The sequence below is a fragment of the Achromobacter sp. RTa genome (genome assembly GCF_000757485.1).
GTDB lineage: Bacteria > Pseudomonadota > Gammaproteobacteria > Burkholderiales > Burkholderiaceae_B > Achromobacter.
Genome location: NZ_JPYO01000043.1, coordinates 185,084 through 242,540 on the forward strand (window position 1 = coordinate 185,084; position 57,457 = coordinate 242,540).

General features: G+C 67.0%; 47 protein-coding genes. 34 read left to right on the plus strand and 13 right to left on the minus strand.

Annotated elements, in window-relative coordinates; genetic code table 11:
• Nucleotides 1–278: 278 nt before the first annotated feature.
• The 5 genes from JL37_RS23820 (at nucleotide 279) to JL37_RS23840 (ending at nucleotide 7,485) form a co-directional block, all read left to right on the plus strand.
• Nucleotides 279–980: a thermonuclease family protein gene (locus tag JL37_RS23820; RefSeq protein ID WP_081955185.1), complete on the plus strand. Its 702-nt coding sequence runs from the start codon at nucleotides 279–281 to the stop codon at nucleotides 978–980.
• Nucleotides 981–1,068: 88 nt separating this feature from the next.
• On the plus strand, nucleotides 1,069–3,306 hold the full coding sequence (locus JL37_RS23825; RefSeq protein WP_043547424.1) for an ABC transporter substrate-binding protein: 2,238 nt from the start codon (nucleotides 1,069–1,071) through the stop codon (nucleotides 3,304–3,306).
• The gene (locus JL37_RS23830) at nucleotides 3,303–4,280 is read left to right on the plus strand and encodes an ABC transporter permease (RefSeq protein ID WP_043547425.1); all 978 of its coding nucleotides are present in this window, start codon (nucleotides 3,303–3,305) and stop codon (nucleotides 4,278–4,280) included. Before JL37_RS23825 ends, JL37_RS23830 begins: the two co-directional genes overlap by 4 nt.
• Before the next feature lie 5 nt (nucleotides 4,281–4,285).
• Nucleotides 4,286–5,788 (plus strand): ABC transporter permease, encoded by a 1,503-nt coding sequence (locus JL37_RS23835; protein ID WP_043547426.1) that lies wholly within the window; start codon nucleotides 4,286–4,288, stop codon nucleotides 5,786–5,788.
• On the plus strand, nucleotides 5,785–7,485 hold the full coding sequence (locus JL37_RS23840) for an ABC transporter ATP-binding protein (protein ID WP_043547427.1): 1,701 nt from the start codon (nucleotides 5,785–5,787) through the stop codon (nucleotides 7,483–7,485). Before JL37_RS23835 ends, JL37_RS23840 begins: the two co-directional genes overlap by 4 nt.
• A gap of 14 nt (nucleotides 7,486–7,499) precedes the next feature.
• Here JL37_RS23840 and JL37_RS23845 read toward each other — a convergent pair whose 3' ends face one another.
• The 3 genes from JL37_RS23845 to JL37_RS23855 all read right to left on the minus strand — a co-directional run bounded on the left by JL37_RS23845 (nucleotide 7,500) and on the right by JL37_RS23855 (nucleotide 11,790).
• The gene (locus JL37_RS23845) at nucleotides 7,500–8,045 is read right to left on the minus strand and encodes a MarR family winged helix-turn-helix transcriptional regulator (RefSeq protein ID WP_043547429.1); all 546 of its coding nucleotides are present in this window, start codon (nucleotides 8,043–8,045) and stop codon (nucleotides 7,500–7,502) included.
• 27 nt (nucleotides 8,046–8,072) lie between these two features.
• Nucleotides 8,073–9,767, minus strand: coding sequence for a collagen-like triple helix repeat-containing protein (locus tag JL37_RS23850; protein ID WP_052097574.1), 1,695 nt, complete (start codon nucleotides 9,765–9,767; stop codon nucleotides 8,073–8,075).
• Between the two features lie 313 nt (nucleotides 9,768–10,080).
• Entirely contained in the window at nucleotides 10,081–11,790 is a 1,710-nt protein-coding gene (locus JL37_RS23855; protein WP_043547431.1) for a ShlB/FhaC/HecB family hemolysin secretion/activation protein, read from the minus strand.
• Nucleotides 11,791–12,288: 498 nt separating this feature from the next.
• On the opposite strand from JL37_RS23855, the gene JL37_RS23860 reads away from it, so the two are divergent.
• From JL37_RS23860 to JL37_RS23940, 17 genes are all read left to right on the plus strand, one after another.
• Nucleotides 12,289–13,119 carry an MHYT domain-containing protein gene (locus JL37_RS23860; RefSeq protein ID WP_043547432.1) on the plus strand — a complete coding sequence of 277 codons (831 nt, stop codon included), beginning with the start codon at nucleotides 12,289–12,291 and terminating at the stop codon, nucleotides 13,117–13,119.
• 121 nt (nucleotides 13,120–13,240) lie between these two features.
• Nucleotides 13,241–13,423, plus strand: a complete 183-nt coding sequence (locus tag JL37_RS23865; RefSeq protein WP_043547537.1) for a Flp family type IVb pilin — start codon at nucleotides 13,241–13,243, stop codon at nucleotides 13,421–13,423.
• A gap of 173 nt (nucleotides 13,424–13,596) precedes the next feature.
• Nucleotides 13,597–14,100, plus strand: coding sequence for a prepilin peptidase (locus JL37_RS23870; RefSeq protein ID WP_052097575.1), 504 nt, complete (start codon nucleotides 13,597–13,599; stop codon nucleotides 14,098–14,100).
• Nucleotides 14,067–14,507 (plus strand): TadE/TadG family type IV pilus assembly protein, encoded by a 441-nt coding sequence (locus JL37_RS23875; RefSeq protein WP_043547538.1) that lies wholly within the window; start codon nucleotides 14,067–14,069, stop codon nucleotides 14,505–14,507. The genes JL37_RS23870 and JL37_RS23875 overlap by 34 nt, the downstream gene beginning before the upstream one ends.
• A gap of 1 nt (nucleotide 14,508) precedes the next feature.
• Complete coding sequence (locus JL37_RS23880) at nucleotides 14,509–15,000, plus strand: TadE family protein (protein ID WP_043547435.1); 492 nt, start codon at nucleotides 14,509–14,511, stop codon at nucleotides 14,998–15,000.
• Nucleotides 14,997–15,959 carry a Flp pilus assembly protein CpaB gene (gene cpaB / locus JL37_RS23885; RefSeq protein WP_043547436.1) on the plus strand — a complete coding sequence of 321 codons (963 nt, stop codon included), beginning with the start codon at nucleotides 14,997–14,999 and terminating at the stop codon, nucleotides 15,957–15,959. Before JL37_RS23880 ends, cpaB begins: the two co-directional genes overlap by 4 nt.
• Before the next feature lie 67 nt (nucleotides 15,960–16,026).
• Nucleotides 16,027–17,388, plus strand: coding sequence for a type II and III secretion system protein family protein (locus tag JL37_RS23890; RefSeq protein ID WP_081955187.1), 1,362 nt, complete (start codon nucleotides 16,027–16,029; stop codon nucleotides 17,386–17,388).
• A complete protein-coding gene (locus tag JL37_RS23895) occupies nucleotides 17,385–18,728 on the plus strand; it encodes a MinD/ParA family protein (protein ID WP_043547437.1) in 1,344 nt (447 codons plus the stop codon). The genes JL37_RS23890 and JL37_RS23895 overlap by 4 nt, the downstream gene beginning before the upstream one ends.
• Before the next feature lie 33 nt (nucleotides 18,729–18,761).
• A complete protein-coding gene (locus tag JL37_RS23900) occupies nucleotides 18,762–20,120 on the plus strand; it encodes a CpaF family protein (protein WP_043547438.1) in 1,359 nt (452 codons plus the stop codon).
• Nucleotides 20,120–21,046, plus strand: a complete 927-nt coding sequence (locus tag JL37_RS23905) for a type II secretion system F family protein (protein WP_043547439.1) — start codon at nucleotides 20,120–20,122, stop codon at nucleotides 21,044–21,046. Before JL37_RS23900 ends, JL37_RS23905 begins: the two co-directional genes overlap by 1 nt.
• A 10-nt stretch (nucleotides 21,047–21,056) precedes the next feature.
• Nucleotides 21,057–22,058, plus strand: coding sequence for a type II secretion system F family protein (locus JL37_RS23910; RefSeq protein ID WP_043547440.1), 1,002 nt, complete (start codon nucleotides 21,057–21,059; stop codon nucleotides 22,056–22,058).
• Nucleotides 22,059–22,069: 11 nt separating this feature from the next.
• Nucleotides 22,070–22,930 carry a tetratricopeptide repeat protein gene (locus tag JL37_RS23915; protein ID WP_043547540.1) on the plus strand — a complete coding sequence of 287 codons (861 nt, stop codon included), beginning with the start codon at nucleotides 22,070–22,072 and terminating at the stop codon, nucleotides 22,928–22,930.
• 22 nt (nucleotides 22,931–22,952) lie between these two features.
• Nucleotides 22,953–23,381, plus strand: a complete 429-nt coding sequence (locus JL37_RS23920) for a DUF3613 domain-containing protein (RefSeq protein ID WP_043547441.1) — start codon at nucleotides 22,953–22,955, stop codon at nucleotides 23,379–23,381.
• Between the two features lie 25 nt (nucleotides 23,382–23,406).
• Entirely contained in the window at nucleotides 23,407–25,518 is a 2,112-nt protein-coding gene (locus JL37_RS23925; RefSeq protein ID WP_043547442.1) for a TadG family pilus assembly protein, read from the plus strand.
• Between the two features lie 49 nt (nucleotides 25,519–25,567).
• On the plus strand, nucleotides 25,568–26,965 hold the full coding sequence (locus JL37_RS23930; RefSeq protein WP_043547541.1) for a sigma 54-interacting transcriptional regulator: 1,398 nt from the start codon (nucleotides 25,568–25,570) through the stop codon (nucleotides 26,963–26,965).
• Nucleotides 26,966–27,081: 116 nt separating this feature from the next.
• Nucleotides 27,082–27,792: a DUF2968 domain-containing protein gene (locus JL37_RS23935; RefSeq protein ID WP_043547443.1), complete on the plus strand. Its 711-nt coding sequence runs from the start codon at nucleotides 27,082–27,084 to the stop codon at nucleotides 27,790–27,792.
• A gap of 65 nt (nucleotides 27,793–27,857) precedes the next feature.
• Entirely contained in the window at nucleotides 27,858–28,316 is a 459-nt protein-coding gene (locus JL37_RS23940; protein WP_043547444.1) for a DUF1178 family protein, read from the plus strand.
• A 357-nt stretch (nucleotides 28,317–28,673) separates the two neighbouring features.
• Here JL37_RS23940 and efp read toward each other — a convergent pair whose 3' ends face one another.
• The 3 genes from efp to JL37_RS23955 form a co-directional block, all read right to left on the minus strand.
• Nucleotides 28,674–29,234 (minus strand): elongation factor P, encoded by a 561-nt coding sequence (efp, locus tag JL37_RS23945; RefSeq protein ID WP_043547446.1) that lies wholly within the window; start codon nucleotides 29,232–29,234, stop codon nucleotides 28,674–28,676.
• Between the two features lie 157 nt (nucleotides 29,235–29,391).
• The gene (earP, locus tag JL37_RS23950; RefSeq protein ID WP_043547448.1) at nucleotides 29,392–30,504 is read right to left on the minus strand and encodes an elongation factor P maturation arginine rhamnosyltransferase EarP; all 1,113 of its coding nucleotides are present in this window, start codon (nucleotides 30,502–30,504) and stop codon (nucleotides 29,392–29,394) included.
• Between the two features lie 6 nt (nucleotides 30,505–30,510).
• Nucleotides 30,511–31,713, minus strand: a complete 1,203-nt coding sequence (locus tag JL37_RS23955; protein ID WP_043547449.1) for a DUF2863 family protein — start codon at nucleotides 31,711–31,713, stop codon at nucleotides 30,511–30,513.
• A 208-nt stretch (nucleotides 31,714–31,921) separates the two neighbouring features.
• Here JL37_RS23955 and JL37_RS23960 point away from each other — a divergent pair, with 208 nt between their 5' ends.
• The gene (locus tag JL37_RS23960; RefSeq protein ID WP_043547450.1) at nucleotides 31,922–32,698 is read left to right on the plus strand and encodes a class III extradiol ring-cleavage dioxygenase; all 777 of its coding nucleotides are present in this window, start codon (nucleotides 31,922–31,924) and stop codon (nucleotides 32,696–32,698) included.
• A 283-nt stretch (nucleotides 32,699–32,981) separates the two neighbouring features.
• Here JL37_RS23960 and acnA read toward each other — a convergent pair whose 3' ends face one another.
• Nucleotides 32,982–35,687 (minus strand): aconitate hydratase AcnA, encoded by a 2,706-nt coding sequence (gene acnA, locus JL37_RS23965; protein ID WP_043547451.1) that lies wholly within the window; start codon nucleotides 35,685–35,687, stop codon nucleotides 32,982–32,984.
• 344 nt (nucleotides 35,688–36,031) lie between these two features.
• On the minus strand, nucleotides 36,032–36,961 hold the full coding sequence (locus JL37_RS23970) for a LysR family transcriptional regulator (protein WP_081955188.1): 930 nt from the start codon (nucleotides 36,959–36,961) through the stop codon (nucleotides 36,032–36,034).
• Nucleotides 36,962–37,109: 148 nt separating this feature from the next.
• Here JL37_RS23970 and JL37_RS23975 point away from each other — a divergent pair, with 148 nt between their 5' ends.
• From JL37_RS23975 to JL37_RS23985, 3 genes are read left to right on the plus strand one after another with little or no spacing between them, the layout of a single operon-like run.
• The gene (locus tag JL37_RS23975; RefSeq protein ID WP_043547543.1) at nucleotides 37,110–37,997 is read left to right on the plus strand and encodes an SDR family oxidoreductase; all 888 of its coding nucleotides are present in this window, start codon (nucleotides 37,110–37,112) and stop codon (nucleotides 37,995–37,997) included.
• The gene (locus tag JL37_RS23980) at nucleotides 37,994–39,496 is read left to right on the plus strand and encodes an AMP-binding protein (protein ID WP_043547452.1); all 1,503 of its coding nucleotides are present in this window, start codon (nucleotides 37,994–37,996) and stop codon (nucleotides 39,494–39,496) included. The genes JL37_RS23975 and JL37_RS23980 overlap by 4 nt, the downstream gene beginning before the upstream one ends.
• Nucleotides 39,497–39,543: 47 nt before the next feature.
• The gene (locus JL37_RS23985; protein ID WP_043547453.1) at nucleotides 39,544–40,530 is read left to right on the plus strand and encodes a tripartite tricarboxylate transporter substrate binding protein; all 987 of its coding nucleotides are present in this window, start codon (nucleotides 39,544–39,546) and stop codon (nucleotides 40,528–40,530) included.
• Between the two features lie 43 nt (nucleotides 40,531–40,573).
• Here JL37_RS23985 and JL37_RS23990 read toward each other — a convergent pair whose 3' ends face one another.
• A complete protein-coding gene (locus JL37_RS23990) occupies nucleotides 40,574–41,410 on the minus strand; it encodes a FadR/GntR family transcriptional regulator (protein ID WP_043547454.1) in 837 nt (278 codons plus the stop codon).
• A 318-nt stretch (nucleotides 41,411–41,728) separates the two neighbouring features.
• Here JL37_RS23990 and JL37_RS23995 point away from each other — a divergent pair, with 318 nt between their 5' ends.
• From JL37_RS23995 to JL37_RS24030, 8 genes are all read left to right on the plus strand, one after another.
• A complete protein-coding gene (locus tag JL37_RS23995; RefSeq protein ID WP_043547455.1) occupies nucleotides 41,729–42,928 on the plus strand; it encodes an ABC transporter substrate-binding protein in 1,200 nt (399 codons plus the stop codon).
• Between the two features lie 88 nt (nucleotides 42,929–43,016).
• Entirely contained in the window at nucleotides 43,017–43,874 is an 858-nt protein-coding gene (locus JL37_RS24000) for a branched-chain amino acid ABC transporter permease (protein WP_043547456.1), read from the plus strand.
• Nucleotides 43,874–44,863 (plus strand): branched-chain amino acid ABC transporter permease, encoded by a 990-nt coding sequence (locus JL37_RS24005; RefSeq protein ID WP_043547457.1) that lies wholly within the window; start codon nucleotides 43,874–43,876, stop codon nucleotides 44,861–44,863. The genes JL37_RS24000 and JL37_RS24005 overlap by 1 nt, the downstream gene beginning before the upstream one ends.
• Nucleotides 44,860–45,639, plus strand: coding sequence for an ABC transporter ATP-binding protein (locus JL37_RS24010; protein ID WP_043547458.1), 780 nt, complete (start codon nucleotides 44,860–44,862; stop codon nucleotides 45,637–45,639). Before JL37_RS24005 ends, JL37_RS24010 begins: the two co-directional genes overlap by 4 nt.
• Nucleotides 45,636–46,334 (plus strand): ABC transporter ATP-binding protein, encoded by a 699-nt coding sequence (locus JL37_RS24015; protein ID WP_043547459.1) that lies wholly within the window; start codon nucleotides 45,636–45,638, stop codon nucleotides 46,332–46,334. The genes JL37_RS24010 and JL37_RS24015 overlap by 4 nt, the downstream gene beginning before the upstream one ends.
• Before the next feature lie 17 nt (nucleotides 46,335–46,351).
• Nucleotides 46,352–47,635, plus strand: coding sequence for a Zn-dependent hydrolase (locus tag JL37_RS24020; RefSeq protein ID WP_043547460.1), 1,284 nt, complete (start codon nucleotides 46,352–46,354; stop codon nucleotides 47,633–47,635).
• On the plus strand, nucleotides 47,632–49,140 hold the full coding sequence (locus JL37_RS24025; RefSeq protein ID WP_043547461.1) for a M81 family metallopeptidase: 1,509 nt from the start codon (nucleotides 47,632–47,634) through the stop codon (nucleotides 49,138–49,140). Before JL37_RS24020 ends, JL37_RS24025 begins: the two co-directional genes overlap by 4 nt.
• 500 nt (nucleotides 49,141–49,640) lie before the next feature.
• Nucleotides 49,641–51,860, plus strand: a complete 2,220-nt coding sequence (locus JL37_RS24030) for a TonB-dependent siderophore receptor (RefSeq protein WP_043547462.1) — start codon at nucleotides 49,641–49,643, stop codon at nucleotides 51,858–51,860.
• Between the two features lie 13 nt (nucleotides 51,861–51,873).
• Here the strand turns inward: JL37_RS24030 and JL37_RS24035 are convergent, their stop codons facing one another.
• The 4 genes from JL37_RS24035 to JL37_RS24050 all read right to left on the minus strand — a co-directional run bounded on the left by JL37_RS24035 (nucleotide 51,874) and on the right by JL37_RS24050 (nucleotide 57,219).
• Nucleotides 51,874–52,470, minus strand: a complete 597-nt coding sequence (locus JL37_RS24035) for a lipoprotein (protein WP_043547463.1) — start codon at nucleotides 52,468–52,470, stop codon at nucleotides 51,874–51,876.
• A 198-nt stretch (nucleotides 52,471–52,668) separates the two neighbouring features.
• Nucleotides 52,669–55,260, minus strand: a complete 2,592-nt coding sequence (gene acnB / locus JL37_RS24040; RefSeq protein WP_043547464.1) for a bifunctional aconitate hydratase 2/2-methylisocitrate dehydratase — start codon at nucleotides 55,258–55,260, stop codon at nucleotides 52,669–52,671.
• 185 nt (nucleotides 55,261–55,445) lie between these two features.
• A complete protein-coding gene (locus JL37_RS24045) occupies nucleotides 55,446–56,345 on the minus strand; it encodes an FxLYD domain-containing protein (protein ID WP_043547465.1) in 900 nt (299 codons plus the stop codon).
• Nucleotides 56,335–57,219 carry an FxLYD domain-containing protein gene (locus JL37_RS24050; RefSeq protein WP_043547466.1) on the minus strand — a complete coding sequence of 295 codons (885 nt, stop codon included), beginning with the start codon at nucleotides 57,217–57,219 and terminating at the stop codon, nucleotides 56,335–56,337. The genes JL37_RS24045 and JL37_RS24050 overlap by 11 nt, the downstream gene beginning before the upstream one ends.
• Nucleotides 57,220–57,457: the final 238 nt, after the last annotated feature.

The window sequence follows — 57,457 nt, forward strand, 5'->3', positions numbered from 1 at the left end:
TCGGGTGTCTGACACCGCGTTCGGTTCCCGGGCCGCCAGCCACGTCGGGGCCCGGGATACGCGGGTCAGCGATTGCACGGGCGTGCGCAGCGTGGGGGCTCGTCCCTCCGTCGGGCCGCCCCAAGGAGGGACCGCCCCCTTGGGGGGCAGCAAGCACGCAAAGCGTGCGCAGCGTGGGGGCTCGTCCCTCCGTCGGGCCGCCCCAAGGAGGGACCGCCCCCTTGGGGGGCAGCAAGCACGCAAAGCGTGCGCAGCGTGGGGGCTCCCCCCTTCTTCTTATGGCACACTGCGAGCGTTTTCCTACCTGGAGCCCGGCGGTGCGTGGCAAACCCCCTTTTGGCGGCAGCAAGCTGACCGCACTGATCGTCGCCCTTATTCTTGCGGCGGCGGGCGCCATCGTCAATTGGCTGCAGCCGCCGGGGCAGGATGGGCCGCGGACGGCCCCTTCGCCCCAAGCCCAGGCCCCGGCGCAGAACCGCCCGGGCGCGGCCCTGGCCGGCGGCGTCCCGCAGGGCAGCTATACGCTGACGGGCGCGATCGTCAATGTCGCCGACGGCGACACGGTGACCCTGCGCGCCCCGGACGGCCAGCGCAAGATCCGCATGGACAGCATCGACGCGCCGGAAGAGGGCCATGGCGCCGACCAGCCAGGGCAACCCTACGCCGAAGCCTCGCGCAAGCACCTGGCCGGCCTGGTCGCGGGCAAGACGCTTACCGCCCAGTGCTACGAAAAGGACCAGTACGGCCGCGACGTGTGCGCGCTGATCCTGGAAGACGGCCGCTCCGCCAACCGCGCGCAGGTCGAGGCCGGCTACGCCTGGGCCTATACGGCGCGCCAGGGCGACTACCTGCGCGACAAGGCCATGCCGGACCTGCAGCGACAGGCCAGGTCGGCCGGCCGCGGCCTGTGGGCGCAGCAAGGCGCCATGCAACCCTGGAAGTGGCGCTACGACTGCTGGCGGCAGCGCCAATGCGGCTGACCTTCCCCCGGGCGTAGGGGATGCCAGGGTACTGGCCCCGACCCGTGTTTGCTATCCTCTGTCGCAACGATTCGAAGGGAATGTTTTCATGCGTGCATTGAAGCGGCTCTGGGCGACGGCCGTGCTGCTGTCGCTGGCGTTGACGGGCTGCTCCCGGGAAAGCCCCATCAACAGTCCCTACCCGTCCGGCGCGGAGAGCCAGAACACGCTGTATTCCGCGTTCGTCAAGCGCTCCCCGAAGTACCTGGACCCGGCCAGCTCATATTCCGGCGATGAAACCCCCTATACGTACAACATCTACGAAACGCTCTACGGCTACCACTATCTGAAGCGGCCCTACGAGCTGGTGCCGCGCGCCGCGGCGTCGATCGATCCGCCGGTCTACCTCGATGCCCAGGGCAACACGCTGCCCGCCGACACGCCGGGCGAACAGATCGCGCAGAGCGTCTACGACATCAAGCTCAGGCCCGGTTCGCGGTTCGCCCCCCATCCGGCTTTCGCCCGCAAGGCCGACGGCAGCTACGATTACTACCCCCTGGCGCCGGGCGAGCTCGACGGCAAATACTACATTCCCGATTTCCCGCGCACCGGCACGCGCGAGCTGACGGCGGACGATTACGTCTACGCCATCAAGCGGCTGGCCAGTCCGCGCGTGGTGTCGCCGATCTCCTCCCTCATGGCCGAACACATCGTGGGCCTGAAGGACTACGGCGAACGCCTGCGCCAGCGCGACCAGGCGCTGCGCCGCGACGTGCCGGGCGGGGCGGGCGCGCCACCCTGGCTGGACCTGCGCGAGCCCGACGGATTCACGGGCGTGCAGGCGCTGGATCCGCACACGCTGCGCATCCGCGTCAATGGCAAGTATCCGCAGTTCAAGTACTGGCTGGCCATGACCTTCACGGCGCCCATTCCCTGGGAGGCCGACCGCTTCTACAGCCAGCCCGACATGTCGGCGCACGATCTGTCGTTCAACACCTGGCCCGTGGGCACGGGGCCCTACATGCTGGTGGAGTCCCTGCAGAACCGCCGCCACGTGCTCGGCCGCAACCCCAACTATCACGGCGAACCCTATCCCTGCGAAGGAGAGCCCGGCGACAAGGCCGCCGGCCTGCTGGCCGATTGCGGCAAGCCCACACCCTTCATCGACCGCGCGGAATTCAGCGTCGAAAAAGAAGCCATTCCCCTGACCGGCAAGTTCATGCAGGGCTACTACGACATGCCGCAGATCGAGCGCGGCGAGTACGGCGTCGCCATGCTGGTCGCGGCGGGCGACAGCCAGGACAAGGCCCGCCTGTACCGCGAGCACGGCATCAAGCTGCCCACCACGGTCGAGACCGCTAACTGGTACATGGGCTTCAACTGGCTGGATCCCGTCGTGGGCAAGGGCGACACGCCCGAGCAGGCGGAAAAGAACCGCAAGCTGCGCCAGGCCATCAGCATCGCGTTCGATTGGGAGGAATACGTCGCGGTGTTCGAGAACAGCCAGGCTTCGGTGGCCTACGGTCCGGTGCCGCCCGGCGTGCTGGGCTACCGCGATCCGCCGGAGGGCGTGAACCCGGTGGTCTACGACCTGGTGGACGGCAAGCCCGTGCGCAAGTCCGTGGACGTGGCCAAGCGCTTGCTGGCCGAGGCCGGCTATCCCGACGGCCGCAACGCCAAGACGGGCGCCCCGCTGGTGCTGTACTACGACTCCATGACCGGCGGCGGCTCCAATCCGCAATTCGACTGGATGCGGCGCCAGCTGGCCAAGATCGGCGTCCAGCTGGACGTGCGCGCCACGGACTACAACCGTTTCCAGGACAAGATGATGCGCGGTTCCGCCCAGATCTTCCTGTGGGGCTGGAACGCCGATTATCCCGACGCCGAGAATTTTCTATTCCTGCTGTACGGCCCGAACGCCAAGGCCAAGGGGGGCGGCGAAAACGCCGCCAACTACGCAAGCCCCGAATACGACCGCCTGTTCGAGCAGCTGAAATTCCTGGACGACGGCCCCGAGAAAGAGCAGCTCATCGCCAGGATGGTAGCCATCGTGCAGCGCGACGCGCCCTGGATGTTCGGCTTTTTCCCGATGTCGGGAGGCGCCTACCAGCAGTGGGTGGGCAATGCCAAGCCGACCCAGATGGTCCGCAACACGCTCCAGTACATGAAGATCGACCCGGTGTTGCGGCAGCGGAAGATCGATGAGTGGAACTATCCGAGATGGTGGCCCATCGGCGTCTTCATATTGCTGCTGGCGCTGGCGATCTGGCCCTCCTGGGTCGCGCTGAAGCGGCGTGAGCGCCAGACGGCATTTGCGCCGCGCGTCGGCAAGGAGCATCAATCATGATCGGCTACGTGATCCGCCGGCTGCTGTACGGCGTGCTGATCCTGATCGGCGTGAACCTCTTCACCTTCGTCCTGTTTTTCGCGGTGAACACGCCCGACGACATGGCGCGGCTGGCGATCGGAGGGCAGCGCGTCAGCCAGGAAGCCGTGGAAAAATGGAAAGCCGAGCGCGGCTACGACAAGCCGCTGTTCTTCAATGGCCAGGCCGAAGGCGCCGCGCGGCTCACCGACACGGTGTTCTACCAGCGTTCGGTGCCGCTGCTGGCCATGGATTTCGGCGCCTCCGACGGCGGCCGCGACATCGGCCGCGAGATCCAGACGCGCATGGGCCCCAGCCTGGCCCTGGCGGTTCCCACCTTCATCCTGGGGCTTTTCGTCAGCATCGTTTTCTCCCTGACGCTGGTGTATTTCCGGGCCACGCGGCTGGATTTCTGGGGCGTCGTGCTGTGCGTGCTGCTGCTATCGATATCCAGCCTGTTCTACATCATCGCCGGCCAATGGGTCTTCGCGAAGCTGCTGCGCCTGGTGCCGTTCTCCGGATTCTCCGGGGGGCTGGACGCGGTCAAGTTCCTGGCGCTGCCGGTGCTTGTGGCCATCGTGTCGCGGCTGGGGCCGGAGGCGCGCTTCTACCGCACGCTGTTCCTGGAAGAGATCGGCAAGGACTACGTGCGCACCGCCCGCTCCAAGGGCCTGGCCGAGCGCGTGGTGCTTTTCCGGCACGTGCTGCGCAACGCCATGCTGCCCATCCTGACCAGCACGGTGGCCGCCCTGCCGCTGCTGTTCATGGGGAGCCTGATCGCGGAGTCCTTCTTCGGCATACCCGGCCTGGGCAGCTACACCATCGACGCCATCAACGCGCAGGACTTTTCGATCGTGCGCGCCATGGTGTTCCTCGGCTCTGCCCTCTATATCGTCGGACTGATCCTGGCCGACATTTCTTACACGCTGGCCGATCCCCGCGTCAGATTCGAGTAGCCGACATGCCCAAGTTCGTCTTCCTCTGGACCGATATCGCGCTGTGGCTCATGGCCCTTGGCGCCGTTGCCTACGCCTGGCGCGTGCGCCGCAGCCCCAATCTGCGCTCGACCTGGGCGCGCGTCGCCCGCGATACGCCGGCCATGTGCTCGGCCGTGGTCCTTTCGGCGTTCGTCGCCGTCGGCCTGCTGGATTCCGTGCACTACCGGCCGCTGCTGCCGCCGGCGCCCGGCGCGGCCGCCGACGCCGCCCCGGTCTATGCGCCCGCGGTGCAATCCGCGCTGGACGGCCTGCTTGCGGGCACCGTGCTGACCCGCCCGGAGAAAACCTATTCCGAGCCCCTGGCCGTGCGCCAGTTCACCAAGGAAACCATGCTTGTCGACGGCAAGCCGGTGCGCGACTTCCCGCGGCTGCGCGGCGCGGGCGTCCACCTGGAAGACCCCGACAAGGACCGCTGGGGCGATACGCTCACGCGGCTCGGGCTGGGCCTCGCGGGCGGGCTGGCCGTGGCGGCGGCGGTGGTCGCGAGCCTGTTCGCCTGCCTCTCGCGGCGCCGCCGCCGGGCCGAAGATGGCCGCCCCGCCGGCCCGTCCGGCGTGCCCTGGACCGCCATGGCGCTCACCTTCACGCTGCTCTGCCTGGCCGTCGGCGCCCTGGCGGGCATGTCCAGCGGCTACCATGCGCTGGGCACCGATCGCATCGGCAACGACGTGTTGTGGCAGGCGCTCAAGAGCATCCGCACGGCGCTCGTCATCGGCAGCCTCACCACGATCGCCATGCTGCCCCCGGCGATCGTCTTCGGCATCGCCGCGGGCTATTTCAAGGGCAAGGTCGACGACGCCATCCAGTACCTCTACACCACCATCACCTCGATCCCGGGCGTGTTGCTGGTGGCCGCCTGCGCGCTGATGATGCAGGTCTACATCGATAACCACGCGGATCTGTTCGACACCTCCGCCGCGCGGGCGGACCTGCGCCTGTTCTTGCTCTGCATGATCCTGGGGTTTACGGGGTGGGCCGGGCTGTGCCGCCTGCTGCGCGCGGAAACTCTGAAACTGCGCGAGCTGGAGTACGTGCAGGCGGCGCGGGCGTTCGGGGTGTCGCACTGGCGCATCATGACCCGGCACCTGCTGCCCAACGTGGCGCACCTGGTCCTGATCACCATGGTGCTGGAGTTCTCGGGCCTGGTCCTGTATGAGGCCGTGCTGTCCTACCTGGGCATCGGCGTGGACCCCAGCATGAATTCCTTTGGCTCCATGATCGATGGCGCCCGGCTTGAAATGTCCCGCGATCCCATGATCTGGTGGAACCTGATGACCGCTTTCCTCTTCATGCTGGCGCTGGTGCTGGCGGCCAACCTGTTCGCGGATGCCGTGCGCGACGCGTTCGATCCGCGCACGCGCCGCTACAAGCCGGGCGGCATCGCCCGCCTTGGCTTCTTCGGCCGCGGCGCCAAACCCGCGCTGGCCGCGGACGGCCGCCAATCCAGGCCGGGAGACGCGCCATGAGCCAGACCACGCCTTTGCTGGAAGTGCGGGGCCTGGACGTGGACATCGCCGGCGAAAGCGGCATGACGCATGCCGTCAAGCGTCTGCAGCTGGCCATCGCGCGGCGGCAGACGTTTGCGCTGGTCGGGGAGTCCGGCTGCGGCAAGAGCATGACGGCGCTGGCGCTGCTGCGGCTGCTGCCGGACGCCGGCAGCATTGTGGGGGGGCAGATCGACCTGGACGGCGAGGACCTGAACCGCCTGCCGGAAAGCGCGATGCGCGGCGTGCGCGGCGGCCGGATCGGCATCATCTTCCAGGAGCCGTCCACCAGCCTGAATCCGGTGATGCGGGTAGGCGACCAGATCATCGAAACGCTGGTCGCGCATACCCCGCTGCGCGGCGCCGCGGCGCGCGAGCGCGCCATCGACTGGCTGCGCAGGGTAGGCATTCCCGAACCCGAGCGGCGCGTCGACGACTATCCCTTCCAGTTTTCGGGCGGCCAGAAGCAGCGCGTCATGATCGCCATCGCGCTCGCGGCCGAACCGCTGCTGCTGATCGCCGACGAGCCGACCACGGCGCTGGACGTCACCGTGCAGGCGCAGGTGCTGGACCTGCTGGCGGACATCCAGCGCGAAATGGGCATGGCGGTGCTGCTGATCACGCACGACCTCGCGGTGGTGAAGAACGTGGCCCACCACGTGGCCTTGATGCGCGGCGGCGAGATCGTGGAAAGCGCGGACGCCGAGGAGTTCTTCCGCGCGCCCAGGCATCCCTATGCCCGGCAACTGTTCGAGGCCATTCCCACGTTCGAAAAACGCGGCATTCCGCTGACCGAGCCGGGGCGCGAGGCCCTGGCCCGCGCCGGCGAGCGCCGCGCCGCCTCACAGACGGGGCGCGACGCGGGCGTGGTGCTCGATGTGCAGGACTTGAAGGTGCATTATCCCGTGCGCAGGGGCCCGCTGCGCCGCATCGTGTCGTGGGTCAAGGCCGCCGACGGGGTGACGTTCACCTTGAAGGCGGGCGAAACCCTGGCCCTGCTGGGGGAGTCCGGCTGCGGCAAGACCACCACCGGCAAGGCGCTGCTGCGGCTGATTGACGGCGCGCACGTGTCCGGGCGCGCCATGCTGCTGGGGCAGGACGTGCTCGCGGCGGATCGCCGCAAGCTGCAGCGCCTGAGACAGGACATCCAGATCGTCTTCCAGGATCCCTACGCCTCGCTCGATCCCCGCATGCGGGTGGGCGACATCCTGGACGAGGGCCTGGCGTCTTTGCGGCGTGGCATGAGCAAGGAAGCACGCGCCGAACGCGCGGCGCGCCTGGTCGAACGGGTCGGCCTGCCGGCCAACACCCTGGCCCGGTATCCACACGAATTCTCCGGCGGGCAACGCCAGCGCATCGCGATCGCGCGTGCGCTTGCCGTCGAGCCGAAAGTGCTGATCTGCGATGAGCCCACGTCCGCGCTGGACGTCTCGGTGCAGGCGCAGATCCTGGACCTGCTGCGCGAATTGCAGGCCGAGCTGGGCATCGCCTATCTGTTCATTACCCACAACTTCGGCGTGGTCGAATACCTGGCGGATCGCATCGCGGTCATGGAAGGCGGGCGCATCATCGAGCTGGGGCAGGCCGACGCGGTGCTGCACGCCCCGCGCCAGGACATGACGCGCAGGCTGCTGGCGGCCGTTCCGCGTCTGCAGTTCGGGCCGCCAGGCCCCGCCTGAACCGTACGGCGCCCTCAGGCGATGTGGTGCGCGCTGCGGGTTTCCAGCCACATGAGGGTGTCGTGCCGGAGGGCGCGCACGCACTGCGCCAGATAGGCATGCATCGACACCAGCTCTGACGGGTCATAGCGGCGCGCAGTCATCATGACGGCCTCGGAGATCCACTGCCGTTCCTGCGACAACTGCTGGCATTGCTCCTCCACGGGCCTGATGACGATCATCCGGCGGTCCAGCGGGTGGCGGCCGCGCTGCACGTATCCAGCCGCCTCCAGCCGGTTGATCAAGGCCGTCGCGCCGCCGGAGCTGATGCCCATCAACTGGGCGAGCTGCCCGGTCGGCAATGCATCGAACTCCATGACCAGTTCCAGTGCCTTCAGATCCACCAGGGGGATGCCCAGTTTTTCGGCAAGGGCGGACTGGCAAGCCGCGTTGTAGACGGCGAACTGCCTGCCCAGCATCAAGGCGATGTCCTCCAATATCCCCGGACGCACATCGCTTTCGCGCATGTCAGGCATCACGGTCACATGCTCGTGGTGAAGATAGGTCTCTTGTTGCAGCATGGTTTCGCTCCCTGGCAGACGTGGGGATCACTTCTTGGCCGACAGGCCGCCCAGCAGGCCGCCCAGCAGCCCGCCGCTGGCGTTGCCGCCCGTGGCGGTGCCGCCGGTCAGGCTGCCCGTGACGCCGCCCAGCAATCCACCCAGAAGCCCGCCGTTGCTCGCGCCAGCTGCCGCTCCGCCACCGGCGCTGGCGCCGGCTCCCGCCCCTGCGCCCGCGCCCGCGGCTCCTGCGCTTGCATTGACCGATACGCCGCCGGCCAGGCCGCCCACGAGGCCGCCCAGCAGCCCGCCATTCGTCGCGCCGCCTGCCGAGCCGCCGGCAGTTCCGCCCGCGGTTCCGCCCGCGGTTCCGCCCAGCAGCCCGCCGAGCAAGCCTCCGCCCGCAGCGCCTCCGGCCGCGCCGCCCGTGGCGCCGCCCAGGCTACCGGTGACTCCGGCCACCAAACCCGTTACCGGGGCCAGCAGGCCGCCCGCGCCGCCCGCCGGTGTGCCGCCGGCGCCGCCCACGCCGCCCAGAATGCCGGTAATGGGGCTGAGCAGCCCGCCGGAACCGCCGGTCGCGCTGCCCAGGCCTCCGGTCAGCGAGGCCACCGCGCCCGTGGCGTTCGCGAGCGTCGCGCCCAGCGGGTTCGTGTTGCCTGGCGTGGCGTGGAGCAGCCCGCCGGCGCTGGCCACCGCGCCGCCCAGGCCTTGCAGCACGCCATTGAGTCCTGCGGTGTCTCCCGGCAGCGAGCCGCCCAGACTGGTGACCGTCCCGCCCAGGCTGGTCAGCAGGCCCGCCACCGGCGCGCCCAGCCGGGTCGTGTCGCCCACCTGCTGGGTCAGTCCCGTCACAGTGCCGGCGAGCGGACTGGCGTTGGGATCCAGCGCGGCGCCCAGGCCGGCCAGCGTGGGTTGCAGGCCCAGCGGCAGCACGTTGTCCACCGCCTTGCCTGTATTGCCCAGCGCAGGCTCCAGCAGCGGGGTGGAAGGGCCGCCCAGCACGCCGCCCGTGACGCCCGCCACCGTCTGCGTCAGGGGGTTCAGCAGGCCACCCTGGCCGGACAGGCCCGCGGTCAATGCGCCCACGGCGCCGGTCGCGTTGCCCAGCACGGTCGTCAGGGGATTGGGATTGTTGGGATCCGCATGGAGCAGGCCGCCGGCGCTGGCTACCGTCTTGCCCAGGCCGTCCACCAGGCCGCCCACGCCAGGGCTCAGCCCGCCAGGCAGGCCGGCGCCTCCAACGGTGGAGCCCAGATCGCTGACCAGCCCGCCGACTTGCTTGACCGCGCCATCCACCGGCTGGCCCAGGCCCGTCGTGGCGCCGATTTCCTGCGTAAGCCCCACTACCGTGTCCGCTACGGGCTTGACCGTGGGGTCCAGCGCCTTGCCCACGCCGCCCAGCGTCGCGTCCAGGTTCAAGGGCAGCGTGTTGTCCACGGCGCCGCCCGTATTGCCCAGAGTCGTTTCGAGCAGCCCGGTCGTGACGGGATTGGTCGGCGTCGTCGGATCGGTCGGATCCGTGCCGCCAGGGTTGGTGCCGCCAGGGTTGGTACCGCCCCCATCCGGGTTGATGCCGCCGCCGCCGCCGGGGTTCGTCGGGATGACCGTGCCCGGCAGGCCGGCGGATTTGCTGCCGCCACCACCGCCGCCGCATGCGGCCAGGGCGCTCATCAGGGCCGCGGCCAGCGCGGTGGAAGTCAGGATGCGCGAGATGCGGCGAGCGTCGAAATTGGTATGCATGGCGAACTCCTTGTGTTGGAAGAGTCAGGCGGTGAAACGGCCCGATACATCTACACATGCACAAAGCGTGCCAACTTTTTTCAAACGACGTCGACGGTGACCGGCGGTCTTGTTTTTCTGTTTCCTAAATTCTTTTATTTCAACGGCTTGTGAAATAAAAAAGGGTTTTCCCGAGTTCGGGAAATATGCAGATCTGCGATCACGCAGAGGCTGCGAATGTTACGAATGGCCGTTTATCGGCCGTTACGTTACGGCCGGCGTTACGTAACGCGGAACGATCGCATGTGAGCGGGCCTTCCCGCGCGCGACGCGCTCAGAAGGCGTCGTAATAGAGGGAGTAGTTGGCGTTGAAACGCAGGTCGCGGTCATTGTCGACCGTGGCGGACCCGACCGGCTTGGCAACGTTGAAATCGAACAGATAGTATTTGTCGTCCGTGAACCGGATGCCCAACGCCACCGACGACAGGTGCCGCTGATTCAACGCCTGCAGGCTTTTGTTGTTGTACCAGGTGCGGGCGTAGTCGACCAAGGCATAGGGCTGCATGCTGGACAGGTATTCCCAGCCTATGCCGAAGCGCCGGTTGATTTCCGCGGACACGCCCACGCCTTTGTCTCCGCTCTGCTCGCCCTGGGGATAGCCCATCGCGTAGCGCCAGCTCCCATACGACACCTGTTCCGACGAGGGCAGGATATTGCTGGAGTATTGTCCCGCGCCGGAGAAGGTCAGGCCAAACTGGGCTGGCAGCGCGAAGGTCTGCTGAGCGTTCAGGTTGTAGCGGGTGAAGTCCAGGTCCAGTATGGGCGTGGCGGAATATCCGTAGTTGGTGGAAATGTCCTTTTTGGCGCCGGCCGCGTCGAAACCCTTGGCCACGCTCAGCGTGACGTCCGTGGTCCTGCTTTCGGATACCTGGATATAGCGCAGCTCGGCATTGGCCGCGCGCACGCGGGCATCCTGCTGCAGCCAGCGGTCGGAATCGCGGGCGTCGTAGCGGTCCTTGGAGTTGGCCGCATAGACGCCGAGCGTGCCGGTGAGGGAGCGGGTGTTGTTCAGCAGGAAGGGATAGCTTACGCCGACGCCGATGCGGTCGTTCTTCACGCGCCGCTCGAAGCCGAGGTATTCGATGGTGTCGTCCTTGGGCTTGGCGTCATAGTGGTAGCCATCGACCTTGACCGCCAGCCCATCGGCTCCCAGCGGCACGCGGATTTCGCCGGATACGTATTTCACGTCATCGGTATTGAATGGAACCGAAGCGGTCAGCTTCACCTGCTCGCCCAGCGGAGTCAGGCTGTTGGCCGCCATGTTCACCAGCGGCTGCATGCCGGTGCCGAGATCGGCGATGCCGCCAGTCAGGCTGACTGGTTGCCGGCTCGCGGCCAGCACCAGCTCGGTGGCGCCGTCGGCGCGGCGCGGCAGATCCAGGCTGGGCGTGAACTTGACGCCAGGGACCGTGCGCATCAGGTTCAACTGGCGTTCCAGCGTCGCCTGTTTCAGCGGCTTTTCCTCTTTCAACGGGCCGGCCAGGGTTTCAAGCCTGTCCAGCGCATTGCCGATATCGCCTTCGATCCTCACTGAGCCGATGAATCCCTCTACCACGGTAACCACGACCAGCCCATTGGCGAAGGTCTGGTTCTGCACCAGTGCGAAGGACAGCGGATAGCCCTTTTCGCGGTAGAGCAGCGTGATCTTGTCGACCTGCTGCACCAGTTCTCCCAGGCTGATCTCTTTGCCGGCCAGCGGCGTCAGCAGGGCGGAGACCTCTTCAAACGGAATGGCGCGCACGCCGCTCACGTCGAAATGACGAGGCACGATGCGCTGCGCCAGCCGGGCCTGCAGGGCCAGTTGTTCGGGCGTTGCCGTCTGGACGACGGGAGGGGGCTGCGTTGCTGAAGGCGGCCGCTCCAGTTTTGGCATGGCATCCACCGGATTGCCCCGCAGCGGGCCATCTGCCCGGGCATTGGCGCCGACTGCAAGGGCGCAGACAAGTGCGAGGGAAAGTTGACCTGCCGGAAGCGTGCGTCTCATGCCTTTTTCTGTCTCTCTTTTCCGCAGCAGCGCGTTTCAACAGAAGAGATATTCGCGGCGTATTCGGTATTGAAAAAGGGCTGCGAATATGGCCGGTAAACAAACTTGCTGCGTTCGTTGGATATGGTGCCAGCGCCTCATTAAAATGACAATTTATTTCAATCGAATCAAGTAAAAACGGCGCAATATCAACAATGTTGCGATTGTGACACTGCATGAATAAAAATATAATATCTATAAGCTGATGTTTTTAATGAGTTATTCGAAAATATTCGAGTATAAGTTACAAATTAATTCCAGCATTATTACGAATATCAGTAAAAACCCTGATGTGTATTAAATCGTAATAGATAAGACTATAAAAAACGTATTTGCACATAGCGCTGAAACATTCAGGCTATCGGGAGTCCCCAAGATGCTCGCGGATGACCGCAGAAACAATCGCGATTGCGCGCCGGCAGCGCGCCGCCACGACGGCCAGTTTTGCAGGGGCCGCCCATGAGGCCAGGCGAAATCGTCCCGCTGTCCTTCCATGGAGGGCTGGTCGCGCTCTCGTTCCTGGTCGCCGTGCTCGGGTCTTACGTAGCCATGCTGGCGGCGGCGGGCATCCGCGCAGAAACCCGGGATGGCGAAATCCGCATCGGCTATATCCTCATCGGGGCGGTTTCCATGGGCGGGGTCGGTATCTGGAGCATGCATTTCATCGGCATGCAGGCCCAGAACCTGCCTTTTGACGTTGGCTACCAACTGGGGCTGACCTTGCTCAGTTTCCTGGTTGCTGCAGGCTTTTCCGGCTGGGCGTTCTGGTTTATCGGGCGCGAGCGGTTCACTTTCTTTCGTTGCCTGGCCGGCGGCACCGCGACGGGGGTCGGTGTGGTCGCCATGCATTATGTGGGCATGAGCGCCATGCGCATGCCGGCCGTATTGGCGTGGAATCTGCCGATGGTGATTTTGTCGGTATTCATCGCGGTCGCCGCAGCATCCGCCGCATTGTGGCTCGCATTCAATACGCAAAATGAGCGCCAGCGCCTGGGCGCGGCTGTGTTGATGGCGCTGGCGATTTGCGGCATGCATTACACCGGCGCGGCCGCGGGCACCGTGGTCTGCGCAGCGCCCCTGGAATATTCAAGCCCGCAGATCGGCGGCGTTATGCTGCCCTACGTCGCATTCGGGCTGTCCGTGGCGACGACCCTGCTCATGCGGTGGCATTTGCAGCGGGCATCCCGAAGGTTTCGCGCGCGCACTGCGCAGCGTATCGACTCGATCATTGAATCGGCGCCGAAGGCGCGTCCGGGAAGGCTTCCCGGATCCGCCCCTGGGCCGGGTTAGAGGGTTCCGGATGTGCGCCGGCAAGCGAATTCGCCGGCGCGCGGGGCGGTTCCGGGGTAGGGGGGCTGAATCCGCCGAGCGCGGACGGCCTTGTGATGAATCGAGACCGATGGAGTTCGACATGAAAGCAAAACTTGTGCAGTTCTGGAATGACGAAGACGGCATTACGGCCCTGGAGTACGGGTTGATCGCCGGCATGATCGCGGTGGCCTTGCTTGCCGCCGTCAAAACCTTCACCACCGCGCTCGATGGCCTGTTCTCGGGGCTGGGAAGCGCGCTCGACGACAACAAGCCCGCGTCCTGACCAGGGGGCCGGCCCGAAACAAGTCCATGCCGCGACGTGTCGGGCCGTTCCCGCCGCCGCGGCGCCCACCAACACCAATATCCGCGGCTTGAAGAGGGAGCTGTCCGCCCTGACGGATGCGCCCGCAGTTGAATCCGATTTCTGAAGGTTCTGCCTTGTACCCAGGGGAAGCATTGTGGTGGTTGCTGTTCGCAAGCTGGAATTTGGCGCTGATTTACGGCGACCTGCGTTATCGCCGCGTCCCGAACGCTTTGATCGTTTCGGGATGCGCCGCGCAGTTGCTGTGGCTGGCGGCCGCCGTGCTGGCGCCCGGCTGGGGCTATCCCCCGCGCTGGCCGGGGTGGCTCATGACGCTGCTGGGATTCATGGGAGCGTTGCCATTCCTGCCGCTATGGGCCAGGCGCCTGATGGGGGCAGGCGACATCAAGGCGATCGCCGTGCTCGGCTTGCTGCTGGGCTGGGCGCCGCTGCTGATGATTCTTCTGATGGCCAGCCTGCTGGCGGGCCTGCATGCCTTGCTTTACCTGCGGGCCTCGCGCTATTTCGCTCTGAGCGCCCGGTTCCGGCAAATTCCGTATGCCGCATACCTGGGGGCCGCGGCGCTCAGCGTGGCGTCTATGCCCTTGAATTCGGCTTGGTATTCGTGGTGTTCTTCCTGGTGTTCTACGGCATCCTGACCTATTCCCTGGTCGCCGCCGCGCAGAATTCGGTCGCGCTCGCTGCGCAGGACGGCGCGCGCAAGGTCCTGCAATGGCAGCCCGGCTCCTCATCGCTGGCGGCGCGGGCCAGCGCGGGCCGCGACACCGCCCTGCGCCGGGCGGAATGGATCAGCGAGATATCGGCGTCGCCGGTGGCCGTTGCGGTCTGCGGAAGCTCGGGCGCGCTCAGCAGTTCGGCGGGCGGGACCTGCAGCGGATTGCCGCTGGCGGCCGGCCAGATCGAAGTGATGGTGTCCTACGCCTATGGCGCCCATCCGTTGATTCCGTCGGTGCCCTTGCTGCGGACCGCGCTGATGCCGGCTTCCAGCGTGTTGAGCGCGCGCGCCATGGTGCACCTGGGCGATTCCCTGGATGAGGGGAGTTGAGATGCATCCATCATCCAGGCCTCGCGCGCGCCTTGCCGGACGCGAACCCCAGCGCGGCATCGCGGCGCTGGAGTTTTCCCTGACGCTCGTCATGCTGTTGATGTTCATCTGCGGCGTGCTCGGTTTCGGCGCGTTGTTCTGGATGCAGCAGCAACTGGCCTCGGCCGCGACGGATGGCGCGCGCGCGGCCGTCTTCGCCCGGTTCAATGGCCAGGCGGATGTGCCGTCGGCGGCCTGCTCCGCCGCCATGAGCGCCTTTTCCTCCGGTTCCGCCGTCGGATGCGAGGTCTCCAGCGCGCCGTGCGAGTGGGCGGGATCCGGCGGCCGCCAAGCCGATTGCGCCACGGTGGCCATGACCTACGACACGCAGTCGTGGCCTTTGCTGGCCACCCTGCAAGGCCTGTTTACCTCGTTGCCGGGCATGGGAACGAACTGGATCCCCACCCGCTTGCATTCGCAAGCCGTAGTTCAGATATCGCAGGAAACGCCATGAGCAGCTTGAGCAAGATAGTCGCGGGCATGTTGTTGGTTGCGGGCATGGTGCTGGCCTTCATCGCGTGGAGGCTGGCGTCGGCGCCCGCTCGTCCGCCCGCCAGCGCCGTGTCCGCGCCTGAGCCGGCGCCCGCCGCGCCCGTCGCGTCGCCGGTCAGGCTCTATCCCGTCGTCGTGGCCAAAGAGCCCATGCCGGCCGGCACGCGCATCGACACGGCCAAGATGCTTGGGGTGGCCCAGTGGCAGGCGCCCTTGTCGGGAGGCTACCAAGACGTGGCGGCGCTGGAAGGCGCCGTGGCCAAGGTCGATATCGCCGCGGGCGATCCGCTCCTGCCCAGCTTGCTGGCGCAGGGGCTGGCCCGCCAGCTCAAACCGGGCGAGCGTGCCGTAGCCATCGCCGTGGATGAGGTGGTGGGCGGCGGGCACCGTATCGCTCCGGGCGATTGGGTGGACGTGTTCTTCATGATTGAAAAGGGGCAGGAAGTGCCGGGCGCGCAGGCGCGCCTGCTCCAGGCCCAGGTGCGCGTGCTGGCATATGGCAAGGCTTCGGTGGACGGGCCGGAGGAGAAGGCGGCGGGCCAGCCTGGCGTGCCGAACCAGCCCGCCAGGACCGCCGTGCTCGCCGTGCCGGTCGAACAGGTCAACGAACTGATGCTGGCCGGCCGGGCGGGCCGCTTGCAGCTGGCGTTGCGGCCTCTGGATGACCACGGCGTGCCCGATGCGGGCCTGTTCGCCCAGCGCGGCACGGTATTGCCGGTCCGCGCCGATTTGACGCCCGAGCAGCGGGAAGCGCTGAAGCTGGCATCCAATCGCGCGTTCGCGGGCGAAAGCCTGGTCCAGCTGGACGGAACCACAGCCGTCGCGAGAGTCCCTGCGGCATCCGCGCGGGGCGCGAGACCGGCGGGCGGAAGAACCGTTGAAATCCTGCGTGGGGACAAATCCGAACGCGTGCGCTATTGAACTCGCCGCGAGAGGCTCCAGCGGTCTCTCGCGGCTGGACTTTCGCTTAATGATCCGATCCAGCCAAATGAAGAAACTCCAGCGCAATTCCCTTATCCGCATCCTGTCGGCGGCCGTGGCGATCGGTTGCGGCGGCATCGCCGCGGCGCAATCCGCCGCGCCTGCCGCCGCCGCCCAGGCGACGGTCCGCGATCTCGTCCTGGCCGTAAAGGGCCGGCAGACGCTGCTGCTCGATGGCGGCGCGCCCTCGCGCATCGCCATCGGCGATCCCGATGTGGCCGACGTGAAGGTTCTGCCGCCGTCCGGCAAGCGCGCGGGTTCGCTGCTGATCTATGGCAAGAAGCCTGGTACCACGCAGTTGCAGATCTGGAGCGGCGCCAGCCCGGCGCCGCAAGTCTGGAACCTGCGCGTGGGCGGCAGCGTCCAGGGCGCGCTGGCCACTCGCAACATCACCGGCGGCGCCAACATCGATATCGCCGGCGACCGCGCCGTGGTTTCCGGCCATGCCGAGACGCCGATGGGCCAGGTGGCCTCGGTCGCCATGGCGGCCTCCGCCGTGGGAGGCGAGAAGAACGTGGTGGACGTGTCCTCCGCGGGCACCAGCGGCGTCGTGCAGGTCGAGGTCAAGGTCGTCGAGGTGTCGCGCTCGGTGATGAAGGAAGCGGGCATCAGCTGGACCGCGGGCGGCAGCGGGCCGTGGAGCGCGGCCAATAGCATGATTCCGGCCAACCTGGGCGCGGCTGCCTCCGGCTTTTCGCTGTTCTACGACACCAACAATTTTTCCGCCAACCTGCGCCTGCTGCAGACCAATGGCATGGCCAGAGTGCTTGCCGAGCCCACGCTGGTGGCGCTCACGGGGCAGAGCGCCAGCTTCCTGGCTGGCGGCGAGCTTCCGATTCCAGAGTCCGGAGGTCTGGGCACGGTGTCGGTCACGTTCAAGCCTTTCGGCATAGGGCTGACCGTTACGCCCACCGTGCTGTCGCGCGACCGAATTTCGCTGAAGGTGGCCCCAGAGGCCAGCGAGCTGGACTACAGCAATGGCATCGCTATCAGCAACGGCCCGGACTCCGCTTCGATCATCCCGGCCCTGCGTACGCGCCGCGCCGACACGACGGTCGAGCTGGGCGACGGCGAAAGCTTCGTGATCAGCGGCCTGGTTTCGCGCCAGACCAAGGCGATGGTGAGCAAGGTGCCTCTGCTGGGCGATCTGCCGATCATCGGCTCGTTCTTCCGCAGCCTCGATTACAAGCAAGAGGACACCGAACTGGTCATCGTGGTGACGCCACGCCTGGTGCGGCCCATCGCGCGCGGCGTAACCCTGCCGCTGCCGGGAGAGAGACAGGAGCGCGCGGACAGCGGTTTCAACGCCTGGGGTTACTACCTGACCGGCCCGATGGGCGGCCAGCAGATGCCGGGTTTTTCGCGGTGAACAATATGAAGACACATGCAAGCGAGTGGGTGGGCCTGCAAAACAGCAGGCGGTTCCTGTTTTGTTCCCAGGGCGCGGACATCGCCGCCCAGCTGGGGCAGGCGCTGGGCGACATGGGAATGCTTACGCAGGAAGCGCCCGGCGCGGAAGAGCTGGCGCGGCGCCTGGCGGACATTGCGCCGCAAGTGGTGTTCCTGGACTTCACCCTGAGCGCGGAGGAGCCAGGCAAGCTCTTCAAGTCAGCGGAGCTGGCGCGCCTGCTGGCGCGTATCGCGCCCAGCTTGCCGCGCGTGGCGGTCGGGCTGCTGAGCCAGCCCGAAGGCGCGATCGCGGCCTTGCGCGCGGGCGTCAGCGATTTCGTGGACCCCACGGTGGCGCCGCAGGAAATCAAGGAAATCGTCATGCGGTTGCTGGACGCGCAGCAGGACGATACGCGCGGCGACGGCTCGCGGCGCAGCGTTCTCTTGCTGGGCGCGCGCCCGGGAGTGGGCACCAGCACGCTGGCCGTGCATCTGGCCGGCATGCTGCAGGACCGCCTGAAGCACGCGCAAGCCGCGCGCGCCCGTGCCAACGCAGGCAAGGCCGGCAAGGCCTCCGCTGCCGAAGCCGGGGTCCCGTTGCCCCTGTCCGGCCGGGTCGCATTGATGGACCTGGGCTGGCCCGTCGGCGATTGCCAGCTCTATCTGAACATCGGCGGCGATTTCGACTTTGCCGAGGCGGCGCGCAATCTGCGCCGCCTGGACTCCACGCTGCTGGGCTCCGCCATGCCGCATACGGCCAACGGCCTGAGCGTCCTGTCCCTTCCTCGCGATCTTGGCCAGATGCGCGATGTTTCCCAGTCCGACTCGCTGCTCGTGTTCGAACGCATGCGCCAGCATTTCGGCGTGGTGGTCGCCGATTCCGGGGGCTTCACCAATCCGGAATTCGTGGCTGGCCTGGCGCGCTCCTCCCAGCAGAACTGGATCGTGACCGACCAGAGCGTCGGCGCGCTGGTTTCGCTGGCCGGCCTGCTGCAGGAGCTGGATCAGTTGCACGTCGAGCGCGGCAGCCTGGGCCTGGTCGTGAACCGCTACGACGAACGCTACGGCATGACCGCCCAGCAGATTGCCGAACGATTCCAGCTGGAGCTGGTGGGGACGCTGCCGGACCGCACCCTGGCCCTGATGGTTTGCACGAACCAGGGCCATCTTCTGCATGAGGAGGCGGAGCGGGACATCTATGTGCGGGCGGTGCAGGGCTTGGCTGAAAAGCTCTGCGCGGAAGAGAGCGCGTCAGGCGGGCGGGCAGGCTGGCTGGCCACGTGGCTGCCAGGCGTGCACCGCCGCATGCTGGTCGGTTAACGGAAAGACAGGCGGACAGCGGCGGAATCCGACATGATCATGACAACGACGGTAGAGTTCGGCGACGGCGACAAGGGCTTTTCGGCGTCGAACCGTTTCCAGGAAGTGAAGACGGCGGCGTACGAGCACCTGCTTTCCCGGATCGAGGAACTGGGCGCAGAGTTCGGCCGGTGGGCACGTTCCGCGATCCAGGAGTTCGTGGACATCGAGGTCGCGAGTTTCGTGCGGCTGCGAAGGGTGCCGATCAACGAAGGGGAGATGCGGCAGATCGCCGAGGCCCTGACCAAGGAGCTCGCGGGCTTGGGGCCGCTGGAGGATCTGTTGGAGGATCCGGCCGTGGAGGACATCCTCATCAACGGTTTTGACAATGTGTTCGTGTCGCGCCAGGGCGTGCTGGCCCGCGAAACCCTGCGGTTCACGGACAACCAGCACGTGCTGCGCATCGTGCGCCGCATCCTCGCGCCGATCGGCCGCCGCCTGGACGAATCCAGCCCCATGGTGGATGCGCGCCTGCCCGATGGCGGCCGCCTGAATGTCGTGATCGAGCCGCTGGCCGTCGACGGCCCCATGGTCTCGATCCGCAAGTTCCGCCAGGATCCGCTCAAGCCGGCCGACCTGCTGACCCTGGGCACCTTCGATGAAGAGATCTACCGTCTGCTGCACGAGGCGGTAAAGCACCGCTGCAACATCCTGGTGTCGGGCGGCACGAGTTCCGGCAAGACCTCGCTGCTGAACGCGCTGGCTTTTTTCATTCCCGAGGCGGAGCGCGTGGTGACGGTCGAAGACACCGCGGAGCTCTCGCTCAACCATCCGCACGTGGTGCGGCTGGAGTCCCGCCAGGGCGGCTTCGACGGCAGCGGCGCGGTCACCATCCGGGAGTTGATCCGCAACAGCCTGCGGATGCGGCCGGACCGGGTCGTGGTCGGGGAGGTGCGCGGAGCGGAAGTCATGGACATGTTGCAGGCGATGAACACGGGGCACGAAGGGTCGATGGCCACCATTCATGCGAACTCTCCGCGCGAGTGCCTGTACCGGATCGAGATGCTGGCGGGCTTTGCCGGCTTTCAGGGCAGCGAGGACAGCCTGCGCAGGCAGATCGCCAGCGCGCTGGATTTCATCGTGCAGATCGGGCGGCTGTCCAACGGCAAGCGTCGCGTGCTGTCTGTGACCGAGGTCACGGGCATGGGCGACAACGTGATTTCCACGCAGGAGCTCTATCGCCACGAGACGTTCATGGCGCCCGAAGGAGAGGAAAAAGACCATTGGAAGTGGCTGGGCATCCACCCTCACTCGCCCAAGCTCGCCAGGATGCGCAACGAGGCTCGCGCCAGCGAGGCCGCGCCGGGCGATGCCGATGGCGGCGGTGGTGGGTTCTGGAGCCGGAGGCGCTGATGAGCCAAGCTCTTGCGCTCGCGGGTCTGGCGGCGGTGCTGGCCATCGGAGCCGTCCTGCTATGGCGCCATGCCAGCAAGGGAGCGCGCCGAGCGGCGAGCTCGGCCTTTCTTGATAACCAGCTTGGCCGGGGGCGCGAGGCGCGCGCCGGGAGCGAGCCGTTTGCAACCGGCGCGCGGGCGATGCGCAGCGGCTTTCTGGGCTGGGACCGTCTATTGCTGTTGGCCGGCGTGCGCCAAAGCGCGGGGCTTTACGTGCGTCTCGCGTTGCCTCCCCTGGGCTGCGCGACATTGGCGTGGCTATTGCTGGGAAGCATGTCCGGCGCGGTGACTCTCGTGCTGACGGCCGTGCTGGAATATTTCCTGCTGTGGCTGCGGGCAGACAAGCGCCGGCGCAGGATGATCTCGCAGCTGCCCGCGTTCCTGGACAACATCGTTCGTCTCGTCACCATCGGCAACAGCATGGGCTCGGCGTTCCAGACGGCTGCGGGCAACACCGACGAGCCTTTGCGCGAGGCGATGGAAACGGCCGCCAGCCTGAGCCGTTCGGCAAAGGAACTGGACGCCGCGCTCGCGCACGTATCCCGCCTGTATGGGCTGAAGGAGCTGTACATGATCTCTGCCGTCGTGTCGCTGGCGATGCGCTTCGGCGGGCGCAGCGACCAGGTGCTGGAGCGCATGGCCGCGTTCATGCGCGACGTGGCCCAGGCGCGCAACGAGCTGTCGGCAAGTTCTGCGGAAGTCCGCCTGTCGGCGTGGATCCTCGCGTTGCTGCCGGTGGGAATCGCGGGTTTCATCATCGTCGGGAACAACGATCTCTTCATGGGCTTGTGGCACGATCCCGCGGGCTTCAGGATGCTGGCGGCGGCCGTGGCCCTGCAGATCGGCGGCAGCTATTGGCTGTACCGCATGGCCAAATCCATTTAGCGGGGGGCGCATGATGGACATACTGCGATCCTGGAACGCATCCACAGTACTGGCGATGGCGCTGCTGCTCATCGCTGCGGGGATGCTGGTGCTGGGCATGGGCATTCTGCGGCGCCTGCGCGGGCAGAGCAGAAGCCTACGGATCGTGGACCAGGCCCTGGCCGCGCGCCAGATGGGAGGCGCTGCTGCGGCACCGCTGTCAGCCGAGGATGGGCAGGGCAGGTTCGCGGCGGCCGCGCGCGCGGCCGATTCCTTCGGCAAGCGGCTGAGCGAGGGCCGGCTGGCCGACACCTTGCTGGCCGCCGAAGATCGCAAGCTGGTGGACATGGCGGGCTACGCCGACGCGGGCGTCGCAAGATCACGCTTCGCCGCCCTCCGTTTCGGCCTGGCCCTTTTGCTGCCGGTCGTTGCCGTCGCGGCGGGCCTGCGCTACCGCTATGTCGACTCCTGGGTGGGAACGTTCGTCGCGGTCTTCTTCGGATTCGCCGTCGGCTACCTGTTGCCGAAGTGGATCGTGCGCCGCCGGGTGGCGCGCCGCCGCCGCATGGCGGCCGATGAATTGCCATTGCTTATCGACCTGCTGCGCCTGCTGCAGGGCGTGGGGCTGTCCATCGACCAGAGCATCCAGGTGCTGGTGACGGAGTTCGGCCAGGTCCTGCCGGTGCTGTCGCAGGAACTGCGTCTGGCCTCCGAGCTCTATGTGCGCGGCCGCACGCGCGAACAATCGCTGGCCAGGCTCGCGACGGGCTTCGACAACGATGATCTCTCGGCGATCTGTCGTCTGATCGCGCAAGTCGACCAGCACGGCGGCGCGGTGCAGGAACCCCTGAACCGCTTCGGCGAGCGGCTGCGCGAATCGCGGCGGCTGGAACTGAAAGAGAAGGTGGGCAAGACCACGGTCAAGATGACGGGCGTCATGATCGTGACCTTGTTGCCCGCGCTGCTGATCATCACCGGCGGCGCAGGATTCATCGCGGTGATACGCGCGTTGTCGCGCATGGGGGGAACATGATGGCGGGCGCAATGGAAAGGCGGCAGGGCGCGTTGCGCTGGGCTCTCGCGGCAGCTTCGGCGTCTGCGCTCGCGGGCTTGGCCGGATGCAAGACGAATGGCGCGGAGTCTGCGTGGCAGCTCATCCAGCAACAGCAGCAGGAACAGGCGCTGGCGCGTCAGAAAGAGGACGAGGCCCAGGGCCGCAACCGCGCCCGCGAACCGGACATGATGCTGTCGATGATCGCCGAGGCGCAGCGGCAGGAGCGCTATTTCGCATCGCTGGCCTACATCGACGCCTACCAGCAGAAGTTCGGCAGCGATAGCCGCGTGGCCGTCATGCGCGCGGACGCCTTGCGCCAGACGGGGCAGACGGCGTCGAGCGAGCAGGCCTACCGCGCGCTCACTCACGGGGACCAGGCGGCGGAGGGATGGCACGGCCTGGGCCTGATCGCGGGCGGCCGGGGGCAGTTCGACCAGGCGGCCGACGACTTCGCGAAAGCGGCGAGGCTGGCGCCGATGAACGCGCGGATCCTCGGCGACCTGGGCTACGCGAGGCTGCGGGCCGGCGATTTGAACGGCGCGCGCGTGCCGCTCGGACAGGCCGCGGAACTGGCGCCCGAGAATGGCAGGGTCCTGGCCAACATGGCGGTTCTGCTGCTGGTGGAGGGCGATCCGGCCAAGGCGCGGCGCCTCATGGACCAGGCGTTGCTGGGCGAGGAGGCGCGTGCGCAGGTATTGCGGCTGGCCTCCGAAATCCGCGGCCAGATTGCGCCCGCGCCGCCTCCTGCCGGCATGCTGCCCGCCACCCGCGTATCGGATGGCGCCGGTTCCGTCATGCCGATGATGAGCCCCTTGATGGAGGGCCTGGGCAACGGGCCCATCGTACGCTGACTTCGTGTTCAGGAAATCTTCCATGTCCCTCACGCGCTTCTTCGCCTCGTTTTCCCTGGCCGCGGCATTCGCCGGGCTGGCGGCTCCCGCCAGCCACGCCCAATCCAACGCGCCGTTGACCGGCGGCATGTCGGGCGGCAATGCCGCGCCGACGGCGCCTGCGCCTGCTCCGACCGCGTTGCCGGAGCGGCCCGTGGTGCAGCAGGTATCCACGCCGATGCCCGCGGAGGCGCCGGCCGCGCCGCAGGCATCCCAGGCTGCGGCGCCGGAGGGCTTCGGCGACGTGACGCGGGGCCTGTTGGCCGCGCAGGCCGATGGCCGCAGGGCGGGCGGCGCGCTGCCCATCCTCGGTCCCGTGTCCACCGCAGCGTGGAACCGCTACCTGGACAGCTTCAAGCATCCCATTCCTGAATGGATGCAGAAGCGCGTCGAAACCAAGAACACCCGCTGACGCCGGATCGATTCGAGCCGCCACTATGCCCGCTTTTTTCCTGCCTCCCGCTTCGTTGCCGCGCCAGCGCGGCAGCGTTACCGTGGCCGTCGTGTTCGCAGTGCTGGTGGGGCTGGTGCTGCTGGGCGCGGCGCAGCTGGCGTACAGCTTCTATATGAAGCGCGAGATGCAGAAGGGCGCAGACCTCGCCGCGCTATCGGCGGTCCAGGTGCTGGGCATGGGAGGCGCCGCGGACTGTGCGCGGGCCGTTACCGCGGGCCGCGTGTCGGCGCTGCGCAATATCCCTGATCTCGTCGATACCTTCGAGGATGCAGACGTCGCCGTAGAGTGCAAGGTCTGGGATTCCAGCCGCAGCGACGCGTCGGGCATGCACGTATTCGACGCGGCCGGCGGCGAGGCGTTCAATGCCGTGCGCGTGACCGTGCGCAAGCAATTGAGCAGCATCATTCCAAGGTTCGGGGGCGAGAGCGGCGGCTCCATGGTCTCGACCACCGCCGTGGCCGCCAATACGAAGCCCGTCGCGGCCTTCTCGGTGGGAAGCCGCCTGCTGCGCCTGGAGCGCGGCGGCCTGCTGTCCCGGTTGCTGGCCACGGTGGGCGCTTCGCCGGGGCAGCTGGACGTGCTGGACGCGGCCGGGCTGGCCAGCGTCGACATTACTCCGGCAGGGCTGCTGCGGGCATTGGGCCTGCCGCTGTCGGTCGCCTCCGGCATCGGCACGCCCGAACAGCTGGCCGCCATCGAGAACCTGACCTTGGGCCAGTTGCTCAACGCCACGCTGAGCATCCTGGACGGCATGGGCACCGCCAGCGCCGACGTAGGGCTGCTGACGAACGCCATCAATACCGCGCTGGAGGTAATGCCGCTGAACCTGCCCGTCAAGCTATTCGGCGATGGCGGCGTGCTGGATCTGTCGGTCGAAGGCGCGGGCGCCAATTCCGCCCTGCAGGCCAACGTCAATGCCCGCAACATCCTGGAGACGGCACTGGTGGTCGCCAATGGTGAAAACCTGATCGACCTGGGACTGAATGCGCCGCTGCTGGGCATAGACGCGCGGGTGCGCGTCGTCGAACCGCCCTCCGTGGCCATCGGCGGCGTGGGCACGCAGGCGACCAGCGCCGGAATCCGCGTATACCTGCGCGTCACGACCGCGAATATCCCGTTGGTGGGCCCGTTGCTGGCCAATACCCTGAACACGGTGGTTGACCTGCCCATCATCATCGACGTGGGGCAGTCCACAGGCACTCTCGCCAAGCTCTGCGCAGCACCGCTGACGGAGGCGCAAGCCACCATCGACGTGACTTCGTCCGTGGCGAGTGTGTGCCTGGGCCGGTTCCAGGGCATGGAATCCGCCACGGACAAGATCCAGGACAATTTTCTTTCGGTGAGCAACCGCTGCGAGCCCGGGGCGTTCGATGCCGTGCAGCGCTTTCAGGTGCTGAATGTGCTGGGCATCCTGCCGCTGAACGCCAGGGCCACGTTGCCGGCCTTCGAGTCGCCGGAGCCGGTCCCCGTCACCTTGACGGAGCCGCCGTCGCCGCAGGCCACGGCCACGGTGAACGCCTCGTCGATCGACCTGGCCGGACTTGCGTCCAACCTGTCGGACGCGCTCGTCGCCGGCATCCTGGGCGACCTGACGAACAACGGCACGCCACTGACCGACGAGCAGCGCAAGTCCCTCGCCAAGGACCTGGTGGGCGGCGGAGGGTCGGATCCGGGCAAATCCGTGTCGGAGGTGTTCCAGAACCTGAAGTGGTCCAAGAACGCGATGGACCAGCTCGGGCAGCGCATGTCGACCGGCGGCCTGGCGGGCGTGCTGGGCGGGACCCTGCAAGTGGTGGGTAATGCGCTGACCACTTTGCTCGTCGCGCCGGTCAACGATCTGGTATGCGGCGTGGGCGGGATATTCGGCCCGGGCGCGATCCGGCAGTGCCGCATCGACTCCGTGGCCGCGCTGGCGTTGAACGACGGCGGGCAATTGGGCGGTGTCCTGTCGATAGTCATTTCGCTGCTGTCGCCCTTGCTGGACATGCTGTCCGGCGTGCTGCAGCAATTGCTCAACCTGTTGGGCCTGAGCCTGGGCCAGACCGACGTTTCCCTGATCTCAGTGGATTGCGGCCGGCCCCGCCTGGTGTACTGATGATGAATGCCAAGACCTTTGCCTTTTCCTTGTCCGCATGGTCCATGCCATGAGCCGGAAATTAACTCGCGACGAATTCGACCTGTACGTATGGGAAGGCACGTCCGATATCGCCAGCCGGGCGGAGCGCTGTCTGGCAGGCATGGACGTCTCGCTGTTGCGCGCGGACGCCGGCACGGCATTCCCGCCGCCACGCGATCCGGGGCGGCCCGCCGTGGCTCTGGTGTCCGTTACCGTCATGGGCGACACGCGCTTCAGCGGCTACGACTGGCTCGCAGCGCAGGGGCTGCCCATCATCTGGGTGGCGTCCGAGGCGCGCGGGCGCGATCCGCGCTATTACCCGCCCGAATATTCCTACACCCTGCCCCTATCGTTTACGGCCTCGGACCTGCGCAAGCTGCTGCTCGAGCTGATGGGCACTCTGGACCACCTCAAGCGCGAAGCGCCCAGGCGCGAGCAGCCGCTCGTCGCCGTGTCCGAGCCGATGCGCAACCTGCTGGCCGAGGCCGACCTGTTCGCGGATTGCCGCAGCAACGTGCTGATCCATGGTGAGACCGGCGTGGGCAAGGAGCGCGTCGCGCGCTTGCTGCACGAGCGCGCGGCCTGGGCGGACGGGCCGTTCGTAGCAGTCAATTGCGGCGCCATTCCCGAAGGCCTGTTCGAGGCGCATTTCTTCGGCCACGCCAAAGGCGCGTTCACCGGCGCCGTCGGCGCGCACAAGGGCTACTTCGAGCAGGCCAATGGCGGCACGCTGTTCCTGGACGAGATCGGCGACCTGCCGCTCTATCAGCAGGTGAAATTGCTGCGGGTACTTGAGCAGAGCGCCGTGACGCGGCTGGGCTCGACGGTGGAGGTGCCGGTGGATTTCCGGCTGGTCGCCGCCACCAACAAGGATCTGCGAGCGCTGGTGGGACAGGAGGAGTTCCGGCCTGACCTGTACTACCGGCTGGCGGTCATAGAGTTGCGCATTCCCAACCTGGAGGAGCGCGGCGGCGCCGAGAAGGCCGCGATCTTCCGAGCCTTGCTGGAGCGGCTGGGCGGCGAGGACGAGCCGCCGGCGTGGTTGCTGGACCGGGTGTCGCGCACGCGCTTCGCCGGCAACGTTCGCGAACTGTCCAATGTGGCGGAGCGGGTGGCGATCGTGAGGCGGCAAATGAAATCCTGGGACCCGCCGCGCATCGAGCGGATATTCGACCAGCTTGCCGCGCCGATCGCCGGACGGGCCTTCGGCGCGGGCGTCTCGCCGTGCGAACAACCCGTATTCACCGACGCGGAGCGCGCCGAGCGCGCCCGCATCCTGGCCGCGCTGGACGTCAATGGCTGGCGGCGGCAGGACACCGCCAATACGCTTGGCATCAGCCGCAAGGTGCTGTGGGAAAAGATGCGCAAGCTGAATCTCGGAGCGGGGCAGGGCGAAGCCGCGGAAGGCATCGTGGAGGCTTCGTGAGCGCGCAATAGGGAATGCCTCTTTGGGGCGACGATCGGGCTCGCGGCGGAGGCAGGCATATCCGCTCCGGGCGAAATAAATTGCTATAGTTTCGCAACAATTTTTTTGGGGTAGGCATGAACGTCCACTTTATTCGTGGCGCCGCACGCATGGCGCTGTTGGGCTCCGCCTTGTCCGGCCTTGCTGCTTGCGCGGTCGCGCAGCCCGAGGCGCCGCGGCCCACGGTCCAGCAAGTGGAAGACAAGCAAGCGGAGTCCACGCCCGTGACGCCGCCCGCGGCAGCGCCGGCGCCCATCGCGCGGCCGTCCTCCACAGTGTCCGAATTGCAGGGCCTGATCCAGAACCGGCAGGTCTCGGAGCTGCGCACGGCCTACAACGGCACCTATGGCGCCAGCCTGCTGTTCAAACCCGACGAGCTGACATACTACGTCGCCTTGTTCCAGCAAAAGGATTTCTGGCGCGTGTTGAAGACGAAGTCGGAAAAGCAGGCGGAGGCGACCTACCGCGCCTTCGCCAGCCAGTCGGCCGAGCTGGCCGAAGTGGACATCAAGCGGATCAAGCTGCAGGCGGAATACGCGCACGCAGAAAAACAGCTGGCCAGCCGCAGCGCCGAATTGAGCGCCTTGCAGGCGGATCGCGCCTTGCGGCTGCAGCAGGAAGAACAGGTGGCGGCGCGCCAGGAACAGTCGCGCCGGGAAGCCACGGCGCTGGCCGATCAGGGCAAGGACGTGCGCCAGCAGCTGCGTGATATGCAGCGCCAGATCGACGTCTTGCAGGCGCAACAGGCGCAGGTGGAGAACACGCCGGTCCAGAAGCGCGCAAAGTAAGGGGGCAAAACCGCCAGCCTGGGGCGCTTTCTTGTATTCTGGCTGTTGCACCCCATATAAATGCCATGGCACTGAAAGTTTTCGACCTCCAGTGCGAACACAGCCACATTTTCGAAGGCTGGTTCGGTTCGCACGAAGATTACGACGCGCAGCAGGCGCGTGGCCTCGTCACGTGCCCCGTGTGCGGCTCGGCCACCATCACCAAGCGCCTGTCGGCGCCGCGCCTGAACGTCGCTCACCTGCACGCGCCGGCCGCCCAGCCCGCCGTGCCGGCCCATGCCACCGAGGCGGAGAAGATGGCGGCGGTGCAGGCTGTCGTCATGCGCCAGGTCCGCGCCCTGCTGCGCAACACCGAAAACGTCGGGCCGCGCTTCGCCGAAGAGGCGCGCCGCATCCACGAAGGCGACGCCGACGACCGTCCGATCCGCGGCACGGCCACCCCCGAAGAACGCGCCTCGCTGGCCGAGGACGGCATCGACGTCATGGCAGTGCCGGATTTCCTGGACGACGAACGCCTGCAGTAGGGTGGGCCCCCACGCCGCACACGCTGCGCGTGTTTGCTGCCCCCCGAGGGGGCTGCGCCGCCTTGGGGCGGCAAGGGTGAGCCCCCACGCCGCACACGCTGCGCGTGTTTGCTGCCCCCGGGGGGGCTGCGCCGCCTTGGGGCGGCCCGGCGGCGGCGCGGCGATTCTAGCGAAGGGTGTTAAATAGGCGATCTATTTTGAGAGCCCGGCATCGAGCGTACATTTCCCACACCCCAGGTCCCCGCGGCGCACGGCGTCTAAAGAGCCGGCAACGCCCTCGCGCGAAAACCAAGAGCTGGGGCGCAAGGCGAAAAAAAACCAGACCCGAGAGTCTGGTTTTTTTGAAACCGATGCCGATCAGTTGTTGACGCGGCTGCGGTATTCGTTCGTGCGGGTGTCGATTTCGATCTTGTCGCCGATGGCGCAGAACAGCGGCACGTTCAGTTCGTAGCCGGTGTTGATCTTGGCCGGCTTCGTCACCTTGCCCGAGGTATCGCCACGCACGGCGGGTTCGGTGTAGGTGATTTCGCGGACGATGGTCGTGGGCAGTTCCACCGAGATGGCGCGGCCGTCGTAGAAGACCACTTCCACGGGCATCGCTTCTTCCAGGTAGTTCAGGGCGTCGCCCATGCTGTCGGCTTCGATTTCGTACTGGTTGTACTCTTCGTCCATGAAGACGTACATCGGGTCGCCGAAGTAGGAGTAGGTGCACTCCTTGCGGTCGAGCTGGACGACTTCGAACTTTTCGTCGGCCTTGTAGACCGATTCGCTGGCGGCGCCGGTCAGCAGGTTCTTGAACTTCAGCTTGACGACGGCGGCGTTGCGGCCGGACTTGTTGTATTCGGCCTTCTGGACCACGAGGGGATCCTTGCCGACCATGGCCACGTTGCCGACTCGCAATTCCTGAGCGGTTTTCATCGATAAAACTCCGGGGTGATAGGTGCACTCGCCGTGCTAGCAGAAAGCCGCGACGCATTGGCCGGAAATGGCCAGTGTTTTCGGCTTAGTGCACACCCCGGGAGGCGTCATGGTTTGAGGCCCGACAGAATACAGGGCGCTCGGAAAACTCTCTATTCTAACGTTTCTTGGCCAACTCTGCGCAGAAATCGGCCAGATTTTCGGCGAGATCGGGTCTGGCCGCCTGGCTAGCGTCCCATTCCAGGGCAGCGGCCGCCCAGGCATCCCAGGCCCCTGGAGCCAGGGCCGCGGCCAGCGCGCCGGCCGCCAGGCCGGTGCCGGGCTGGTTCCATGCCCGGATGAGGGCCTGGGCGGATTCCGGGGCCGGGTAGCGGGCCAGCCAGGCGTCCAGTTTTTCCAGGTGGACGTTTTCGTCCTGCGGATAGATCTGCCAGACCAGCGGGCGCGCAGCCCAGGCGGCGCGGACGAAAGAATCCTCGCCCCGCACGAAATTCAGGTCGCAGCACCAGAGCAGCCGGTCGAAATCGGGTTGCGCCACGAAGGGCAGCCGCGCCAGCAAAGGCGCGCCCGGGGCCGAGCAGGCGGCTTCCAGCCCGGGCGCGACGCCTTCGGGCGCCAGCAGCACGCTGGGGCGCGGATCGGCCGACAGGGCGGAAACCAGATCCGCCACGGGGGCGGACGGATAGCAAAAAAGGGACACCGTGCGGGCTCCGTCGCGGCGGCGCTGGAGCAATTCCCGCCCCACGCCCAGCGAGCGCAGGAAGGCGGCCTGGGCATCCGCCGATGCCTGCAGGGCGTCCCGTTCTGCCGACAGGCCGGGTTCGCGCAGCAGGCCGCCGGTGGCGGGGGTGAAGCCGGGAAAGAAGAAATGCTTGACCAGCCCGTCGGGCCGCTGCGACGGCAGGCCGTGGCAGCTTTCCACCCAGGGCTCGGCGCTGAGGTATTCCAGGTTGACCCACGCCGGGTGTTCGCGGCGCATGCTGTCCAGGAAGGTTTCGGGAGGGTCGCAGGCGAAGGCCTCGATCACCACGTCCCGGGCCGCCAGACCGGGATCCGGCGAGGCGGTCCAGTGCACGATGTGGATGCCGGCCAGCCGCTGGCTGGCCATGCCGGGAACGACGCCCGGCTGGATGCGGGCGAAGCTGGCCAGATCGTCGACCCACAGGCGCACATCCCAGCCGCGGCCATGCGCCAGGCGGCGGGCGAGACGCCAGCAGACACCTATGTCGCCGTAGTTGTCGACGACGCGGCAGAAGATGTCCGCTTGCATGGCGGCCTAGTGGAACTTGGCCGGCGAGGCTTCCGCGTCCTCGGGCAGTTCGGCGTGCACCAGTTCGCCCAGCGGGTTCGGGAAGTAGGGCGCGCCGCAGTCCTCGCAGTACTCGGGCGGCAGCACGCCGGGGATGCGGCGCACTTCCGTGACGCCGTATTCCTTCAGCAGCGCGGCGATCTCGTCGATGACATCGGGCTGGCCTTCGTCCGCGGGCAGGTCTTCCTCGCGGCCGTACAGCGGCCACACGCAGCCGTAGTAGACGTCGTTGCTGTTGCGCGCCGTGAAGCCGACGCGGTATTCGTCGACCCGGTTTTCGCCGCAGCCCGCCACCACCGCGCGCAACTGCGAGGCTTCGAGGCTGACGGCTCCCTCCAGCCAGCTGACCGCCGCGCGCAGCGACAGCGGTCGCACTCGCCGGTCCGCCTCGCGGTTGCTGACGTAATAGGCGTCGGGCAGCAGGGCTTCGAAGCCGCAGCCGGGCAGCAGGGTGGCCAGCGTGGGCTGGGCCTGGGCCGCCCATTGTTCCTGGCTGGCGTCGCGGCTGGCCTCGGCTTCGCCCAGCTGTTCCTGCCAGCGGAAGATCGGCTCGTTTTCGGGCACCGCCACGGCCGCCACGATGTAGCGGGTGTCGGCCAGCATGTTGGCCGTCTCGACTTCGGTATTTAGCGCGGGCTTGGTGGTTTCGGCGCCCAGCGCCTGCGTGCCCAGGCGCTGCAGCCATTGCCAGGTTTCGGAGAAGGTGCGGGGCATCTGGTCCACGCTGACCAGGACCGGCATCAGCGCGCTGCGGGCCTTGCTGGACAGGACGTGCCCGTGCAGCTGCGCCAGCAGGGCCTGCTGCGCGCTGGCGGAAATCGGGCCGGTGGGGATGGCGTAGCGCGTCCAGGCGACGATGGGCGCCACGATCAGCAGGACGTCGTGGCGGACACCGTTCTTTTCGATCTTCATCGATTCGGACAGGGTTTCCGCCTGTTCGATCAAGACTTCGTAAGCGCCCACGTCGCTTTGCGCAAGATGGTCCAGGGCCGCCTCGAGAGGCGCGTCCTGCCCTGCCTTGAGCAGCTTGGGGATCGCTTCGCCAAGCTGGGTCTCCCAGAACACGTCTTCCAGGCGGCTGCCCGAGCGGTTGAGCGCCTGGGCCAGCGCGACCAGCCGGGAGGCGTCGCGGGTCATGCGGGGAGCGGATTGGCTGCGGGATCGGGCCATAACTTCGGAGAACGTCCAGAAAGTGTGCAACGCGATAGTTTAACGCCCGCCGGGCAGGCCGTAGCGGCCGGGCGCCGGCTCGCGCGCCAGCCGGGCTTCAGGCCGGATTGATGCCGAAACAGCAACATATCATCCCCTTGTAAGTGGTTTATTGCTGAAGTGAAACGGCGGAAAATGCTTTCATCGACCCATTTCAGGAGGCCCCGCCATGCGCTGGCCCACGCTTTTCGTTTCCCACGGTTCCCCCATGCTGGCCGTCGAGCCGGGCCTGACAGGCCCGGCCCTGGCGGGCTGGAGCGCTGCGCAGGGCCGCAAGCCCAAGGGCGTGCTGGTGGTTTCGCCCCACTGGATGGGCGAGGGGCTGGCGCTGTCCACCCGGGACCGCCAGGTGGCCTGGCATGATTTTGGCGGCTTTCCGCAGGAGCTCTATGCCTTGCAGTACGGAGCGCCCGGCTCGCCCGCGCTCGCGTCCCGCGTGCAGGCGCTGCTTGCCGGGTCGGGAATCGCCGCCGAGCAGGATCCCCGCCGCCCGCTGGATCATGGCGCCTGGGTGCCGTTGCGCTACCTCTATCCGGAGGCGGACGTACCGGTGGTGCAGCTGTCGCTGGACATGGGGCGCGACGCCGCCGGGCAGCTGGCGCTGGGCCGCGCGCTCGCGCCGCTGCGCGACGAGGATATCCTGGTCATCGGCTCGGGCTCGCTGACCCACAACCTGCGCCATGTCCGCATGCCCCAGAATGCGCCCGCGCTGCCGTATGTGCCGGCTTTCCAGGATTGGTATGCCAGCAAGCTGGCGGCGCGCGATGTGCCCGCGTTGCTGGACTGGCAGGCCCAGGCGCCGGGCGCGGCGCAGGCGCACCCGCACGACGATCACCTGATGCCGCTCTACGTCGCCCTGGGGGCAGGCGGGCCGGTGGCCACCCGGCTGACGGACGAGGTTTCGTACGGGGCCCTGGCGATGGACGCGTATGTGTTTGATGAATGAGCGGGCGGCGCGCTGAGCGTGGTGTCAGGCACCCCGGGCGAGCGTCTCGTACGGGTGCCAGACACTGCGCGCAATCTCGCCATGCGGGCGAGCTGCGGAGCGCCGCCCGCCGCCGCAAGACGTCGCGCAAGCCCCAAAAGGCCGCCCTCGCGGCCCAGGCCCCTGCCGTGGCTCGCGGCCCGGGAAATGAACCTGTCAGACGCATATCAGGCCCCAGGGCGCGATCCAGGCAAAAAAAGCCCCGGAACCCAAGGCTCCGGGGCTTTCTTTCGGGCGAACCCGATCAGGCGGCCAGCAGCTGCCGCAGCACGAACGGCAGGATCCCGCCGTGCTGGTAGTAATCGACCTCGATCGGGGTGTCGATGCGCAGCAGCACCGTGACGTCCTGCTTGGAACCGTCCTTGCGGGTGATCGTCAGGGTGACGTCCTGCATGGGCTTGATGCCGTTTTCCAGGCCCGAGATGTCGTAGGTCTCTTCGCCCGTGATACCCAGCGACTGCACGCTGTCCGAGCCCTTGAACTGCAGGGGCAGCACGCCCATGCCCACCAGGTTGCTGCGGTGGATGCGTTCGAAGCTGCGGGTGATCACGGCCTTCACGCCCAGCAGCTGGGTGCCCTTGGCCGCCCAGTCGCGCGATGAGCCGGTGCCGTACTCTTCGCCGCCGAACACCACGGTGGGCGTGCCGGCCGAGACGTACTTCATGGCCGCGTCATAGATGGACATCTGTTCGCCGGTGGGCTGGAACAGGGTTTCGCCGCCCTCGAAGCGGCTGCCGTCGGGCAGGGCCGGGATCATGAGGTTCTTGATGCGCACGTTGGCGAAAGTGCCGCGCATCATGATCTCGTGGTTGCCGCGGCGCGAACCGTAGCTGTTGAAGTCGGCCTTCATGACGCCGTTTTCCTTCAGCCACTTGCCCGCGGGCGAGGTTTCCTTGATGGAGCCGGCCGGCGAGATGTGGTCGGTGGTGACGGAATCGCCGAACACGCCCAGCGCGCGGGCGCCCTTGACGGTGGGCATCGCCGCCGGCGTCATGCCGAAGCCCTCGAAGAAGGGCGGCTCGGCGATGTAGGTGGAGTCCGGCCAGTTGTAGGTGTCGCCCTTGACGCCCTTGATGTTCTCCCAGAGCTTGCCCGGGTTGCTCTTGACCTGGCCGTAGTTCGCCTCGAAGGCCTTGGGATCCAGGGCGTACTTCAGCAGCGACTCGACTTCCTCGGTGGTCGGCCAGATGTCGCCCAGCCACACGTCGCCGTTCTTGCCGCGGCCCACGGGTTCGGTCATCAGGTCGCGCGTGACGGTGCCGGCCAGGGCGTAGGCCACGACCAGGGGCGGCGAGGCCAGGAAGTTGGCCTTGATGTTCGGGTGGATGCGGGCCTCGAAGTTGCGGTTGCCCGACAGCACGGCCGAGCAGATCAGGTCATTGCTGGTGATGGCGTCGTTCAGGTCCGGGGTCAGGTCGCCGGCGTTGCCGATGCAGGTCGTGCAGCCATAGGCGGCGACGTCGAAGCCGAGCTTCTCCAGATAGGGCAGCAGGCCGGTCTTGGTCAGGTATTCGGTGACCACGCGGGATCCGGGGGCCAGCGAGGTCTTGATGTGCTTGGGCACGGTCAGGCCGGCTTCCACGGCCTTCTTGGCCAGCAGGCCGGCCGCCAGCAGCACGCTGGGGTTGGACGTGTTGGTGCAGGACGTGATGGCGGCGATCAGGATGTCGCCGTTCTTGACCTTGGTGCCGGCGCTGGTGGTGAAGGTTTGCTCCAGTTTTTCGGCCGGCTGGTTGAAGCCGTTCTCGGCGATCGGCTTGGAGTACAGGTCGATGAAGGTGTTCTTCACGTTGCCGATTTCGATGCGGTCCTGCGGACGCTTCGGGCCCGCCAGCGACGGCGCGACGGTGGACAGGTCCAGCGTCAGCAGCTTGGTGAAATTGATGTCGCGGGCCTTGGGCACGCCGAACATCTTCTGGGCCTTGAAATAGGCTTCGAAGGCGGCGATTTCCTCTTCGGTGCGGCCGGTGCCGCGGAAGTAGTCGATGGTGCGCTCGTCGACCGGGAAGAAGCCCATGGTGGCGCCGTATTCAGGCGCCATGTTGCCGATGGTGGCGCGTTCGGCCACGGACAGGCTGGCGGTGCCTTCGCCGCAGAATTCGACGAACTTGCCCACCACTTTTTCACGGCGCAGCATTTCGGTGATGGTCAGGACCAGGTCGGTGGCCGTGACGCCGCCGCGCAGCTTGCCCTTCAACTCCACCCCGACCACGTCGGGCGTGAGGAAGTAGACGGGCTGGCCCAACATGCCGGCTTCCGCCTCGATGCCGCCCACGCCCCAGCCCACCACGCCGATGCCGTTGATCATGGTGGTGTGGCTGTCGGTGCCCACCAGCGAGTCGGGGTAGTAGACGTTGTTTTTCTTGTCGTGGTGCACGCCGCGGGCCAGGTACTCCAGGTTCACCTGGTGAACGATGCCGAAGCCCGGAGGCACGACGCCGAAGGTGTCGAAGGCCTGCATGCCCCACTTCATGAACTGGTAGCGCTCCTGGTTGCGCTTGAATTCCAGCTTCATGTTCAGGTCCAGCGCGTTCTTGGTGCCGAAGTAGTCGATCATGACCGAGTGGTCCACCACCAGGTCCACCGGCACCAGGGGCTCGATGCTCTTGGGGCTCTTGCCCATCTTGTCGGCCACGGAGCGCATGGCGGCGATGTCGGCCAGGAGAGGCACGCCGGTGAAGTCCTGCAGCACCACCCGGGCGACCACAAAGGGAATCTCGTCTTCGCGGCGGGCGTTGGCCTGCCAGTTGGCCAGCTGCTTGACGTGTTCTTCGGTGACCTTCTTGCCGTCGCAGTTGCGCAGCACCGATTCCAGAACGATGCGGATCGAAACCGGGAGCCGCTGCACATCGATGCCTAGGGACTTGCCCAGCGCCGGCAGCGAATAGTACTGACAGGATTTATTGCCGATCTTGAAGTTCTTGAGGGTGTCTAGGGTGTTGTGCGGCATGATGGACTCCGTGGTTTTGCCCGGTTGAAGCCGGCATTTTCTGGCGTTTTCGCGCATTTGTCATTCTATGTGAGACTGGCGTCTGCGCGGCCGTATGTCTTATATCTTATATAAGACTTGGACGGGCGGTCAAAGTTCCCCTACTGCGATCAGGGGCGGGCGGCAGTCGGCCGGGCCGACTGTCCAAACCGATACTCTGGCCGAGGCGTGCGCGCGTCGCAAGCCTCTTTTATCAAGAAAGTCCTACGCGGATGTTGCGGCTGGCCTGGAGCCATGGCGCCGTCGATGGGTTGTGCGCGATTGCCGGCGGGGTCTTTCCCCGGGTCTTTCGCGCTACGTCCATCCTACGCAAGAAAATTCCGTAGCAGCACGGTCAGCTCGGTGCGCAGGAAATCCACCACCGCGCGCTGCGCGGTCGAGGGATAGGGATTGGGCGTGGTCAGGATGAACAGTTTGTCGCCCGGACCCATGGCCTGGTAGGCCGGCAGCACCGGCGTCAGCCGTCCCGTGGCGAGGTCTTCATGCACCACGTAGGCCGGCAGCAGCGCCACGCCCGCGCCGGCGCGCGCGGCCTGCGCCAGGAACGGGAAGTACTCGGACTGCAGGCGGGGGGCGAGCTTGGCCTCGTGCAACTGGTCCTTGCGGCGCAGGCGCAGCGTGACCTGGGGCCTGGGGTCGGGCGGGCCCAGGAAGTGCAGGCGGCCGAGATCGCGCGGATGGGCGGGCGGGCCGAACTGCTGCAGATACGAGGGGGCCGCGCACAGTACCCATTTGACCTCGCCGAGCGCGCGCGCCACGTAATCCTGCGGCGGCGTCGTCATGACCCGCAGCGCCACGTCTATTTCCGACGAAATCAGGTCGCTTACCCGGTTCGAGAACAGCACGCGTAGCGTCAGCGCAGGATGGCGCAGGGCGAAGCTCACCAGCAGCGGGCGCAATTGGTCCAGCTCCCCCAGCCCGGTGGGAATGCTCAGCCGGACATGGCCCGCGGGCTCGGAGCCGAGTTTCTGCAGGGCGTGGCGGGCGGATTTGACCTCGCGCGCCATGCGCGCGCCGTGTTCGTACAGCACCGAGCCTTGCTGCGTCAGCTCCAGCCGCCGGGTGCTGCGGCGGATGAGCTGGGCGCCGAAAGCGCGTTCCAGCTTCTGCAGGTTGCGGCTTACGTGCGAACGGGTCACTCCGTGCCGCACCGCCGCTTCGCTCAAGGTGCCTGCATCGACGATGGTGACGAACAGCTGTATCAGGTTGAGGTCCAGCGCGGGCGGGGCGGGCATGCGCGGTCCTATTGCTGACTGTGAGGAAACATAGTTTACGCAATATGCGGGATTGTCGCGGCCTGGCGGTGATTGATATTCTGGCCTCCACCAAACAGGAGACCAGGCCATGCCCCAAAACCAGTCCAGCGGGACCGCCCCGCAAACCATGTTCCGAGCCGATCTGTTCCATGGCCAGCGCATCCTCGTCACGGGCGGCGGCACCGGGCTGGGCTACGCGATGGCCGAACGGCTGGCCGCGCTGGGAGCTTCGCTGCACCTGTGGGGGCGCCGCGTCGCCGTGCTGGAAGAGGCCGCCGCCAGGCTGCGCGAGCGCTATGGCGCGGAGGTCCATGTCCAGGCGGTGGATATCCGCGATGCCCAGGCCGTGGACGCCGCCGTCGACGCCATCTGGGCCGGGCATGGCCCGCTGACCGGCCTGATCAACAACGCCGCGGGCAATTTCATCAGCCCCACCGAGAAGCTCTCGCCGCGCGGTTTCAACGCCATTGCCGATACGGTGTTCCGCGGCACTTTCTACACGACCCAGGCCGTGGGCAAGCGCTGGATCGCGCAGGGCAGGGGCGGGGCGGTGCTGTCCATCGTGGTGACCTGGGTCTGGACCGGTTCGCCCTTCGTGGTGCCCTCGGCCATGTCCAAGGCCGGCATAGACGCCATGACCAAGTCCCTGGCTATCGAATGGGGCCGCCACGGCATCCGCCTGAACGCCATCGCGCCGGGCGTGATCCCGACCGAAGGAGCCAGCGCGCGGCTGCGGCCGAAGGACACGGGCGCCGACGCCCAGACGCTGCAGAACCCGATGCGCCGGTTGGGCACCGGGCATGACATCGGCGAGCTGGCCGCCTTCCTGCTGAGCCCGGGCTACGACTGGATCAACGGCCAGACCATCGCGCTGGATGGCGGCGACTATCTGGCCAACGGCGCCTACTTCAAGCAGTACGCCGAATGGAGCGACGCAGACTGGGCCGCCGCGCGCCAGGCCATCGAAGCGCGTACCGCGCAGGACAAGGCGCAGCGCAGCACGGGGGCGGCATGACGGGCGGCACGATCCACGCGGGCGGCGAGCGCCTGTCGGGCGCGGCGCTGGCCGCGCGCGGCGAGCAGGTCGCCGCCGGCCTGGCGGCGATGGGCGTGCGGGAGGGCGACGTGATCGCCGTGCTGCTGCGCAACGGCCTGCCTTATCTGGAGATCATCCAGGCCTGCAAGCGGCTGGGCTGCTACTACTGCCCGATCAACTGGCATTTCACCGGCGCCGAAGTGGCGTTCCTCGTCGAAGACAGCGGCGCGCGCCTGCTAATCGCCCACGCCGACCTGTGGCTGCCGCTGCGCGATGCGCTGCCCGCGAGCCTGCCCGTGCTGCTGGCCGGCGCCGGCGCAGAGCGCGCCGGCCATGCGGACTACGACGCCTGGCGCGACCGCCAGCAGCCCTACGACGGTCCGCGCGTGGCGCCGCGCGGACACATGGCCTATACCTCCGGCACCACCGGCCGGCCCAAGGGCGTGGTGCGCGCGCCGTTCCCGCTGGAACACCTGGCGCGCCACCTGGAACAGGTCGAAGCCGTGGTGGAGGCGGCCTACGGCCTGCGAGCGGGAGCGCGCGCCTTGCTGCCCGCGCCGATCTACCACAGCGCGCCCAGCGTATTCGCGCAGGTGGCCCTGCGGGTCTGCGAGACCTTTGTACTGACCGACAGGTTCGACCCCGTGGAGGTCCTGCGCCTGATCGAGGCGCATCGCATCGATACGGTGTACCTGGTGCCCATCATGTACGTGCGCCTCTTGAAGCTGGACGCCGCCACGCGCGCCGCGCACGACCTGTCGTCGCTGCGCTTCGTGGCGTCGACCGGCGCGCCCTGCGCGCCGGAGATCAAGCGCGCCATGATCGAATGGCTGGGCCCCGTCATCCATGAAACCTATGCCTCGAGCGAGGCGGGCATGGTCACGGTCATCGATTCGCATGAGGCGCTCGCCCGCCCGGGCAGCGCCGGCCGGCCCATCGGCGGCGCGCAGGTCAGGATCTATGCCGAGGACGGAGCCCCCTGCGCGGTGGGCGAGGTGGGGCGGATCCACGTGCGCCAGCCCGCCTATGCGGACTTCACCTATCGCAACAACCCGCAGGCCCGCGCCGACGTGGAGAAGGACGGGCTCATCGGCCTGGGCGACCTGGGCTATCTGGACGCGGACGGCTATCTGTACGTGTGCGACCGCGAATCGGACCTGGTGATCTCGGGCGGGGTGAATATCTATCCCGCCGAGGTCGAGCATCAGCTGATGCAGTATCCCGGCGTGGCGGATTGCGCGGTGTTCGGCGTGCCCGACGACGAATACGGCGAGCGGCTGATGGCGCTGGTGCAGCCTGCGGCGGACGCTTCGCCCGAGCCCGAGGCGCTGACGCAATGGCTGGCGCAAAGGATCGCGCGCTACAAGGTGCCGCGCGAACTGCAACTGCGCGCCGAACTGCCGCGCGACGACAACGGCAAGATCGCCAAGCGCAGGCTGCGCGCCGAATTCTGGGCGGGCAGGCAGCGCCAGGTATAGCAGGGCGGCGCATCGTCGCCATAACAACACCCACAAGGGAGACAAGCATGGCAATCAGGCTGAACCTCAGGCTGCGTCGCATCGCGACCGCGGCGATCGTCGCGCTCGCGGCTCCGCCCGCCGCGCTGGCGGCCTTTCCGGACAGGCCGGTCAAACTGGTCGTGCCCTACACGCCGGGAGGTTCCGCGGACCAGTTGTCGCGCGTGCTGGCCGAAGGCATGTCGCGCGACCTGGGGCAACCCGTGGTGGTCGAGAACAAGCCTGGCGCCAACACCATGGTCGCGGCGACCCAGGTGGCCAGGTCGGCGCCGGACGGCTACACGGTTTTCCTCGCCAGCAACGCCAGCATGGTGCTCAATCCCATGCTCTATCAACGCATCGCCTATGACGCCGCGCGCGACTTCCGCGTGCTCGGAATCGCGGCCGAATTGCCGCTGGTGGTGGTGGCGAACAACGAGGTGCCGGCGGCCACGCTGGCCGAGTTCGTCGCCTATGCCAAGGCGCGGCCCGGCAAGCTGAACTACGCCTCCGTGGGCATAGGCAATCCGCTGCAGTTGGCGACCGAACTGCTGAAATCGCGCACGGGCATGGACGTGGCGCATATCCCGTACAACGGCAGCGCGCCGGCGCTTACCTCGCTGATGGGCAACGACACGCAACTCATGGTGGACGTGGTCAGCACGTCGCTGCCGCTGGTGAGGGAACGCAAGATCAAGGCGCTGGCCGTCACGACCGGCGAGCGGCTGGCCGTACTGCCGGACGTGCCGACCGTGGCGGAAAGCGGTTTTCCGGGATTCCGCGCCGCCACCTGGTTCGGCCTGGCCGCGCCGCGCGCCGTGCCGCGGGCCGAGGCGCAGCGCTTGCAGGCGGCGCTGGACAAGGTGCTGAAGGACCCGGCGTTCCGCGCCCGCTTCGAACCCCTGGGCCTGGTGACCCAGGCGCCGCGCGGCCAGGAAGAGATCGATGCCTATGTGCAGGAAGACCGCCAACGCTGGAGCGCCGTGATCGAGGCCAATCACATCAAGCTGGACTGAGGCGCAAGCGGCGGGGCGCTGCGCGCCGCCCGGCGGCCCGCGGTCAGGCCTTTCTGGCGCCGCCGCGGCGCGCCTTGCGCGTGACGTTGCGCCGCGAGATCTCGGAATCCAGGATCAGCCTGCCTTCGAGCTTGCCGTGCATGCGCTTTACCGAACGCATCGCGTCCTGCATGTGCTCGCTCATCAGCGCGCGCACCTTTTCGACGTCGCGCTCCCGCGCCGCAGCCAGGATCTGGCGGTGGAAGCCGGTGTTCGCGCTGCCGAAGCGCTGCTGTTCCGCCAGCGGCATTTCGTTGTCGAAGACGGTCAACTGCCGGATCATCTCGTTGGTCATTTCGCAGCTGAACCGCAGGAACGGGTTGGGGCAGGCCGCCGCGAAAATGTCGTGGAAGTTCATCTCTTCCTGGCGCTGGGCCAGCGGGTCCTCGATATCTTCGGCCGAGGGATCGCAGCAGGCGATGTTCTGCTCCAGCGCGGCGAAATGCGCCTCCGTCAGGAACGGCACGGCGCTGGCGGCGAGTTCGGGCTCCAGGAGCTTGCGGACCTGGTAGATGTCCTCGATCCGCACCTCCTTGAAGAACAGGTAGTTCTGCATCAGCTGGAAGGTGCGGTCCAGGGGCACCTCGACCACCGTGCCGCCGCCGCCCGGGCCGGTGCTGACCTTCACCAGCCCCTGCACCTCCAGCGACTTGAGCGCTTCGCGCATGGTGCTCTTGCTGACCGAAAACATGCTTTGCAGTTCGCTTTCGCGCGGCAGCTTGTCGCCGGGCAGCAGGTTCTTGGCCGTGATCAGCCGCTTGATCTCCTCGGCGACCAGATCGCTGCGCTTGGGCGGACTCGATGCGCCCGCGGCTTGTAGGTCCTGACTGTTGAACGCCATTGCGTTCCTCCGTTGCTGCGTGGTGTGCGCGGAACTTGCCCGGGCCGTTCTCCGCGGACCCCGGGTTATACCTGATGCGCCCGCTATTGACAGAGCCGGTTCGCCAAACTGATCATGATAATAATCCTATTTATCATGATAAATAGGATGGAAGTCACGGTATAGGCATGAAGCGCCAGGACTTGCCAGCACGCCCACGGGCGGCAGGCCTGGCACGGGAGCTTGGAGCAGACAGAGTCGGAATGGGGACGCGCATGGTGCGCGCTCGACATCGTCAATATGCCGCGGCGCCGCCAGCGGCAGCCAGGGAGAACCATCTTGAATCGCCGCAACCTGCTGAAACTCGCCGCGCTGAGCGCGGTACCCGGATCCTTGTGGACCGCCCGGTCCGCGCTGGCCCAGGCGGACGCCATCCAGTTCGGGTGTCCAGTGCCCATGTCGGGCGCCTTTGCCGCCAACGGCAAATTCGCGGACCTGGGCATGAAACTGGCGCTTGAGCAATACGGCCGCGCGCTGGACCGCCCGCTGGCCTATACCGTGCTGGACACCGAGGGCAAGCCGGCCACGGCCGTGCGCAAGGTGCAGGAAATTTCGCAGCAGAAGGGCGTGAAGTTCTTCGCCGGCGGCATCCTGTCGTCGGAAGCCCTGGCCATGGGCAAGGAAGTCGAGCGCGCGGGCGGCGTATTCATCACTACCGCGGGCGCCGACGAAATCACCGGCAAGGATTGCAACAAGGCCACGTTCCGCTGGTCGGTGCCCACGTTCGGCGCCATCGAGCAGACGGTGCGCCCCTTGCTCGAGAAACTGCCCAACGCCAAGCGCTGGTACACCATCACGCCGCAGTACGTATTCGGCGACGGCCTGCTGAACGCGGCCAAGGCGATCTTCAAGGAAAAGGGCATCGAGCACGTCGGCAACAGCTACCACTCGCTGACCGAAAAGGAATTCAGCGGCTACCTCACCAATGCGATGGCCGCCAAGCCCGACGTGCTGCTGATCCTGAACTTCGGTTCGCAGTCGTCCGACACGCTGCGCCAGGCGGTCAGTTTCGGCATGAAGCAGAACTGCACCATCCTGGTGGCCTGGGCGTCCGGCCTGGAACAGTTCGAAAGCCTGGGCGCGGATCTGTGCGAGGGCGTGTATTTCGGCGCGCAGTACTGGCACGGCATCGATTCTCCGCTCAACAAGGAGCTGGTGAAGCTGTCCCAGGAAAAGACCCGCGCCAATCCGAACTACAGCCTGGCGGGATCCTATATCTGCACCCGCATCATGCTGGACGCCATCGTCAAGGCCGGCAGCGCCGATCCCGCCAAGGTGGTGGCCGTGATGGAGGGCATGGCGTACCAGGGGCTGACGGGGGCGGAGGAAATCCGCAAGGAAGACCACCAGGTCCTGAAGAACTATTACCTGCTCAAGGGGCGGGCCAAGAAAGACATGAAGGACAAGGACGACTATGCCGAGATCGTGCATAGCGGCCGCTCCTTCCTGCCGCCCGCGGAAACCGGCTGCAAGCTCTAGCGTCCTCGAGGCCGGCCCCGCGGGCGCGCCTGCCGTCCGCGCGGGCCGGGCATCCCGCGGCCTTTCGTTTCCTCCATCGGGCATCCCCATGAACGTCTATCTGCTCCAGGTCATCAATGGGATCGGGGTGGGCATGCTGTACTTCCTGCTGGCAGTCGGTCTGTCCATCGTCTTCGGTCTGTTGCGTTTCGTGAACTTCGCCCATGGGGCGTTTTATCTGCTGGGGGCCTACTTCTGCTTCCAGGCCATCCAATGGGGCATGGACTTCTGGCTGGCGCTGGCCGTCGTGCCGCTGCTGGTGGGCGCCTGCGCCTGGGCGGTAGAGAAGGTGGTGCTGCGCCACGTCTATGCGCAGGCGCATGAGTTCCATATCCTGATCACCGTGGGCCTGGCCCTGGTGCTGCAGGAGCTGGTCATCGTGGTGTGGGGGCCGATCGGGGACAACGTGGCCGCGCCCGCCTCGCTGCAGGGCGTGGTCATGTGGGGCAGCTTCATCTATCCCAAGTACCGCCTCTTCGTGATCGGATTCACCGCCGTTTTCTCGCTCCTGCTCTGGTACGTGCTCGAAGGCACGCGGCTGGGCAGCGCCGTGCGCGCCGGCAGCGAGTCCACCGAAATGGTGTCCATGCTGGGCATCAACGTGTTCCGCATGTTCAGCCTGGTGTTCGCGCTGGGGGCGGCCACCGCGGCGCTGGCCGGCGTGCTGGCCGCGCCGATCCGCGGCGTGGAGCCCTTCATGGGCGTCGAGGCGCTGGGCATCGCCTTCGTCATCGTGGTGGTGGGCGGCATGGGCAGCTTCTTCGGCGCGCTGGTCGGCGGCCTGCTGATCGGGGTGGTGCAGAGCGTGATGAGCACGCTGTGGCCGGAGGGCGCGCGGCTGATGATCTATGTGGCGATGGCTGCGGTGCTGCTGCTGCGTCCCCACGGCCTGATGGGGAGAGGATGATGACGCGCTTGAAATCGCACGCCCAACTGCTGCTGGCGCTGGCCGTGGTGCTGCTGTTGCCGCTATGCATGCAGTCGGGATCGCTCGCCTCGGAAGTATTGATCTACGCCCTGGCGGTGGTGGGCTGCAACCTGCTGCTGGGCTTTACCGGCCTGCTGTCGTTCGGCCAGGGCATCTTTTTCGGCCTGGGCAGCTATGCCGTCGGCCTCCTGCTGACGCGCACCGGCCTGCCGATGCCGCTGGCGCTGTTGGCCGCGATGGTGGTCGGGGCGCTGGCGGCCACGCTGGTCGGCTGGTTCGCGATCCGCCAGCGCGGCACCTATTTCGTGATGCTGACGCTGGCCTTCGCGCAGATGTTCTACTTCCTGGCCTATAGCCTGCCGGACCTGACGGGAGGCGACAACGGCCTGCTGGACGTGCCGCGGCCGCCGCTCTCGGTGGCAGGGATGGAGCTGCTGGCGCTGGACTCCCCATGGAGGTTCTATGCCTTCGTGGCCGCCTGCTTCCTCGGCGTGTTCTGGCTGTTGCTGCGCGTGACCAATTCCGTCTTCGGCCGCACGCTGCTCGCGATCCGCGACAACGAGGCGCGCGCCACGGCGGTCGGCTACAACGTGCGCCTGTTCAAGCTGGCGGCATTCGCCATTTCCGGAGCCGTCACGGCGCTGGCGGGGGCTTTCCTGGCCATGATGACGGGCATCGCGCCGCTGTCCAGCATCGAATACCACAGCAGCGAGATGATCCTGGTGATGACGGTGATCGGCGGCACGGGCAATCTGTTCGCCTCGGTGCTGGGCGCGGCGTTCTATGTGTTGTTCGCGGATTGGCTTTCCACGCTCTGGCCGCGCTGGCTGATGCTTCTGGGCTTCCTGCTGATCGCCGTCAGCCTGTTCATGCAGAAGGGGCTGTGGGGCCTGGGCGAACGCATCTGGCTGGCGCTGCGGCGCCGGTCGGGCGGCGCCGAATCCGCCGCCGAGGAGAAGAGCGCATGAATCAAGCCACTTCCACGCCGCTCCTGCAGGCGCGCGGCATCGTCAAGCGCTTCGGCAAATTCGTGGCCCTGCACGGGGTGGACCTGCAGGTTCGGCCGCGCACCGTGCATTCGGTGATCGGCCCCAATGGCGCGGGCAAGACCACGCTGTTCCATATTCTCACGGGCACGCTGCGCACCAGCGAAGGCAGCATTACCTTCGACGGCCAGGACGTCACGCAGGAGGCCGACTACCAGCGCGTGCAGCGCGGCATCGCCCGTTCTTTCCAGGTGACCAGCCTGTTCGCCAATCTGTCGGTGCGCGAGAACCTGCGCCTGGCGGCCCAGGGCGCGCACCGCGCGGGCGCCTTCGATTGCTGGCACCCGCCGACGGGGGCGCGGGCGCAGCGCGAGGTCGTCGACGCGGCGCTGGAGCGCCTGGGGCTGCCGCGGCTGGCCCACGTCGCCGCGGGCGCGCTGTCGCACGGCCAGCAGCGGCGCCTGGAGGTCGGCATGGCGCTGGCTGCCCGGCCCCGCGCGATCTTCCTGGACGAGCCGACGTCCGGCATGGGGGTGGACGACCTGGACGAAATGAAGCGCCTGATCCGCAGCCTGCGCGACGATCACACCGTGGTGCTCATCGAGCACAACATGAATATCGTCATGGACATCTCCGACACCATCACGGTGATGCAGCAGGGCAAGGTGCTGGTCGAGGGGCCGCCCGACGCGATCCGCAGCGACGAACGGGTGCGCGCCGCGTACCTGGGCAACATGATCACCGGAGGCCGCGCATGATCCTGCACGTCGATGCCGTACACAGCTATTACGGCAAAAGCCATATCTTGCAAGGCGTGTCGCTGGCGCTGCAGCAGGGGACGGTGGTCACGCTGCTCGGCCGCAACGGCGCGGGCAAGTCGACCACGCTCAAGACCATCGCCGGAGTGATCGCGCCCAAGGCCGGCGCGGTGCGCTTCGGCGGCCGCGACATCGCCGGCCTGCCGGCCCACAAGATCGCCGCCATGGGCGTCTGCCTGGTGCCCGAGCACCGCGGCATCTTCAAGCTGCTGACGGTCGAAGAGAACCTGAAACTGGGCATGCGCCGCGATTCGCCGTGGCAACTGGAAGACATCTACCGCATTTTTCCGCGGCTGAAAGAGCGGCGCCGCAACGGCGGCGGCCAACTCTCGGGCGGCGAACAGCAGATGCTGGCCATTGGCCGCGCGCTCATGAACCATCCGCGCGTGCTGATGCTGGACGAGCCGGTCGAAGGCCTTGCGCCCGTGATCGTCGAAGAGATCGTGGCGCAGATCCAGTCCATCAAGCGGGCCGGTGTCACCATCCTGCTGGTGGAGCAGAACCTCGAGGTCTGCACCCAGCTGGCCGATCACCATTTCATCATCGAGCAGGGCGCCATTGTCTACGAAGGAAGTAACGCCGCCTTCATGGCGGACGAGGACGTGAAGGACCGCTATCTGGGCGTTGGCGTCTGAGACCAAGGAAGCAAACCATGGAAATGAATGCACTGGACGCCGTCAGCGGCATCCGTATCGACGGAAACCGTCTCTGGGAATCGCTGATGGAACTGGCCCGCATCGGCGGGACCGACAAGGGCGGCGTGTGCCGCCTGGCGCTGACCGACCTGGACCGGCAGGGGCGCGACCTGGTCTGCGCCTGGGCCCGGGAACTGGGCTGCAGCGTGCGCGTGGACGCCATCGGCAATATCTTCATGCGCCGGCCGGGCCTGCGGGACGACCTGCCCGCCGTCATGACGGGCAGCCACATCGACACCCAGCCCACCGGCGGCAAGTTCGACGGCAACTACGGAGTGCTCGCGGGCATCGAGGTCCTGCGCACGCTGGAGCAGCGGGGCATCGTCACCGAGGCTCCGCTGGAAGTTGTGGTGTGGACCAACGAGGAAGGTTCGCGCTTCGTTCCCGTGATGATGGGATCGGGGGTCTACGCCGGCGCCTTCACGCTGGAGCACGCCCTGGCCGCGACGGACCGCGACGGCGTCAGCGTGGACGATGCGCTGCGCGCCATCGGCTACGCAGGCCCCGAGCCGGTGAAGCCGCGCGCGGCGGCCGCCTACTTCGAAGCGCACATCGAGCAGGGGCCCATCCTGGAGGCCCGGGGCATCACCATCGGCGCGGTGCAGGGCGCGCTGGGACAGCGCTGGTACGACATCGCCGTCACCGGCCAGGAGGCGCATGCCGGACCCACCCCGATGGAGCTGCGCCGCGACGCGCTGGTGACGGCCTCCCGGTTGGTGCTGGAAGTCAATCGCATCGCGCTGGACCATGCGCCGCACGGGCGCGCCACGGTGGGCTGCATCGACGGCTTCCCGAATTCGCGCAATGTGATCCCGGGGCGGGTGGCGTTGACCGTGGACCTGCGCGCGGCCGACGACGCCACGCTGGACAGGATGGCGGTCGCCCTGGAGAAGGTGTGCGGTGAGCTCGCCGAGCCCGGCCGCTTCGACATCGAGCGCAAGGAAGTCGTGTATTTCCCCCCGCAGCCTTTCGAGCCCCGGCTGGTGCAGGCGGTCCGTGACGGCGCCCGCACGCTGGGGCTGGACTCGCTGGACGTGATCAGCGGCGCGGGCCACGACGCGGTCTACATGGCCCGGGTGGCGCCCACCGCCATGATCTTCGTGCCGTGCAAGGACGGCATCAGCCACAACGAGATCGAAGACGCGCGGCCGGAGCACCTGGAGGCCGGCTGCAATGTGCTGCTGCACGCGATGCTGCGCTGCTGCGGCCGGATCCAGTTTCCCGAAGGAGACCCGGCATGAAAGTGCTCATCGCCCGCATGAATCACGAGACCAACACCTTCTCGCCGGTGCCCACGCCGCTGTCCTCGTTCGGGTTGGACGGTCCCACCTATGATGCCGACGCCTATGCCGAGAACCACGGCATGCGCACCGCGATGTCGGCGTTCATCGACCTGGCCGAGGCGCGCGGCGCGGAACTGGTCACCCCCGTTTCGGCCACCGCCTATCCCAGCGGCCGCGTGGCCGCCGGCGCCTACGAAACCATTTGCGAACGCATTGTCGCGGCCGCGCCTGGCTGCGGCGCCATCCTGCTCGACCTGCATGGCGCGATGGCGGTGGAAAGCACGGATGACGGAGAAGGGGACCTGCTGGAGCGGGTCCGCCGCGCGGCTCCCGGCGTTCCCATCGCGGTGGCGCTGGACCTGCACGGCAACGTCACGTCCAAGATGGTCGCCAATGCCGACGTCATCATCAGTTTCAAGACCTACCCGCACATCGATATGTACGAAACCGGCGAACATGCGGGCCGGCTGCTCTTCGACAGCATCGACGGGCGCATAGCGCCCTTCATCGCCTGGCGCCGGCTGCCGCTGGTCTCGCATACGCTGCGCAGCAACACGGGAGAAGGGGCCATGCGCGAAGCCGTGGAGGCCGCAAGGCGGGCCGAGGCGGGCGGCGCGCTGGGGGTGTCCGTACTGGCGGGTTTCGGGTTGGCCGACATTCCTCATCCCTGCCTGAGCGTGGTGGCGGTGGCCGACGGCAGCCAGGACGCCGCCGAGCGCATCGCAAGCGAGATGGCGGAGGCAATCTGGGCGCAACGCGAAGGCTTTCTCTATGAGAGCGAACCGCTGGCGCAGTCCCTGGCGCGGGCGCGCCAATTGGCAGACGGCGCCGACAAGCCCGTGCTGCTGCTGGATCACGGCGACAACTGCATGAGCGGCGGCACCTGCGACACGATGGACGTGCTGATGGCCGCCGTGGACGCGGGGCTGGATGGCATCGTGGCGGGGCTGTATTGCGATCCCGAGGCCGTCGACACGCTCACGCGGGCCGGCGTGGGCGCCGAAGTGGAGCTGCCGGTGGGCAACAAAATGCCCATCGACAGCATCGGCCGGCCTGCCCGGCCGGTCACGCTGCGCGGCACCGTAAGCGCGCTCACCAATGGCGAATACGTCATCACCGGGCCCACCTATACCGGCCAGCTGGCCTGCATGGGCCGCAGCGCGGTGCTCGACATCGGGCAGGCGCGCCTCGTCATCACCGAGCGCACCCACGAGCCCTGGGACCTGGGCGTATTCCGCAGCCTGGGGGTGGAGCCAGCGCAGGCGCGGTACATCCTGGTCAAGTCGCGCATGTACTGCCGGCCGGTGTTCGTGCCGATTTCCTCGGCGCTGGTGGAATGCGACAGCCCCGGCGTCACCAGCTCCGACTGGTCGCTTTTCGATTTCCGCAAGCGCGCCGGCCCGCATTTCCCGCTGGAGCCGCTGGCCGCGGCCGACTACGACCCCAGCCAGCCGCCGGTCTAAAGGTAGGCAGGGTGTCTGACACCTGACTCGGTTCAGTGTCTGACACCCGTACGAAATGGCCTTCAATTTGCTTTGCCGCCACCCGGGTGTCAGACACGGGAGGAGGGTGTCTGCACCCGTGACCACCTCTGCAAGCCGTGGCAACGTCTCGTACGAGTGTCAGACACGGGCGAGGCTACGTTATCTTCGAGGGTGTCAGACACCTGACCTTGGTGTAGGTGTCACGCACCTGCCTGGGGGTTCAGTGTCTGACACCCCTACGAGACGGCCTTCAATCTGCTCTGCCGCCACCCGGGTGTCAGACACTAGCGCGTTTTTAGGGCCGTTGCCTCAGGGCAACATTCACATGTTCAGCATCTCAAACAAATAATGAGAATGATTTCGTTTATTTGTATTATGCGACGGAAGTATTGAAGCTCCAGTGGCGCCCAGCACGGCGCATCCGCCCCTCGGGATTCCGCAGATTCCCGAACATCATCCGCGCAGACGGAAATTCCGACATGAAAATCAAGACCCTAGCCTATGTGGTGGCCGCGATGCCGTGGTGCCTTCCCATCCACGCACAGAACGCCGCGCCACCGGCCTCCAGCACTGCCGGCCAAGGCTCTGTCGTATCGATGGATGCCATCACCGTCGAAGCCAGCGCGGACGCGTCGGCGGGCGGATTGGCCGAGCCGTTCGCGGGCGGGCAGGTTGCGCGTGGCGGCCGCATTGGCCTGTTCGGCACGCAGGACATCATGGACACGCCGTTCAGCATCACCAGTTATACCAACGAGCTGATCCAGGACCGCCAGGCGCGCAGCGTCGGCGACGTGTTGCAGAACGACGCCGGCGTGCGCGTGGCGCGTGGCTTCGGCAATTTCCAGGAGTCGTATTTCATCCGCGGCTTCATCCTGGGCTCGGACGATGTGGCCTACAACGGCCTGTACAGCCTCCTGCCGCGCCAATACATCGCCACCGAGCTGTTCGAACGCGTGGAAGTGCTGCGCGGCGCGTCGACCTTCCTGACCGGCGCCGCGCCCGGCGGCGGCGGCATCGGCGGCGTGATCAACCTGGTGCCCAAGCGCGCGCCGAACGAACCGCTCACCCGTGTCACCACCGGCGTGTCCAGCGGCGGCCAATTTCAGCTGTCCACCGACATCGCCCGCCGTTTCGGCCCGGACGGCAGCACGGGCATCCGCTTCAACGCGGCGCAACGCAGCGGCGACACCGGCATCGACGACGAGCACTCCCGCACCAGCCTGGTGTCGCTGGGCCTGGACTGGCGCTCGGCCGACACGCGGCTGTCCGCCGACATCGGCTGGCAGGAAAACAAGCTCAAGCGCGCGCGGCCCAACGTCACGCTGGGCCCCGGCGTCACCACCGTTCCCGACGCGCCGGACGCCAGCTCCAACTACGCGCAGCCGTGGTCCTACTCCAACGAGCGCGACCTGTTCGGCACCGTGCGCGCCGAGCACGACTTCAACGACAAGCTGACGGCCTATGCGGCCTTCGGCATGCGCCGCAGCGACGAAGCCAACTCGCTGGGCAATGTCACGCTGACCAACGGCAGCACGGGCGACGGCACCTTCTATCGTTTCGACAACACGCGCGAGGACAGCGTGAACACCGGCGAGCTGGGCCTGCGCGGCAAGGCGCGCACCGGCCCGGTGGGCCATGAATTCGTCGTGTCGGCGTCGTTCTTCGACCTGAAGAAAAAGAACGCCTATGTGATGGACTGGCAGAACACGTTCGCCACCAACATCTACGACCCGGTTTCCTACGACAAGCCGGCGTTCAGCGCGAGCGCGCTGCGCGGCAACGACCTGGACAACCCGGCGCTCCAGGGCCGCACCCGCCTGAGCAGCTATGCCATCGGCGACACGCTGTCCTTCCTGGACGACAAGGTGCTGCTCACGGCCGGCATCCGCCACCAGCGCCTGTCGCAGCGCGATTACGCGTACAACACCGGCAAGGAAAACGGCGCCTACGACGCCAGCCACAATTCGCCCGCGGCCGGCATCGTCGTCAAGGTGGCGCCCAGCGTTTCGCTCTACGCGAACTACATCGAGGCGCTGGTCGCGGGGCCCACCGCGCCCGCGGTGGCCGGCGGCAAGCCGGTGCCCAACGTGGGCGAGAGCCTGCCGCCCTTTGTCTCCAAGCAGAAGGAAATCGGCGTCAAATACGAGTCCGACGGACTGGGCGCCGGCCTGGCGCTGTTCTCCACGGACAAGCCGCGCGCCATGTACAACGCCAGCAATGAGCTGACCACCTCGGGCAAGGACCGCCACCAGGGCGCCGAATTCACGCTGTACGGCGAACCCGTGAGGAACGTGCGGCTGCTGGGCGGGCTGACCTGGCTGGACGCAGAGCAGCGCTCCACCGGCGATCCCGCCATCAACGGCAACCGCGTGATCGGCGTGCCGCGCTTCCAGGCCAACCTTGGCGTGGAATGGGACATCCCCGGCGTTCCCGGCCTGGCCGTGGACGGCCGCGTGGTCTACACCGGCTCTTCCTACGCGGATGACGCCAACACGCTCAAGGTGCCCGGCTGGACCCGCTTCGACGCCGGCCTGCGCTACATGATGGACGTGGACGGCCACGTGCTGACCCTGCGGGCGCGCGTGGACAACATCGCCAACCGCAACTACTGGTCCTCGGTGGGCGGGTATCCCGGCAACGGCTACCTGGTGCTGGGCGGCCCGCGCACATTCTCGCTGAGCGCGAGCATGGACTTCTAAGCCCCGGAGGGCGTCACCAGAACCAGCCGCCGCGCGTCAGGCTGGCCTCGCAGCTCTTGTACTGCGCGCTGAACTTTTCGGCGCGCGCCTGCACCTTCTGCGACACGGTCTTGAGCCAGGCCTTGCGGTCATAGCTGCGGTTGCGGTAACCCGTCCAGCCCTCGTGGTAGTTCAGGTACTGGCCGTAGGCATCCCATTTCGAGATGCCGTTCAGGCGCTGGGATTTGTTCATATACCAGCCCATGAAATCCAAGGCGTCGGCGAAGTCGTCGCGGCTGGCTCCCCAGCCGCCGGCTTCCTTCTTGTAGTCGGCCCAGGTTTCGTCCTTGGCCTGCGCGTAGCCATAGGCGGAGCTGACCCGGCCCCACGGGATGATGCCCAGGAAGTAGTAGCGGGGCGGCACCGCGTCCTGCTTGAACGAGGATTCCTGGTACATCATGGCCATGGGCACGGGTACCGGCGCGCCCCATTTTTTCTGCACTTTCAGCGCGGCGTCGTGCCAGTCCGGCTTTTCGCGGAAGATGGCGCAAATGTTCTCGGGATTGGACGGCGGCGCGGTGGCGCAGCCGGCGAGCGCCAGCAGCAGCGGGGGCAGCAAAAGCCGGGTCATTGGCGGGTCTTCCTCCTGGTCGCGCGGCCGGGGCGGTCCCGGCCTTGGCGGACGTGTGTCAATGGTTACCGCGATTGTATTGAAACGTATCGTCCGTCGCAGCGCGGCGGGCGTGGGGCAAAAAAAACAGCCCCGGATCGCTCCGGGGCTGTTCTGCAGGCCAGGGCCTGGCGGACGCGGGCGTGGCCCGCTTGCCGCTTAGAGTTCGATGACGTCGGCTACGTCCTTGTAGTCGGCGATCTTGTCGAAGTTCAGGTACTGGTAGATCTGGTCGCCGCTCTTGTTGATGACGCCCATGTCGGCCATGTACTCGTCCTTGGTCGGGATGCGGCCCAGTTTCGAGCAGATGGCGGCCAGTTCGGCCGAACCCAGGTACACGTTGGTGTTCTTGCCCAGGCGGTTCGGGAAGTTGCGGGTGCTGGTCGACATGACGGTCGCGCCTTCGCGGACCTGCGCCTGGTTGCCCATGCACAGCGAGCAGCCCGGCATTTCAGTGCGGGCGCCGGCCGTGCCGAACACGCCGTAGTGGCCTTCCTCGGTCAGTTGCGTGGCGTCCATCTTGGTCGGCGGGGCCACCCACAGCTTCACCGGGATGTCGCGCTTGCCTTCCAGCAGCTTGGAGGCTGCGCGGAAGTGGCCGATGTTCGTCATGCAGCTGCCGATGAACACTTCGTCGATCGTGGCGCCGGCCACGTCGGACAGGGTCTTCACGTCGTCCGGGTCGTTCGGGCAGGCCACGATGGGCTCATGCACGTCGGCCAGGTCGATTTCGATGACGGCGGCGTATTCGGCGTCGGCGTCCGGCTCCAGCAGCTTGGGATCGGCGAGCCAGGCTTCCATTGCCTTGATGCGGCGGCCCAGCGTGCGCTCGTCTTCATAGCCATTGGCGATCATCCACTTCAGCATCACGATGTTGCTGTTGATGTATTCGATGATCGGTTCCTTGTTCAGGCGCACCGAGCAGCCGGCGGCCGAACGTTCGGCGGAAGCGTCCGACAGTTCGAAGGCTTGTTCGACCTTCAGGTCAGGCAGGCCTTCGATTTCCAGGATGCGGCCGGAGAAGATGTTCTTCTTGCCTTGCTTGGCCACGGTCAGCAGGCCTTGCTTGATGGCGTACAGCGGGATGGCGTTGACCAGATCGCGCAGCGTGACGCCGGGCTGCATCTTGCCCTTGAAGCGGACCAGCACCGATTCCGGCATGTCCAGCGGCATCACGCCCGTGGCGGCGGCGAAGGCCACCAGGCCCGAGCCGGCCGGGAACGAGATGCCGATGGGGAAGCGGGTATGCGAGTCGCCGCCGGTGCCGACGGTGTCGGGCAGCAGCATGCGGTTCAGCCACGAGTGGATCACGCCGTCGCCCGGGCGCAGCGACACGCCGCCGCGGGTGCTGATGAATTCCGGCAGCGTGTGGTGCGTCTTCACGTCCACGGGCTTGGGGTAGGCGGCGGTGTGGCAGAACGACTGCATCACCAGGTCGGCCGAGAAGCCCAGGCAGGCCAGGTCCTTGAGCTCGTCGCGGGTCATGGGGCCGGTGGTGTCCTGGCTGCCCACCGAGGTCATCTTGGGTTCGCAGTAGGTGCCCGGGCGCACGCCCTTGCCTTCCGGCAGGCCGCAGGCGCGGCCGACCATCTTCTGGGCCAGCGTGTAGCCCTTGCCCGAATCGGCGGGATCCTTGGGCAGGCGGAACAGCGTCGACGGGGCCAGGCCCAGGGCTTCGCGAGCCTTGGCGGTCAGGCCGCGGCCGATGATCAGCGGAATGCGGCCGCCGGCGCGCACTTCGTCGAACAGCACGTCGGACTTGACTTCGAATTCAGCGATGACTTCGCCGTTCTTGATGGCCTTGCCGTCGTAGGGACGCAGTTCGACCACGTCGCCCATTTCCATCTTGGAGACGTCCAGTTCGATGGGCAGGGCGCCCGCGTCTTCCATGGTGTTGTAGAAGATCGGGGCGATCTTGCTGCCCAGGCACACGCCGCCGAAACGCTTGTTCGGCACGAAGGGGATGTCTTCGCCGGTGAACCACAGCACCGAGTTGGTGGCCGACTTGCGCGAGGAGCCCGTGCCGACCACGTCGCCGACGTAGGCGACCAGGTGGCCCTTTTCCTTCAGCGATTCGATGAACTTCACGGGGCCGCGCTTGCCGTCTTCCTCCGGCTGGAACGCGGCGCCTTCACGCTTGTTCTTGAGCATCGCCAGGGCGTGCATCGGGATGTCGGGGCGGGTGGTGGCGTCGGGAGCCGGCGACAGATCGTCGGTGTTGGTTTCGCCCGGCACCTTGAAAACGGTGATCGTCAGGCTTTCCGGCAGTTCCGGACGGCTGGTGAACCATTCGGCGTCGGCCCAGCTTTGCAGGACGGATTTCGCGTTGGCGTTGCCCTTGTCGGCCTTTTCCTTCACGTCGTGGAAGGCGTCGAACATCAGCAGGGTCTTCTTCAGCGCATCGGCGGCGATGGTGCCGATTTCAGCGTCGTCCAGAAGTTCGATCAGCGGGCCAATGTTGTAGCCGCCCAGCATCGTGCCGAGCAGTTCGGTGGCTTTGGCGCGGCTGATCAGCGCACAAGCTTCCTTGCCCAGCGCCACGGCGGCCAGGTACGAGGCCTTGACCTTGGCGGCGTCGTCCACGCCGGCCGGCACGCGATGGGTCAGCAGCTCGACCAGGTTCTGCTCTTCGCCAGCGGGCGGATTCTTCAGCAGTTCGATCAGTTCGGCGGTTTGTTTGGCCGTAAGGGGCAGCGGGGGAATCCCCAGGGCCGCGCGTTCGGCAACGTGTTGGCGGTAGTTATCCAGCATGTGAGGCCTGCTCAAAGTCGGGTTGGAAGAAGGGTTGTTGCCCCGAATTGTAGAGGGAAGAGGGGGAGCCAAGCAAATGTCTTATATCTTATATAAGACCTGAAAGCATAGCTGTTGCTTAAGGACGACGCCGCCTGGACGGCCGCAAGGAGGAAGGGGCGGCATGCGGGCAGGGCTGGCGGAGGCTAGCGCGTGTTCGCGTCGTAGACTATTTCCACCCGGGCGAAATTCCCGCCATGCTGTTTCACATTCACCTGGAAGGGGGCGCTCTCGCCCGGCTTGAGCTTGGGAAGCCGGAGTTCCTGGAAGGCCGCGCCGGACAGCTTGTCCTGGGCGTCGTACAGGCTCACCCAGGCCTTGACGCCTTCGACTTCGGCGGCGCTGTCGTTGCGCACGCGTCCATGGACGGTCACGTACTTGTAGCGGTAGCGGTAGGTGAAGTTCAGGGTGCCCGTGCCCACATTGGCTTCGGTGTTCTCCACCGAGACGGCCAGCTTGGGCCGCGGGCCGGGCAGGGCGGCGCGCTTGGCAGGGAGCCAGTCGGTCTTGACTTCGGTGTAGCGGTCGACGCGCCCGGTCAGTGCCACCGGCACCCGTTCGCCGGGGTAGAGATGGGAGGGCAGGCTCCAATCCTGTCTCAGGTCCAGCGCGCGGGAACCATCGAATACCGTGATTGCCGCCTTCGGCGAGAGGGCGACATACTGGTCGCTGGTATTGACCAGTTCCGCGTACAGCACCGGGCGCTCGATTTCGTCGAGCAGCCGGCGAGGCGCCGACAGCTTCAGCGCCGCCGGGTCGAACAGCGCGAATTCCGGGTCCAGCAGTTCCTCGGTGCTCAGGCGCACGTGATCGATCACGCGCACGTTGGCGGGGCTGACGCGCACGATGCGGCTGGGCGGGGCGTCGTCCTTGGGAGGCGCGGCCGCGGCCGCAGGCGCGGGCTGGGCCGCGGAGCGCGCGCTCCAGGGCAGGATGCTGGTGTGCTTCCACAAGGCGTAGCCGCCGGCGGCAAGCATGATCAGCGCCAGCCCGGCGGCGGCCGGCCTCGACAGGCGCTTCGAGTTGTCGGAGCGGTTAGCGTTCACTTTGCACCATGTAATCGTAGGAGGCGACCTCGGCTTCGGCCAGCATTTCGCACCGCACGTCGAAGGCGGTGAGCGCGCCGGGCGCCAGCGTGCTGGCCGAGCCGTAGCCGTTGCCGATGCCGATCAGCGCGCCGTCGTCGCCGTAGAGCATCACCGTGACCTGGCTGCTGTTGGCCTCCCCGGCTCCATTGTTCTTCAGCAGGCCCACCAGGCGGTAGGTTCCGTCGTTGCGCACCAGCTGGACCTTGCTGGCGGCGATGTCGTTGTTCTTGCCGCGGGCCAGGGTGGGTTGCGACACCTGCAGCGCGTAGCGCGTGTAGGACTTGTCCGGGACGGAGATCGTCATGGGCGAGTATTCGCCTGGCTGCAGCGAGCGCGCCGGCGCGGACCCCGACGAGGACGACAGCGAGAGCTCCCCCTGGAAGAAGGAGGCGGTGACCCGCGGCATGTCGATTTTCTTGCCGGTCTCGTTGCGCACGATCAGGACGAGTTGACGGCGGCTGCGCGTCTGCACTTCGCGCACGTCGGTCAGCTTGACCAGCGAGGCGTCGATGGGAGGGGGCAGCGGCGGCTGGCGCGATACGCTGCGGCTGTTCGAGCCCAGCAGCGAGATCACCACCGGGACCGCGATGGCGGCGGCGACCGTGATGGCGATCGCCGCCAGGACGCCGGGACCGGGCCGCGCGGGCGGGGCCGGCTGCTGCATGCCGCGCAGGATCTTCTCGAGGCGCTGGGCGACGTTGTCTTCGACCAGCGTCACCGCATGGCAGTGGCTGCAGCGGTATTCATTGGTGTCCAGCTTGGTGAACTGGGCGCTGCCGCAGGTGGAGCAGGTCAGGGTCACCGTGTTGATCGTGGTCTGTCGGGGCGTCATTGGCGCGGGGCGGGGCGCAGCGGGGTTGCAGGGCGGCAAAGGATAGCGGGACCCCGCTGCGGGCGGGGTGCATGAGCGCATCTATTTGTGACAAATTATGAGTGAAGCTGCGACGCCACGCCGCGAAGGCCGGGCGGGGCGGCGGGCCGATGCTATGATCGCCGCCGAGAAAACGTAGACTCCAGCACGCCGTTCCCCGTCGATCCGCTCCCACGCCGCGCCCCATGCGCGGCTCCGG

Bases quoted from the DNA above. Each gene is read 5' to 3' on its own strand.
- JL37_RS23820 (WP_081955185.1), top strand. From the start codon at position 279: ATGGCACACTGCGAGCGTTTTCCTACCTGGAGCCCGGCGGTGCGTGGC.
- JL37_RS23825 (WP_043547424.1), top strand. From the start codon at position 1,069: ATGCGTGCATTGAAGCGGCTCTGGGCGACGGCCGTGCTGCTGTCGCTG.
- JL37_RS23830 (WP_043547425.1), top strand. From the start codon at position 3,303: ATGATCGGCTACGTGATCCGCCGGCTGCTGTACGGCGTGCTGATCCTG.
- JL37_RS23835 (WP_043547426.1), top strand. From the start codon at position 4,286: ATGCCCAAGTTCGTCTTCCTCTGGACCGATATCGCGCTGTGGCTCATG.
- JL37_RS23840 (WP_043547427.1), top strand. From the start codon at position 5,785: ATGAGCCAGACCACGCCTTTGCTGGAAGTGCGGGGCCTGGACGTGGAC.
- JL37_RS23845 (WP_043547429.1), bottom strand. From the start codon at position 8,045: ATGCTGCAACAAGAGACCTATCTTCACCACGAGCATGTGACCGTGATG.
- JL37_RS23850 (WP_052097574.1), bottom strand. From the start codon at position 9,767: ATGCATACCAATTTCGACGCTCGCCGCATCTCGCGCATCCTGACTTCC.
- JL37_RS23855 (WP_043547431.1), bottom strand. From the start codon at position 11,790: ATGAGACGCACGCTTCCGGCAGGTCAACTTTCCCTCGCACTTGTCTGC.
- JL37_RS23860 (WP_043547432.1), top strand. From the start codon at position 12,289: ATGAGGCCAGGCGAAATCGTCCCGCTGTCCTTCCATGGAGGGCTGGTC.
- JL37_RS23865 (WP_043547537.1), top strand. From the start codon at position 13,241: ATGAAAGCAAAACTTGTGCAGTTCTGGAATGACGAAGACGGCATTACG.
- JL37_RS23880 (WP_043547435.1), top strand. From the start codon at position 14,509: ATGCATCCATCATCCAGGCCTCGCGCGCGCCTTGCCGGACGCGAACCC.
- cpaB (WP_043547436.1), top strand. From the start codon at position 14,997: ATGAGCAGCTTGAGCAAGATAGTCGCGGGCATGTTGTTGGTTGCGGGC.
- JL37_RS23890 (WP_081955187.1), top strand. From the start codon at position 16,027: ATGAAGAAACTCCAGCGCAATTCCCTTATCCGCATCCTGTCGGCGGCC.
- JL37_RS23900 (WP_043547438.1), top strand. From the start codon at position 18,762: ATGATCATGACAACGACGGTAGAGTTCGGCGACGGCGACAAGGGCTTT.
- JL37_RS23905 (WP_043547439.1), top strand. From the start codon at position 20,120: ATGAGCCAAGCTCTTGCGCTCGCGGGTCTGGCGGCGGTGCTGGCCATC.
- JL37_RS23910 (WP_043547440.1), top strand. From the start codon at position 21,057: ATGATGGACATACTGCGATCCTGGAACGCATCCACAGTACTGGCGATG.
- JL37_RS23915 (WP_043547540.1), top strand. From the start codon at position 22,070: ATGGAAAGGCGGCAGGGCGCGTTGCGCTGGGCTCTCGCGGCAGCTTCG.
- JL37_RS23920 (WP_043547441.1), top strand. From the start codon at position 22,953: ATGTCCCTCACGCGCTTCTTCGCCTCGTTTTCCCTGGCCGCGGCATTC.
- JL37_RS23925 (WP_043547442.1), top strand. From the start codon at position 23,407: ATGCCCGCTTTTTTCCTGCCTCCCGCTTCGTTGCCGCGCCAGCGCGGC.
- JL37_RS23930 (WP_043547541.1), top strand. From the start codon at position 25,568: ATGAGCCGGAAATTAACTCGCGACGAATTCGACCTGTACGTATGGGAA.
- JL37_RS23935 (WP_043547443.1), top strand. From the start codon at position 27,082: ATGAACGTCCACTTTATTCGTGGCGCCGCACGCATGGCGCTGTTGGGC.
- JL37_RS23940 (WP_043547444.1), top strand. From the start codon at position 27,858: ATGGCACTGAAAGTTTTCGACCTCCAGTGCGAACACAGCCACATTTTC.
- efp (WP_043547446.1), bottom strand. From the start codon at position 29,234: ATGAAAACCGCTCAGGAATTGCGAGTCGGCAACGTGGCCATGGTCGGC.
- earP (WP_043547448.1), bottom strand. From the start codon at position 30,504: ATGCAAGCGGACATCTTCTGCCGCGTCGTCGACAACTACGGCGACATA.
- JL37_RS23955 (WP_043547449.1), bottom strand. From the start codon at position 31,713: ATGGCCCGATCCCGCAGCCAATCCGCTCCCCGCATGACCCGCGACGCC.
- JL37_RS23960 (WP_043547450.1), top strand. From the start codon at position 31,922: ATGCGCTGGCCCACGCTTTTCGTTTCCCACGGTTCCCCCATGCTGGCC.
- acnA (WP_043547451.1), bottom strand. From the start codon at position 35,687: ATGCCGCACAACACCCTAGACACCCTCAAGAACTTCAAGATCGGCAAT.
- JL37_RS23970 (WP_081955188.1), bottom strand. From the start codon at position 36,961: ATGCCCGCCCCGCCCGCGCTGGACCTCAACCTGATACAGCTGTTCGTC.
- JL37_RS23975 (WP_043547543.1), top strand. From the start codon at position 37,110: ATGTTCCGAGCCGATCTGTTCCATGGCCAGCGCATCCTCGTCACGGGC.
- JL37_RS23980 (WP_043547452.1), top strand. From the start codon at position 37,994: ATGACGGGCGGCACGATCCACGCGGGCGGCGAGCGCCTGTCGGGCGCG.
- JL37_RS23985 (WP_043547453.1), top strand. From the start codon at position 39,544: ATGGCAATCAGGCTGAACCTCAGGCTGCGTCGCATCGCGACCGCGGCG.
- JL37_RS23990 (WP_043547454.1), bottom strand. From the start codon at position 41,410: ATGGCGTTCAACAGTCAGGACCTACAAGCCGCGGGCGCATCGAGTCCG.
- JL37_RS24000 (WP_043547456.1), top strand. From the start codon at position 43,017: ATGAACGTCTATCTGCTCCAGGTCATCAATGGGATCGGGGTGGGCATG.
- JL37_RS24005 (WP_043547457.1), top strand. From the start codon at position 43,874: ATGACGCGCTTGAAATCGCACGCCCAACTGCTGCTGGCGCTGGCCGTG.
- JL37_RS24010 (WP_043547458.1), top strand. From the start codon at position 44,860: ATGAATCAAGCCACTTCCACGCCGCTCCTGCAGGCGCGCGGCATCGTC.
- JL37_RS24015 (WP_043547459.1), top strand. From the start codon at position 45,636: ATGATCCTGCACGTCGATGCCGTACACAGCTATTACGGCAAAAGCCAT.
- JL37_RS24020 (WP_043547460.1), top strand. From the start codon at position 46,352: ATGGAAATGAATGCACTGGACGCCGTCAGCGGCATCCGTATCGACGGA.
- JL37_RS24025 (WP_043547461.1), top strand. From the start codon at position 47,632: ATGAAAGTGCTCATCGCCCGCATGAATCACGAGACCAACACCTTCTCG.
- JL37_RS24030 (WP_043547462.1), top strand. From the start codon at position 49,641: ATGAAAATCAAGACCCTAGCCTATGTGGTGGCCGCGATGCCGTGGTGC.
- JL37_RS24035 (WP_043547463.1), bottom strand. From the start codon at position 52,470: ATGACCCGGCTTTTGCTGCCCCCGCTGCTGCTGGCGCTCGCCGGCTGC.
- acnB (WP_043547464.1), bottom strand. From the start codon at position 55,260: ATGCTGGATAACTACCGCCAACACGTTGCCGAACGCGCGGCCCTGGGG.
- JL37_RS24050 (WP_043547466.1), bottom strand. From the start codon at position 57,219: ATGACGCCCCGACAGACCACGATCAACACGGTGACCCTGACCTGCTCC.